47 protein-coding genes (1 of these 47 running past the window's edge) are annotated in these 57671 nt (G+C 39.4%); 8 read left to right on the forward strand and 39 right to left on the reverse strand.

Annotated features, from left to right (window positions below):
* The 10 genes from ACO6HM_RS00005 to ACO6HM_RS00050 all read right to left on the reverse strand — a co-directional run.
* A partial coding sequence (locus tag ACO6HM_RS00005) for an AlbA family DNA-binding domain-containing protein (protein WP_485389171.1) occupies nucleotides 1–185 on the reverse strand: 185 nt, incomplete at its 3' end.
* Between the two features lie 479 nt (nucleotides 186–664).
* Entirely contained in the window at nucleotides 665–2026 is a 1362-nt protein-coding gene (locus ACO6HM_RS00010) for an NCS2 family permease (protein ID WP_485389172.1), read from the reverse strand.
* Nucleotides 2027–2174: 148 nt separating this feature from the next.
* Nucleotides 2175–2819: an HAD hydrolase-like protein gene (locus tag ACO6HM_RS00015; RefSeq protein WP_485389173.1), complete on the reverse strand. Its 645-nt coding sequence runs from the start codon at nucleotides 2817–2819 to the stop codon at nucleotides 2175–2177.
* Nucleotides 2812–3027: a DUF896 domain-containing protein gene (locus ACO6HM_RS00020; protein ID WP_485389174.1), complete on the reverse strand. Its 216-nt coding sequence runs from the start codon at nucleotides 3025–3027 to the stop codon at nucleotides 2812–2814. The genes ACO6HM_RS00015 and ACO6HM_RS00020 overlap by 8 nt, the downstream gene beginning before the upstream one ends.
* Nucleotides 3008–4903, reverse strand: a complete 1896-nt coding sequence (gene mnmG / locus ACO6HM_RS00025) for a tRNA uridine-5-carboxymethylaminomethyl(34) synthesis enzyme MnmG (protein ID WP_485389175.1) — start codon at nucleotides 4901–4903, stop codon at nucleotides 3008–3010. The genes ACO6HM_RS00020 and mnmG overlap by 20 nt, the downstream gene beginning before the upstream one ends.
* Before the next feature lie 30 nt (nucleotides 4904–4933).
* The gene (locus tag ACO6HM_RS00030) at nucleotides 4934–5125 is read right to left on the reverse strand and encodes a type II toxin-antitoxin system Phd/YefM family antitoxin (protein ID WP_485389176.1); all 192 of its coding nucleotides are present in this window, start codon (nucleotides 5123–5125) and stop codon (nucleotides 4934–4936) included.
* Entirely contained in the window at nucleotides 5115–5393 is a 279-nt protein-coding gene (locus ACO6HM_RS00035) for a type II toxin-antitoxin system RelB/DinJ family antitoxin (protein WP_485389177.1), read from the reverse strand. The genes ACO6HM_RS00030 and ACO6HM_RS00035 overlap by 11 nt, the downstream gene beginning before the upstream one ends.
* A 179-nt stretch (nucleotides 5394–5572) precedes the next feature.
* Nucleotides 5573–6469, reverse strand: coding sequence for a TlpA family protein disulfide reductase (locus ACO6HM_RS00040; RefSeq protein ID WP_485389178.1), 897 nt, complete (start codon nucleotides 6467–6469; stop codon nucleotides 5573–5575).
* Nucleotides 6470–6477: 8 nt separating this feature from the next.
* Nucleotides 6478–7419, reverse strand: a complete 942-nt coding sequence (locus ACO6HM_RS00045) for a 4Fe-4S binding protein (protein ID WP_485389179.1) — start codon at nucleotides 7417–7419, stop codon at nucleotides 6478–6480.
* Between the two features lie 26 nt (nucleotides 7420–7445).
* Nucleotides 7446–7610: a CD1871A family CXXC motif-containing protein gene (locus ACO6HM_RS00050; RefSeq protein WP_208429460.1), complete on the reverse strand. Its 165-nt coding sequence runs from the start codon at nucleotides 7608–7610 to the stop codon at nucleotides 7446–7448.
* 394 nt (nucleotides 7611–8004) lie between these two features.
* Between ACO6HM_RS00050 and ACO6HM_RS00055 the strand changes: the two genes are divergently transcribed.
* Both ACO6HM_RS00055 and ACO6HM_RS00060 read left to right on the forward strand, forming a co-directional pair.
* Nucleotides 8005–8682, forward strand: coding sequence for a response regulator transcription factor (locus tag ACO6HM_RS00055; protein ID WP_485389180.1), 678 nt, complete (start codon nucleotides 8005–8007; stop codon nucleotides 8680–8682).
* Nucleotides 8679–9827, forward strand: coding sequence for a sensor histidine kinase (locus ACO6HM_RS00060; RefSeq protein ID WP_485389181.1), 1149 nt, complete (start codon nucleotides 8679–8681; stop codon nucleotides 9825–9827). Before ACO6HM_RS00055 ends, ACO6HM_RS00060 begins: the two co-directional genes overlap by 4 nt.
* Before the next feature lie 228 nt (nucleotides 9828–10055).
* Here ACO6HM_RS00060 and ACO6HM_RS00065 read toward each other — a convergent pair whose 3' ends face one another.
* The 5 genes from ACO6HM_RS00065 to ACO6HM_RS00085 all read right to left on the reverse strand — a co-directional run bounded on the left by ACO6HM_RS00065 (nucleotide 10056) and on the right by ACO6HM_RS00085 (nucleotide 18470).
* Nucleotides 10056–12200: a methyl-accepting chemotaxis protein gene (locus ACO6HM_RS00065; protein ID WP_485389182.1), complete on the reverse strand. Its 2145-nt coding sequence runs from the start codon at nucleotides 12198–12200 to the stop codon at nucleotides 10056–10058.
* A gap of 192 nt (nucleotides 12201–12392) precedes the next feature.
* A complete protein-coding gene (locus ACO6HM_RS00070) occupies nucleotides 12393–14537 on the reverse strand; it encodes a methyl-accepting chemotaxis protein (RefSeq protein ID WP_485389183.1) in 2145 nt (714 codons plus the stop codon).
* A 218-nt stretch (nucleotides 14538–14755) separates the two neighbouring features.
* Nucleotides 14756–15625, reverse strand: a complete 870-nt coding sequence (locus tag ACO6HM_RS00075; protein WP_485389184.1) for a sugar ABC transporter permease — start codon at nucleotides 15623–15625, stop codon at nucleotides 14756–14758.
* Nucleotides 15625–16971, reverse strand: a complete 1347-nt coding sequence (locus ACO6HM_RS00080; RefSeq protein WP_485389185.1) for a carbohydrate ABC transporter permease — start codon at nucleotides 16969–16971, stop codon at nucleotides 15625–15627. The genes ACO6HM_RS00075 and ACO6HM_RS00080 overlap by 1 nt, the downstream gene beginning before the upstream one ends.
* 167 nt (nucleotides 16972–17138) lie before the next feature.
* Nucleotides 17139–18470 carry an extracellular solute-binding protein gene (locus ACO6HM_RS00085; RefSeq protein WP_485389186.1) on the reverse strand — a complete coding sequence of 444 codons (1332 nt, stop codon included), beginning with the start codon at nucleotides 18468–18470 and terminating at the stop codon, nucleotides 17139–17141.
* A 356-nt stretch (nucleotides 18471–18826) separates the two neighbouring features.
* On the opposite strand from ACO6HM_RS00085, the gene ACO6HM_RS00090 reads away from it, so the two are divergent.
* Complete coding sequence (locus ACO6HM_RS00090; protein WP_485389187.1) at nucleotides 18827–19855, forward strand: LacI family DNA-binding transcriptional regulator; 1029 nt, start codon at nucleotides 18827–18829, stop codon at nucleotides 19853–19855.
* A 75-nt stretch (nucleotides 19856–19930) separates the two neighbouring features.
* Here the strand turns inward: ACO6HM_RS00090 and tig are convergent, their stop codons facing one another.
* The 4 genes from tig to ACO6HM_RS00110 all read right to left on the reverse strand — a co-directional run bounded on the left by tig (nucleotide 19931) and on the right by ACO6HM_RS00110 (nucleotide 24808).
* Nucleotides 19931–21100: a trigger factor gene (gene tig, locus ACO6HM_RS00095; RefSeq protein ID WP_485389188.1), complete on the reverse strand. Its 1170-nt coding sequence runs from the start codon at nucleotides 21098–21100 to the stop codon at nucleotides 19931–19933.
* A 184-nt stretch (nucleotides 21101–21284) separates the two neighbouring features.
* Nucleotides 21285–22943: an extracellular solute-binding protein gene (locus ACO6HM_RS00100; protein ID WP_485389189.1), complete on the reverse strand. Its 1659-nt coding sequence runs from the start codon at nucleotides 22941–22943 to the stop codon at nucleotides 21285–21287.
* Between the two features lie 39 nt (nucleotides 22944–22982).
* Nucleotides 22983–23888, reverse strand: a complete 906-nt coding sequence (locus ACO6HM_RS00105) for a carbohydrate ABC transporter permease (RefSeq protein WP_485389190.1) — start codon at nucleotides 23886–23888, stop codon at nucleotides 22983–22985.
* Nucleotides 23889–23899: 11 nt separating this feature from the next.
* A complete protein-coding gene (locus tag ACO6HM_RS00110; RefSeq protein ID WP_485389191.1) occupies nucleotides 23900–24808 on the reverse strand; it encodes an ABC transporter permease in 909 nt (302 codons plus the stop codon).
* Nucleotides 24809–25117: 309 nt separating this feature from the next.
* On the opposite strand from ACO6HM_RS00110, the gene ACO6HM_RS00115 reads away from it, so the two are divergent.
* The gene (locus tag ACO6HM_RS00115; RefSeq protein WP_485389192.1) at nucleotides 25118–27223 is read left to right on the forward strand and encodes a helix-turn-helix domain-containing protein; all 2106 of its coding nucleotides are present in this window, start codon (nucleotides 25118–25120) and stop codon (nucleotides 27221–27223) included.
* 66 nt (nucleotides 27224–27289) lie between these two features.
* Here ACO6HM_RS00115 and ACO6HM_RS00120 read toward each other — a convergent pair whose 3' ends face one another.
* From ACO6HM_RS00120 to ACO6HM_RS00150, 7 genes are all read right to left on the reverse strand, one after another.
* Nucleotides 27290–29878 carry a heavy metal translocating P-type ATPase gene (locus ACO6HM_RS00120; protein WP_485389193.1) on the reverse strand — a complete coding sequence of 863 codons (2589 nt, stop codon included), beginning with the start codon at nucleotides 29876–29878 and terminating at the stop codon, nucleotides 27290–27292.
* A 355-nt stretch (nucleotides 29879–30233) separates the two neighbouring features.
* Nucleotides 30234–31550, reverse strand: a complete 1317-nt coding sequence (locus tag ACO6HM_RS00125; protein WP_485389194.1) for a glucose-6-phosphate isomerase — start codon at nucleotides 31548–31550, stop codon at nucleotides 30234–30236.
* Between the two features lie 38 nt (nucleotides 31551–31588).
* Entirely contained in the window at nucleotides 31589–31828 is a 240-nt protein-coding gene (locus tag ACO6HM_RS00130; RefSeq protein WP_485381091.1) for a polya polymerase, read from the reverse strand.
* A gap of 127 nt (nucleotides 31829–31955) precedes the next feature.
* Complete coding sequence (locus ACO6HM_RS00135) at nucleotides 31956–32237, reverse strand: type II toxin-antitoxin system RelB/DinJ family antitoxin (RefSeq protein WP_485389195.1); 282 nt, start codon at nucleotides 32235–32237, stop codon at nucleotides 31956–31958.
* Nucleotides 32238–32321: 84 nt separating this feature from the next.
* Nucleotides 32322–33917, reverse strand: a complete 1596-nt coding sequence (locus ACO6HM_RS00140) for a peptide chain release factor 3 (protein WP_485389196.1) — start codon at nucleotides 33915–33917, stop codon at nucleotides 32322–32324.
* A 168-nt stretch (nucleotides 33918–34085) separates the two neighbouring features.
* Nucleotides 34086–36356, reverse strand: coding sequence for a bacterial Ig-like domain-containing protein (locus tag ACO6HM_RS00145; RefSeq protein ID WP_485389197.1), 2271 nt, complete (start codon nucleotides 36354–36356; stop codon nucleotides 34086–34088).
* A gap of 194 nt (nucleotides 36357–36550) precedes the next feature.
* Nucleotides 36551–37840, reverse strand: coding sequence for an ATP-binding protein (locus ACO6HM_RS00150; protein ID WP_485389198.1), 1290 nt, complete (start codon nucleotides 37838–37840; stop codon nucleotides 36551–36553).
* Nucleotides 37841–38071: 231 nt separating this feature from the next.
* On the opposite strand from ACO6HM_RS00150, the gene ACO6HM_RS00155 reads away from it, so the two are divergent.
* Entirely contained in the window at nucleotides 38072–39598 is a 1527-nt protein-coding gene (locus ACO6HM_RS00155; RefSeq protein ID WP_485389199.1) for a hypothetical protein, read from the forward strand.
* Between the two features lie 57 nt (nucleotides 39599–39655).
* Here ACO6HM_RS00155 and ACO6HM_RS00160 read toward each other — a convergent pair whose 3' ends face one another.
* From ACO6HM_RS00160 to ACO6HM_RS00175, 4 genes are all read right to left on the reverse strand, one after another.
* Entirely contained in the window at nucleotides 39656–40561 is a 906-nt protein-coding gene (locus ACO6HM_RS00160) for a hypothetical protein (protein ID WP_485389200.1), read from the reverse strand.
* 210 nt (nucleotides 40562–40771) lie between these two features.
* A complete protein-coding gene (locus ACO6HM_RS00165) occupies nucleotides 40772–41029 on the reverse strand; it encodes a hypothetical protein (protein WP_485389201.1) in 258 nt (85 codons plus the stop codon).
* A gap of 17 nt (nucleotides 41030–41046) precedes the next feature.
* Nucleotides 41047–41370, reverse strand: a complete 324-nt coding sequence (locus ACO6HM_RS00170) for a hypothetical protein (protein WP_485389202.1) — start codon at nucleotides 41368–41370, stop codon at nucleotides 41047–41049.
* Between the two features lie 99 nt (nucleotides 41371–41469).
* Nucleotides 41470–41991: a hypothetical protein gene (locus ACO6HM_RS00175; RefSeq protein ID WP_485389203.1), complete on the reverse strand. Its 522-nt coding sequence runs from the start codon at nucleotides 41989–41991 to the stop codon at nucleotides 41470–41472.
* A 369-nt stretch (nucleotides 41992–42360) separates the two neighbouring features.
* On the opposite strand from ACO6HM_RS00175, the gene ACO6HM_RS00180 reads away from it, so the two are divergent.
* Together ACO6HM_RS00180 and ACO6HM_RS00185 are read left to right on the forward strand one after the other, a co-directional pair.
* Nucleotides 42361–44676: an NACHT domain-containing protein gene (locus tag ACO6HM_RS00180; protein ID WP_485389204.1), complete on the forward strand. Its 2316-nt coding sequence runs from the start codon at nucleotides 42361–42363 to the stop codon at nucleotides 44674–44676.
* A 15-nt stretch (nucleotides 44677–44691) separates the two neighbouring features.
* The gene (locus ACO6HM_RS00185) at nucleotides 44692–46221 is read left to right on the forward strand and encodes a hypothetical protein (protein WP_485389205.1); all 1530 of its coding nucleotides are present in this window, start codon (nucleotides 44692–44694) and stop codon (nucleotides 46219–46221) included.
* An 84-nt stretch (nucleotides 46222–46305) separates the two neighbouring features.
* Here ACO6HM_RS00185 and ACO6HM_RS00190 read toward each other — a convergent pair whose 3' ends face one another.
* Nucleotides 46306–47238, reverse strand: a complete 933-nt coding sequence (locus ACO6HM_RS00190; protein WP_485389206.1) for a hypothetical protein — start codon at nucleotides 47236–47238, stop codon at nucleotides 46306–46308.
* Nucleotides 47239–47572: 334 nt separating this feature from the next.
* Between ACO6HM_RS00190 and ACO6HM_RS00195 the strand changes: the two genes are divergently transcribed.
* Complete coding sequence (locus tag ACO6HM_RS00195; protein ID WP_485389207.1) at nucleotides 47573–48430, forward strand: Cof-type HAD-IIB family hydrolase; 858 nt, start codon at nucleotides 47573–47575, stop codon at nucleotides 48428–48430.
* Here ACO6HM_RS00195 and ACO6HM_RS00200 read toward each other — a convergent pair.
* The 8 genes from ACO6HM_RS00200 to ACO6HM_RS00235 form a co-directional block, all read right to left on the reverse strand.
* Entirely contained in the window at nucleotides 48427–48675 is a 249-nt protein-coding gene (locus ACO6HM_RS00200; protein ID WP_485389208.1) for a hypothetical protein, read from the reverse strand. The genes ACO6HM_RS00195 and ACO6HM_RS00200 overlap by 4 nt on opposite strands.
* An 85-nt stretch (nucleotides 48676–48760) precedes the next feature.
* Nucleotides 48761–49648 (reverse strand): 4-hydroxy-tetrahydrodipicolinate synthase, encoded by an 888-nt coding sequence (gene dapA / locus ACO6HM_RS00205; RefSeq protein ID WP_485389209.1) that lies wholly within the window; start codon nucleotides 49646–49648, stop codon nucleotides 48761–48763.
* Entirely contained in the window at nucleotides 49648–50622 is a 975-nt protein-coding gene (pfkA, locus tag ACO6HM_RS00210) for a 6-phosphofructokinase (RefSeq protein ID WP_485389210.1), read from the reverse strand. The genes dapA and pfkA overlap by 1 nt, the downstream gene beginning before the upstream one ends.
* Before the next feature lie 133 nt (nucleotides 50623–50755).
* On the reverse strand, nucleotides 50756–54238 hold the full coding sequence (locus ACO6HM_RS00215) for a DNA polymerase III subunit alpha (RefSeq protein WP_485389211.1): 3483 nt from the start codon (nucleotides 54236–54238) through the stop codon (nucleotides 50756–50758).
* A 28-nt stretch (nucleotides 54239–54266) separates the two neighbouring features.
* Entirely contained in the window at nucleotides 54267–55205 is a 939-nt protein-coding gene (whiA, locus tag ACO6HM_RS00220) for a DNA-binding protein WhiA (protein ID WP_485389212.1), read from the reverse strand.
* Between the two features lies 1 nt (nucleotide 55206).
* Entirely contained in the window at nucleotides 55207–56055 is an 849-nt protein-coding gene (gene rapZ, locus ACO6HM_RS00225) for an RNase adapter RapZ (RefSeq protein ID WP_485389213.1), read from the reverse strand.
* Complete coding sequence (gene murB / locus ACO6HM_RS00230) at nucleotides 56052–56954, reverse strand: UDP-N-acetylmuramate dehydrogenase (RefSeq protein ID WP_485389214.1); 903 nt, start codon at nucleotides 56952–56954, stop codon at nucleotides 56052–56054. The genes rapZ and murB overlap by 4 nt, the downstream gene beginning before the upstream one ends.
* Nucleotides 56944–57671: the 3' portion of an ROK family glucokinase gene (locus ACO6HM_RS00235; RefSeq protein WP_485389215.1), read on the reverse strand. 217 nt of this gene lie beyond the right edge of the window; the window shows 728 of its 945 coding nt (coding positions 218–945); its start codon lies beyond the right edge, outside the window — the gene reads right to left on this strand; the stop codon is at nucleotides 56944–56946. The genes murB and ACO6HM_RS00235 overlap by 11 nt, the downstream gene beginning before the upstream one ends.

Raw genomic sequence — 57671 nt, forward strand, 5'->3', positions numbered from 1 at the left:
TCTTTACTAACACCAACAATCTCTCTTTTATCATTTACACCAAGTAAAATATGTCCGCCATTTCTATTGTTGAAAGAGCATACTGTATCAAAGACATCTTTGGTTAAAGCATTTTTTGATTCTTTAAATTCGACATCTATCTTTTCTCCGACTTGAATTAACTTCTTTATTTCATCTATCGTCATATAGTCATTTCACCACCTTTACTTCTTAATGTTTTCTTCGATAAAAACATTGGAATTTTGAATTTCAACTCTATCTCTATTAACTACAAAAGATTATAGCACTTTTAAGATATTTTTTCTACTCTGAAATTAGTCCCTACTTACTTGCTATATGTCATAACAGCCTCTTTTATCTCATTTTCAATATCTCAAGAAAGAATCCTGCTTCGCAGGATTCACCGCCTGTGGCGGGTTGCAGCCGCGACATCTATTCATCCGCCGCAGTGCGATTCCTCGGAGAGATTTTTATGTGACAGGTAATTTCGGATAAATTTCCTGTCACATGAGCAAAAAACCTCTGACAAGTCACTTTCTGACTTTCCAGAGGTTTTTACTATATGAATGTACAATATCAATGACATCCTGTTATTTAGATATACCAAAGCTCATCTCAAAGAATATAAAAGCTATGGTAATCCTATTTTTTACAAACACAGCGATTACAACAATACATACTTAGCTACAAAGAGCACTGCAAGTATATACATAAGAGGTGTAATCTTCTTAGCTCTTCCGCCAACAAGGTTAAGTACTACATATGAGATAACGCCGAAAGCGATACCTTCTGAGATAGAGTACATAAATGGCATAGCGAAGATGCAGATATAAGCAGGAACCGCCTCAAGGAGGTCTGAATTCCAGTCAATCTTTGTTACCTGCTGAAGCATAAGGAAACCAACCACTATAAGGGCAGGCGCTGTAGCAAATGAAGGTATTGCAAGGAATACAGGTGAGAAGAAAAGTGCTACTAAGAAAAGAAGTCCTGACACTATAGATGTAAGACCTGTTCTTCCCCCCTCTGAAATACCTGATGATGATTCTACAAACGTAGTAATAGTAGAAGTACCAAGTACTGCCCCAACTATAGTTCCGATTGAGTCTGCAAGCAAAGCTCCCTTTATTCCCTTGAGCTCACCCTTTTCATCGAGCATATTCGCCTTAGAAGCACAGCCTATAAGTGTTCCAAGGGTATCAAATACATCTACGAAAAGGAAGGCAAACATAACTACGAAGAAGTCTGCTGTCTTTATAAATGAAAAATCAAGCTGTCCAAAGGTAGGTGCAAGTGATGCAGGCATAGCAAATACCCCTGATGGGAACAGGCTATAGTATCCTGCCTCAGGATTAGGTACATAGATGCCTACGGCCTGAAGAATCATACCTACTACCCAGAGCACTACCATTCCGATAAGAATGGAGCCCTTTACATTCTTAAATAAAAGATAGGTCATAAGTAAGATGCCACAAAGCGCCAGAATAACTGAGATTCCTGCTGAGTTAAATGTACCGTCTGCTATTGAGCCCTTGAAAGAAAAGAGGGTTACAAGAGTAGCACCGTCAACTACTATCTTAGAGTTCTGAAGGCCTATAAAACATATGAACAAACCAATACCTACAGACACAGCTACCTTGAGCGTATTCGGTATTGCATTGAATATAGCTTCACGAACATTGGTTAGCGAAAGCACCACAAATACGAGGCCTTCAACAAATACTGCTGTCAAAGCCTGCTGCCAGGTATATCCCATACCCAAAACTACTGAATACGCAAAATAGGCATTCAGTCCCATTCCTGCTGAAAGAACAAAAGGAAGATTGGCAAATAAGGCCATACAAAACGATGCAATTGCAGAAGCAAGCGCTGTCGCTGTAAAGACCGCTCCCTGATCCATTCCCGCCTTACCAAGTACATTTGGGTTTACGGCGAGAATGTACGCCATTGTCATAAAGGTTGTAATACCTGCCATAGTCTCAACCTTAACACTGGTTCCTCTTTCCCTCAATTTGAAAAACTCTTCCATCTTAGCCTCCTTGTTTTGTTAGATATAAATATGGGCTGGTAGTTTGGCAATTAAAACAGACACCATATTCAGATAATACGACAAGGTATAATATAACACAATAAAAAGGGGCATGCAAACCCCTTTTTATATCTTTTACTAATATAACTTATCGAACGACACCCGGTATGTCCCCACACTTCTCCACTATATGCGTAGCCCCATGCCTCTCAAACTCTTCTCTATTGCCGTAGCCATACATCACCGCAATAGAGTCAACACCGTTCTTATTAGCAGCCTCTATATCAAACTTCCTATCACCTATCATAACCGCAGACTTAGGATCGGTAATTCCATTCTTTTCAAAGGCCCGCTTAATCATCACATCCTTGTGCACAGTCTTTTCCTCGTGAGATGGCCCGGTAAGATTTACAAAATACTTATCCAGTCCATGCTTTTTTATTATCTTCTCAGCTATAGGAGCAGGCTTGGAGGTAACTACCATCATAGTATGTCCCTTATCCTTAAGCTCATCAAGCATATCCTTGACCCCTTCATACAACGGTGCAATAAGATACCCTGCTGACTCATAGTGCTCTCTATATATCGCTATAGCCCTGTCAGCCTCCTCAGGATTCATTCCACAGAACTTGGTAAATGAGTCAAAAAGCGGTGGTCCTATAAACTTCCTGTATTCCTCCTCAGAAAGCTGTTCCCAGCCCATAGTACTAAGAGCGTGTTTTGCAGAGGCTACTATACCGTCACCTGATTCTACTAAGGTTCCATCCAAATCAAACATCAAATATTTATACATCTTTTCTCCTTTTAATGTCTACCTCGTTACCATTTTCATCAACTACTTTTATGTTCTCAAGCTGACTCCTAATATTGCCCTTTATGGCTGCAACATAGTCCTCCCTAAGCTTCTTCTGCTCAGCCTTTTCTTCATCGCTGAGTCCTTCTGCCTTAGACTTGTTGTAGAGTTCATTTATTCTTTTAATATCATTCTCTGTTATTCCCATTTTTACTCCTTAAAAATTGTTCTATATAAACCAAAAGCACTGCTATATCAGATGGAGATACGCCCGATATACGGCTCGCCTGACCTACTGAGAGCGGTCTTATTTCGGCAAGCTTCTGCCTGGCTTCTAACCTGATATTGTCTATATTCTCATACTCTATATCCTCAGGAATGAGGCGTTTTTCCATCTTCTTAAACTGTTCAACCTGTCTGTTCTCTCTCTCAATATAGCCCTCATACTTTATATTGATATTTACCTGTTCCCCTACTGCCTCTGAAAGCTCAGGCCTTTCATCATCGATTGCAGCCAGAATCTCGTAGCTTAGCTCAGGCCTCTTTATCAGGTCTGCAAGGGTAACTGCACCAAGAAGAGGCGTACTTCCGTTTTCTGTAAGGAAATCATTTACCTCTTTCTTTCCACCTATGGTTTTTGACTTCAGACGCTTTATTTCCTCTTCAATCTGAGCCTCTTTCTGTAGGAGGCTCTCATATCTTTCCTTTGAAATAAGCCCTACCTCGTAGCCTATTTTAGTAAGTCTTAGGTCAGCATTGTCCTGCCTTAGAAGCAATCTGTACTCAGCTCTTGAAGTCATCATCCTATAAGGCTCTTTGGTGTGCTTGGTCACCAAATCATCGATAAGCACTCCGATATAGGCATCTGAACGCTTAAGTATAAGCGGTTCCTTGCCATCAAGCTTTCTCACCGCATTGATACCTGCGATAAGTCCCTGAGCCGCAGCCTCCTCATAGCCCGAGCTTCCGTTAAACTGCCCTGCCGCATACAATCCCTCCGCCACCTTTGTCTCAAGACTTTCCTTCAGGGTGGTTGCATCTACGCAGTCATACTCTATTGCATAGGCATTTCTAACTATGTGAACATTCTCAAGTCCCGGGATTGTCCTGTACATAGCTACCTGTACATCCTCCGGCATAGATGAGCTCATACCGTCAACATACATTTCATTGGTGTACTCGCCCTCAGGCTCTACAAATATCTGGTGCCTCTCTTTATCGGCAAATCTCATTACCTTGTCCTCTATGGACGGACAGTATCTTGGACCTACTCCCTCTATTACACCACCGTAAAGGGGTGAACGCTCGATATTCTCCCTTATTATCCTATGAGTCTCTTCATTGGTATAGGTTAGATGACAGGGAATCTGCACCCTGCTTATATCTTTTCCTTCGTTTAAAAATGAAAATGGAACTACCTTTTCATCTCCATTTTGCACTTCCATTTTGGAGAAATCTATAGTTCGCTTGTCTACTCTGGCAGGAGTACCAGTCTTAAATCTCCTTAACTTCATACCCAAGCTAAGCAGGGAATCCGTCAAATGTGTAGAGGCTGACAGTCCGTTAGGTCCTGTGTATTCACTCACATCTCCGTATATGCAGCGGGCCTTTAGGTAAGTTCCCGTACAGAGAATAACTGCCTTAGCAGTATACACCGCACCTGAATACGTCTTAACACCTGTTACCCTACCCTCTTCAACCAGAATCTCAGCCACCTCAGCCTGTTTTATGGTAAGGTTTGGTGTATTTTCCATTACCTTACGCATTTCAAGGGAATAAGCCTGTTTGTCAGCCTGTGCCCTAAGGCTGTGAACCGCAGGACCTTTTGACTTATTAAGCATCTTGGACTGGATATAGGTCTTGTCTATATTTTTACCCATTTCTCCACCGAGAGCATCTACTTCTTTTACCAAATGCCCCTTGGAAGTGCCTCCTATATTGGGGTTACAGGGCATGAGGGCTATACTGTCTACGCTTACGGTAAAGACAAGCACCCTTTTACCAAGCCTTGCTGCCGCCAGTGCCGCCTCACATCCCGCATGTCCCGCTCCTATTACTATTATTTCAAAGTCATTACAAATCATATTATCCTCAAATCTATGCAGTGTATATACTTATTCAAGTTCTCCCAGCTCTTCCAAGGACTTCATAATAAATTTCCCTGCTTCTGCTTCTGCCATGGACTTGTCTAGCACGGTAAGGTACTCTGCATTTCTCTTAGCTTTCATTATATTATTATATTCTGGCTCTGACATCGAAGTTTCATTCTGGTTATTTTTTCCCGAAACAAGTATATTAAGCTTCATTAAGTGCATCTCCTATTACATCATCAAAGCTTTCATAGCGCCTGTATTTTGTTTTATCCTTCATATTCAGGTATTCATCTAGTGCAGCTTTAGTCTCTGCATTTGGCCTAATTCTTTTTATCTCAAACGGAATACCTTCATAGCTTACAGCACTTTTAAGAAACATCGTAATAGCTGATGACATATTCAATCCCAGTTCATTAAACAACTTTTCGGCGTCCTTTTTCAGCGATGCATCAACTCGAACATTAATATTCGTTGTTGCCATACTACTCTCCTTTCCAGCAAGCAGAATTATTATATATGAAATTTGCAAACAATGTCAACACTCTGCAAAACCACTTGATTGTCACCTCCCCTGCTATAAAAAATAAGGGGCAAGGCCTCCATACAACTCGGAAACCCTGCCCCAACTATTATGTTAGTCCATATTATCTTGTTTCTTCTTTACTTCTTCCTTAACTCCTCAATCTTCTTCTCAATCTCAGCAATCTTAGTAAGTCCCTCTTTGATTACCTTGCTCTCATCCTCAGTAAAGTCAGCCTTTGCAGCCTCGAACTGCTCCTGTAGGAACTCTGCATACGGCTTTGAAGCATTCTTCTCAGCTTCATCCTTCTTTATTTTAGAAAAGAGCTTATTCCAAGTGTCCGAATTCTCAGCAAATATCTTATTCTCTTCTTCATAAAGTGCTGCGGCAGGATCTGCAGCAGCTGTGTTCTCGTCTGATGTAACCTTTGCTGTAACGCCGTTTCCTGCCTTTATCTCCTCTATTACCTTAAGTATCTCTGCCTGTTTCTTCTCATCCTCAATTGCGCCTACGATAGGGTCGCCGATTATATTGCCCTGCTTGTCCACTATAACAGTCGTTGGGAAAGTAAATATAGTCCTCACATACTCGTGGTCATTAGGAAGAATTAGATTCCTATAGGTTACTCCCTGCTTAGAAAGGATGTCCTTCGCCTCCGCAAGCCCTTTTTCATCACTTGCTGTACCTGCATTGATACCTACAAGCTCAGCCCCCTGTTCTTTTAGCTTCTTGCTAAATTTTTCAAGTGCAGGCATCTCATTTACACAGGCAGAGCAGCCATTGAACCAGAAGTTGACAAGGGTCGCCTCGTTCTTACTAAAAAGGCTTTCGTCTACATCATTGCCGTCAAAGTCCTTACCCTTAAAGCTCGGGAATTTTTCAGCAGTCATGGTCTTGCTTCCTTGGGTCATATTGCTGCCTGAAGCGTTAGCGTTACCGCCGCCCTTATTTCCACAGGCTGTCACAGATGCAGCAAGCATAGCTGCTACTAAAAATACAGGAATAATCTTCTTAATTGTCTTTTTTGTTTTCATCATTCTTCTCCTTAGTTCACATTTTTTACTGCTTTATTCTTATTAAGCTCACGCGCTCTTTCGAGAATCTTCATCTTCTCAGGTCCCCAATTCACGCTGATAGCCTTGGTAGGACAGACCTTTACACATTCACCGCAACGGATACATTCCATATGGGCATCATTCTTTGTGATATCCACATCCATCTTACAGGTTCTTGCACATTTTCCACAGGATACGCACTTATTAAAGTCCACATTGTAGTGAAGGAGTGACACCTTGTTAAACAGAGCATAAAAGGCTCCAAGAGGGCATATCCACTTACAAAACGGACGATATACAAGCACACTTAGTACAATCACAAGGATGAGTATGCTAAGCTTCCATAGGAAGAGCTTGCCAAGCGTTGCTCTGATGGCAGGACTTGCTATTGACAGAGGAATGCCTCCTTCAAGTATGCCCTGCGGACAGATGTACTTGCAAAAATACGGTGAAGATATCCCCGCTGCATTATTTAAGAATGTAGGAAGTATGATGACCGCAACAAGCAAAATGATGTATTTCAGATAAGTCAGTGCCTTTAGCTTCTTGGTACTAAACTTCTTTGACGGTATCTTGTGAAGCAAATCCTGAAACAGTCCAAATGGACAGAGGAAGCCACAGATAAATCTACCTAGCATAACACCGAAAAATATCATAATTCCCGTAATATAGTAAGTAAGGCTAAAATCCCTCGAGCCTACCACCGCCTGAAATGAGCCTATAGGACAGGCACCTGTTGCTCCCGGACAGGAGTAGCAGTTAAGTCCCGGCACACAGGCTATTTTCCCTTTGCCCTGATACAAGGTTCCCTTAAAAAAGTTAGGAAGATGAATATTAGTTAATAGGGTTGCTATTATCTGTACCATTGTCCTGCTTTTAAGGAAATCTTTAACAGAGCCCTTCTTTTTATTGTTAGTTACCTTCTTTTCCACCTTAGCTCCATCCTTTCTTACTATAATTAACCTATACCCACGCACTCAAGACATAGGTTGATTGCTTTGGTAAGTACAGTTTGAGCCTCTCCCCGGTATGCCCCAAATGCTATAAATGCTATCGAAACTACAAGTAAAGCCACCTGAGCCACTAACTTCTTTTTGTTAGTCTTAAATGTGAAATTCCCCATTTTATAAACCTCTTTCCTGTTATTAATTTGTGCAGTATCAAAACCATAAAAACCTGATTGCACCTGCGTTAGAATTTATTATTTCTGGCACCACATCACCTGTACTGGCACCAAAGAGAATACTTAGATTGCAAAAGGGGGAGAGCAAACAAGACTGGTCTCTTTGGTGCCGGTGCTACAAATGACGAAGCTAAGTATAACACAGCCTGTATAAAATTTCTGTTAAGAAAAAAAGTTATTTTTAATTTTTTACATACTTTTTTGTTCAGACCTCCTATGGCAGATTCCAAATCATTTCTTTATAATTAAAGTGAGTTAATTCTTCTTAATAGAAATTTTATTTCCCTTATGATATGATAAACAAAACTAAACTAATTGTAAAGGAAGTGACAACGTGAGACTGTTGGTTGTTGAAGATGAAAAGGCTCTTTGCGAGTCCATTGCAAAGGGACTTAGACTTGATGGCTATGAGGTAGATACAGCTTTTGACGGAGAGGAAGCCATGGAGATAATCTCTACCGATAGCTATGACCTTATTATCCTTGACTTAAATCTGCCGGGGATGGACGGCTTAGACATACTTAGAAATATGCGTGCTAGTGATAATGAGACAAATGTCCTCATCCTCTCTGCAAGAGGCGGGCTAAACGATAAAATAGAGGGGCTTGACAGCGGCGCAAACGACTATTTATGTAAGCCCTTTCACTTTGAAGAGCTTGAGGCAAGGGTTAGGAGCCTTACAAGAAGACGAACCGTTCAAAACAATATAGTGCTTGAATGTGGTGAAATATCATTAAATACTAAGACTCGTACTGCCTTTGCAAAAAGCTTAGAACTGACACTTACCAGAAAAGAGCTTGCCATCCTTGAATACCTTATACTGCACCAGGGGCGCCCTGTAAGTCAGGAGGAGCTTATAGAGCATGTATGGGATAGCAGTGTGGATAGCTTCAGTAACTCAATCAGGGTTCACATCAGTGCACTTAGAAAGAAGATAAGAACAGCCCTCGGATACGACCCTATTACCAATAGAGTAGGCCAAGGCTATGTGATAGGAGGAGGCGGAGAATGAAGAAGCATCTGTCTCTCAGGTGGAAGCTTACCCTTATGACAGCCTTTATGGTAGTTACCGCCTGCCTTGCTATCAGCTTTTTTATAAGCCGTTCTGCCATACTTTATATGGATGAAATCGGCAATTCAGCTATAGCCATACTCCCTAATACCGATATCCCTACAACTAATTCTGACGAGATTAAGGTGGTCCTTAACCCTAAGTCCGTAGTTGCAGATACAGTTAAAAACACGCAGATTGAATTCTGGATAAAAAGTCTTGCAATTACACTAATTATAACCCTTACAGTAAGCTTTCTTATGTATCTCATAGTGGGCTATGCACTTTATCCTCTAAGGGAGCTTACCTCACAGATAGAGGATATTCAGGCAAAGAACCTAAAAGAACCCATACTGTCGAAAAGTAATTCTACAGAGATAGAAAGGCTTACGCTTGCCTTTAACAGACTTCTCCTCAGGCTTGAGGAGACCTTTGCCACCCAAAGACAGTTCTCTGCAAATGCCGCTCACGAGCTTAGAACCCCGCTTACGGTAATGAGTACCAAGTTTGAGGTCTTTGAAAAAAATAAAAATCCCGATGAAGCAGACTATAAAGAAGCCATCAATATGGCAAGAAACCAGACTGACCGCCTCTCACACGTAATTGACATCCTGCTTGAAATGACTGAACTTCAGTCAGCTCCTAAAAGTGACAGCATCTCTCTTTCTGAGATTAGCGAAGAGGTCATCTGTGACCTGGTGGCTGTAGCTGATAAAAAGCATATAAGCCTTATTCAAGAGGACGGCGAGGCAAGGCTTACAGGCAGCGATACCCTTGTATACAGGGCAATTTACAATCTTATTGAAAATGCAATTAAGTACAACAAAGAAGGCGGTACGGTATCTGTAGCCATAGCTGAAGATGATAGCTTTGCAAAGGTGATTATTACAGACACGGGAAGCGGAATAGCAAAAGAAGACTGGGATAAAATCTTTGAGCCTTTTTTCAGAGTTGACAAATCCCGAAGCCGTTCTATGGGCGGAGCAGGACTGGGACTTGCCCTCGTAAAGGAAATCGCAGTAAGGCATGGCGGTGATGTAAGGGTTATAGAGAGTTCTGAAAGAGGAAGCAGTATAGAGCTTTCACTAAGTAAAAATAATAATTAGCTGTGGAAAATCACGTTAGTTCCCAAGTCAGTAAAAAGTAAGAGGATGCCACATCTATGATAAATATCTCTTACATCAATTCCAGCTTATAATCAGCTATGTGATGTAATTATTTTATCTGATGTGACATCCCCTTTTATCGCATATTAAACGATTATAGTTCAAAGGAAATACGTCCTTTTTCCGTCAAGTAAACAGTTAACTGTTCCATTCATGTATCATCCGTCTTTAGAAAGTAAATCTGGCTACCTCATCCTGAAGCTCAGTTGCTATATGTGCAAGATTTTCACTTGCGGCAGATATATCTCCTATAGACTGAACCTGAGTATCCACTGCTGCAGATGCCTCTTCACTTGTAGCCGCATTCTCTTCGGCAATGGCTGATAGATTTTCAACCATCTTAGTTACATTCTTATTCTCTTCGGCAATGGTCTTTGAAGATGTATTTATCTCTGCCACGATGTTCTTACTATTCTCAACCGCCTTTGATATTTCCTCAAACTTTTCGCTTGTTTCTGCTACTTTCTCACTTTGTTTTACAACCATTTCGTTGGACTGCTCCATCATGGTTACGGCAGATTCAGCCTTGGTCTTAAGCTCATCAATTACGGCTCTTATCTCAGCTGTAAAGCCGGCACTCTGCTCCGCAAGCTTCCTGATCTCATCAGCAACAACCGCAAAGCCCTTTCCTGCCTCACCTGCCCTTGCTGCTTCAATAGCTGCATTTAAGGCAAGGAGGTTGGTCTGGTCTGAGATAGACTGAATCATCTCGGAAGCATTGGATATCTTCTCTGTGGCTTCACTTGTCTCAAATATAACAGCGCTAACATTATCTGATATCTTACGGTTTTCATCTGTAAGTTCAACAAGGTCTTTAAGTGTTTCATTGCCGTCATTCTTACATCTGTCAATTGTATCTGTTGCCTCATCAAGCTCTTCCAACGTCTCCATCATACCATCAAGAAGCCTGTTGGCAGTCTCAACAGAGGTTGCCGCTGCCTGCGTATCTTCTGCCTGACTGGTTGCCCCGTCAGCTATGTTGGTAACTGCTGTAGCAACTTCTCCTGCTGCATCAGATGTAGCCTGTGTTGTAGCTGTCAGCTCCTCAGCTGTAGCCGCAGTATTTTGCGCATAAGAATTGATGTTTGAAACAATGCCTATAAGATTCTGATTAAGTTTTCTGAGGCTAAGTATCAGGCTTGCTATCTCATCTCCGCTCTTGTCGTACTTTGCATTTTCTGCTCTTTCTGCATCCAGATTGAGGTTATAGTCTGCAAGCTTAGCCAAAGCACTGCTTACAACCTTTAGAGGAAGGGATACCTTCCTTCTTAAAAGCATGAAAATGAGCACTGCTATGATAATTATTAATATCAAGTTTACAACCACACTGAGAATTGCACTATTTACGGCATCCTGTGTCATCTTCTTTACACTGATAACTGTTTCAAATACCCAATATTCATCCGTTCCCTCTATGGCAACAGGAATGTACATAATCAACGAATCCTTACCGGTGTAAGCTGATACACGCTCAACTTCAGATTCTTTATTCTGCTGAGCTGTATCTACATGTTGCTTTACTGTAGAATCAACTGAAGACTCTTTCAGTATTAAGCTTTCGTCCAATGAGTGCGCCACTGTTTTTCCCTCATTAGATAAAAGTGCGGTAAAATCATCCTCACTGTTGCTTGGATCTTCTGCCAGTTCTTTTGAAAGTTCTGTAACAAAGATATCTGCTGTTACAGCTCCAATTATTTTCCCATCCATCTTTATAGGTAAGCCGTAAGTAGTCATTATATTTTCACCCTCCTTATAAGGCTGGGTAATAACTGCTGTGCCGGCATCCATAATTTCATTATACCAGGTTGATTCCCTATAGGCATCAATCAATGTCTCTTTAACATTGCCATTCGCTTCCCTTAGGTAGTATGATTGGAAGAGTCCATCCTTGTTTTCAGGTGTTATATTCTGTGCATCTTTACCATCGAAGGCATTTGGCTCAAAAAATACTCCACATCCTCCAATATCCATATTACCTTCAAGCATGCTTTCAACTAAATTGGATATAAACACTCTCTTCCTCTGATCAACCGGTATATTCTTCATCATTGTAGATACTGCACCTTCTGTTGTCCTCGCTGAGTAATATGCAGATATAAATTTCTGCTCAAGCTGCTTAGCAAGCTTTCTGGTTTCTTCATATTTATGATCTTTGTTTGTACTGATAGCCAAATTATAGCTTCTTACCGTATCAAAAGCGGTCTTTGCTCCAAGAGTGATAATGAGCAAAATCGAAATGATAATGCTTATCCTCATGCCTACGCTTTTGACCTTGGCATTTCCGTCCTTTGCAAAATTATGTTTCATTTTCATGGTTTGCCCCTCCATAGTTAAACATGATTATTGTCGTTTTTTTACCATGATTAATATCGGATGATTAATTAAAAAAATTAATGTGAGTTATTAATTTAACAAAACAATCTAATTACAAAAGCCTTTACTTGCCAAAAAAGGCCTTTTAATCTACAAAGTATATTAAAAGACCTTTTAGTCGTGTATTTATTTTTAGAACGTAAATCTAGCTACTTCATCCTGAAGCTCAGTCGCTATATGTGCAAGATTTTCACTTGCTGCAGATATATCTCCTATAGACTGAACCTGAGTATCCACTGATGCAGATGCTTCTTCTGATGTAGCTGCATTCTCCTCAGCAATTGCTGAGAGGTTTTCAACCATCTTGGTTACATTCTGGTTCTCAGTCTCAATGGTCTTTGAAGATGAATTTATCTCTGCCACGATGTTCTTACTGTTCTCAACCGCCTTTGATATTTCCTCAAACTTTTCGCTTGTTTCTGCTACTTTCTCACTTTGTTTTACAACCATTTCGTTGGACTGCTCCATCATGGTTACGGCAGATTCAGCCTTGGTCTTAAGCTCATCAATTACGGCTCTTATCTCAGCTGTAAAGCCGGCACTCTGCTCCGCAAGCTTCCTGATCTCATCAGCAACAACCGCAAAGCCCTTTCCTGCCTCACCTGCCCTTGCCGCCTCAATGGCAGCATTAAGTGCGAGAAGGTTGGTCTGGTCTGAGATAGACTGAATCATCTCAGATGCATTTGATATCTTCACAGTTGCCTCGCTTGTCTCAGATATAACTGTACTAACCTTATCTGATATCTTTTGGTTCTCATCTGTTAGCTGTACAAGGTCTTTAAGAGTTTCATTTCCGTCATTCTTACATCTGTCAATTGTATCAGTAGCAGTACCCAGCTCTTCTAAGGTAACCATCATGCCGCTTAGGAGTCTGTTGGCAGTTTCTACAGAGGCAGCGGCAGCCTGTGTGTCTTCTGCCTGGCTGGTTGCACCATCAGCTATGTTGGTAACTGCTGTAGCAACTTCTCCTGCTGCGTCTGATGTAGACTGAGCCGTAGCTGTAAGCTCCTCAGCAGTAGCAGCGGTATTTTGCGCATGTGAATTAATATTTGATACTATACTAATAAGGTTCTGGTTAAGCTTCCTAAGACTTAGTATAAGTCCTGCTATCTCATTACCACTCTTGTCATACTTAGCATTCTCTGCTCTCTCTGCATCCAGATTGAGGTTATAGTCAGCCAGCTTACCAAGTGCACTGCTAACCACCTTAAGAGGCAGAGAAACCATCCTTCTTAAGAGAATCATTATAACAAGTGCAATCACTATAATAAGCACTATGTTGATAATCACACTAAGTACAGCTGTGTTAACTGCGTCTGCTGTCATTGTGCTCATACTGATAACAGATTCAAATACCCAGTATTCTGAAGTTCCTTCTACAGCTACCGGAACATATATAATCAAAGAATTTTTCCCTGTAGTTACGGAAACTTTCTCAAGCTCGGATTCCTTATTCTGCTGTGCATTTTCAATCCTTGACTTAACCTCAGGATCATCGGTTATATCTTTAAGTATAAGGCTATCATCCAAGGAATGCGCAGTCACAAGTCCCTCATCAGATACAAGAACAGTAAAATTGTCCTCACTGTTGTTAGGGTCTTCTGCAAGCTCCTTAGACAGTTCGGTCACATAGATGTCTGCTGCAACTGCTCCGATTAGCTTTCCATCCTCGGTTATAGGTATTCCGTATGTAGTTACTATATTGTCTCCATCCTTAAAAGGCTGTGTAATAAGTGCTTTACCCGTTTTCATTATCTCGGTGTACCAGCTTGAATTCCTGTAGCCCTTTATTTTGCTTTCCTTAAAGCTTCCTCCTGCGTCCCTGCTAAAATAAGACTGCATAAGTCCTTCTTCATTGTCAGAAGTCTTATTCTGCGCATCCTTTCCATCAAAAGCATCAGGCTCAAAGAACACTCCAAGTCCACCTATATCTGCGTTGCTTGCGATGGTTTCTCCAACCATATCAGATATGATTTTTCTTTTTCTTTCTTCCGCAGTTGTGTTTTTCATCAATGCATCTACTGAATCCTCAATAGTTTTAGCAGTGTAGTAAACAGAGTTAAACCTCTGTTCAAGCTGCTTTCCTAGCTTCCTTGTACGTTCATACTGAAGCTCCTTGTTTGAACTTATGGCGGAGTTATAGCTTCTTGCCGCATCAATTGCTGTCTTTGCACCAAGTGTGATAATAAGTAAAATCGAAATAATAATGCTTATCGTCGTTCCTACGCTCTTCACCCTGGCGTTTCCGTTCTTCGCTACATTGTTCTTCATCTTCATGACTTTCCCTCCATGATTATTGTCGTTTATCTGACCACAATTTATATCGGATATTTCGTAAAAATAAATAATAGCATTAATAAAATTTTATAAAAAATTACAAAAAAGCCACAACTCATCATATTATGATAAGTCATGGCTTTTATAATTCTGCCTAAATATCACGAAAGACAGAACTCATAGTAGATTATAGATAAAAAACATTTCACTTTTTTGCATTAGCCCTTTACGGCTCCACCCATTCCATTTACATAGAACTTCTGTAAGTAAATGAAGAGGACAGCTATAGGGATAGAGATACAAACTGCTCCTGCAGCAAATCTTGTATACCAGTTAATGATATACTCCTTGCTAAGCATCTGCCAAAGTCCGATAGAAACTGTAAAGTAATCAGCTTCTGCCCTACAGATAACCTTTGCAGCAATGAAGTCTACCCAAGGTGCAATGAAGGCTGTAAGCACGGTAAACACAATAACAGGCTTTGACAGAGGAATGGTTACCTTGGTAAATACCTCCCATTTGGTAGCACCATCTATCATGGCAGCCTCATCAAGTGCCTTAGGCACTGTATCAAAGAAGCCCTTAGCTATGTAGAAGCCCAGTCCCGCACTGGCTGAGTATATAAGTACAAGAGCAACTCTAATCATAGGTCCCTGTGAAAGCCCAAGTGACTTGATGATATAGTACACAGCCACAATAGCCATAATTCCCGGGAAGAGCCCGAGTATCATAGCCATGTTCATAAAAGGCTTTCTTGCCTTGAAACGAAGCCTTGAAAGACAGTAGCTTACACAAAGCACAAATACTGTTGATACAAGGCAGGAAAAAACTGCAATTATAAAGGTGTTCATAAACATCTTAGGGAAGTTCAGTATGGCCGTATCAGTGAAAAGCTTTGTGTAGTTCTCAAAGCTTAGCTTATCCGGGAATATACCCGAACTGTCCTTAGGCGTAAGACTCTTAAGTACAACCCATACTACAGGAAGTACCCATATTGCAGCAAGCACAGCCAAAAATATATGTACAAATACATTGGTCATTACCTGACGAGCCCTATATGAAGATGACATTTTTACTTTATTATCCATTATTTGAACGCCTCCTCATTCTTATAAGATCCACTTCTGTGGTAGGTTATGAGTGCCACTACAGAAAGTATGATGAAGGTTATAATACCTATAACCGCACCTGTATTGAAGTACTGCTTATCAACCGTAAGCTTATACAGCCAGGTGATAAGAAGGTCTGTCTTACCGGCAGTATCACCGACATCTACAGGAGCACCTCCTGAGAGCAGGTAGATAACGTTGAAGTTATTGATATTACCTGTAAACTGTGTAATAAGATAAGGTGTTGTTACAAAGAGCATGTAAGGAAGGGTTATCTTCCAGAATATGGTCACCGTATTGGCACCGTCCACCCTTGCAGCCTCATAAAGCTCCTCAGGAATATTCTGCAGGATTCCTGTTACCTGTAAAAGCGTATATGGAATACCTACCCAAAGGTTGATTACGATAACTGTGATTCTTGCCCAGGTTGCATTCTCAAAGAAAGGAAGGTACTTACCCTCACCAAGTATGCCAAGTGCCCTAAGTAAAAGATTAACGTCACCCTTTGGCTGAAGCATGGTTCTCATTATCATAAGAGAAACAAACTGTGGCACTGCTATAGATAATATAAAGCAGAACCTCCAGAACCCCTTAAATTTAGTACCCTTTCTGTTTATGATGAGACCTAAAATCATACCCAGTATATAGTTAAGTGTGGTAGCAAACACCGCCCACACGACTGTCCAAATTAAAACTCCCCAGAACGACTTACCTACTTCACTTCCGAGAGTAAGCACATCCTTAAAGTTGTCAAGCCCTACCCAGTTAAAGAGTACCAAATGGTCTCCCTTCACCGAATAGCTTGTAAATGCCATGCTTATCATGTAAATAAGAGGCATGATGGTAAATAACACAATTCCGATAAACGGAGGTGTCATAAGCAGCTTGTGTAAGTCCTTATCAAAAAGATTCTTTACATCTTCTACAAAGCTTAGAGGCTTCTTTCCTGCCTTCTTTCTAAGCTCAGCTTCATAAGAACTCTTTACCGCAGATACTACAACAACTATGAAAAACAGGGTAATAACTATAACAAATATACCATAAAGAAGCATAAGTACAGTATTGTCGCCGGCAGTATATTCATATATCTGCTTCTTTTCGTTCCATACTTCCTCCTGAGGATTGCCGCCAAGAGTAATAAATCTTCCAAGATCATAGATACCGGTGTTAATCAGATAGAATATATAGGCAGCTTCCAGTCCCAAGAACATAAGCCCCTTAATTATCTGCCCGCGTACCAGATTGCCAAGTCCCAGTATAACAAGGGAGAGCTTGGTGAAAATATCGCCTTTCGCTAGTGCCTTAAAGAATTTCACATCTTCCATGTTTTATCCCCACACATCTGTTATTTTCGTGTAAATGGTTTCCCGCTTCCTCATAAACTTATTTTTATTATAAATGCGTGCCCTTACTCTGAACACGCATCTATAATAATATCCGGCTACAGACCGCAGATACTGTCTGCAGTCTGTAACCTTTATATCACATCTTATTATTTTGTATTAAATGCAGTGTTTAAAGCTTCTGTCTTTTCTGCTGCGTTTTTCTCTGTTACATCACCTGAGAGGATAGCCTTACCCATATTCTCAGCATTTGACCAGTAGTTAGACATACCGGCTACGAATGGCTGCATGATAGAAGTATTGGCAATTGTATTACCCTGTGCTGTTGCAAGAGCATCAGAAGCGATTTCAGGATCCTCAAGAAGAGACTTATCTGTAGGAATAGTATTTCTTGTCTTGTAGTGCTCTTTCTGAGCCTCTGTGCTTCCAAGGAAAGAAGCAAGTGCAACTGCTACCTGTGGATACTTTGTATTAGGGTTTACACCGATTGCCTTAGATCCTGCAAAGCTCTTAAGCTGTACTTCTTTGCCGTCAATCTTAGCTGTAGGAAGCTGAACTATACCAACGTTTTCAGCACCAAGGGCATCAGCTACGTTGTTATAATCCCAAGTACCACTAAATACTGCATTTACGCTTCCGTTCTTAAGTCCCTTAATACCTGAACCGTCAGCATCGTTAGAGAAATTCTTGTTCTTTACAAGATTTACAAGATACTTTGTAGCTGCTACTGCCTTTTCACCACTGTAGTCAATACCTGCAGAAGCATCGTTGTTGCCGCCAAAGAGTGTACAACCGTTACCTGCATAGAAAGCTACATTGTACCAGCTATTGCTAAGTGGGAAAGATACCTTACCCTTCTCAAGCATCTTATCAAGGCTCTTTACATCATCCTCAGAGAAGACTCTCTTGTCGTAGTACATAAACCAGGTATTTGATGTAAAAGGTACAGCGTATACACCGCCCTCATAAGTAACTGTATTTACAATAAGATCTGTATTCTGTGACTTAACAGCATCAAGTGCGGTTCCGCCAAGCTTTGAGATAGCCTTTGCTGCAACAAGGTCACCGATGTTATCATTGGCAAGCATATATACATCTGCTGCTGCGCTAGGATCCTGTGTTACCTGAGTCTTTGCCTCACCCTCAGGGCAAACACCATACTTAAATGTAAGCTTCCAGTTAGGATGAGCTGCTGCGAACTTATCGCACATGGTGCCAAGCCAGTTTCCGCTCTCCTTAGCCTGATCTTCCTGTGGGCTCCATACTGTAATTGTAGCCTCAAGCGCCTCTTCATCTGTAGAAGCTGCACTTCCTGACTTTGCTGTAGAAGTTGTTGAAGCAGTTGAAGTAGCTGAAGTAGCTGCGCTTCCTGATTTAGCCGCACTGCTTGTCTTTGTGTCAGATGACTTTCCACAGCCTACAAGAGAAGCTGCCATCACCGCTGCAAGCATAAGTGACAAGAATTTTTTTGACTTTCTCATTTGAATTATCCTCCTTTGATGTTGGAATATATTCCGTTTTATGATATTTCTGCTGTTTCTCTGCCGCCACAGAAAAACATTGGGTCATCAACAAACGAAATATATTCGTAAAGTTTCGAAACTTTACGAAACCTTATTTTCGTCTTATGTTATCATTATCTCGGCTGATTGTCAATATTTTTTTGTGCATTTAGCACATGTAATCTATTTTAAACTTTTATCCCCTCTTAATTGTCATATCATTTCTGCATTTTGTTTAATTTTTTTACACTTTTTTCTTAATTACTATTGCAAATTAGACAAAATAATATTATACTAATTTCGTAAATTTTCGTAAGCACTGAGGAAGGTTTTATATGGTTACTATCAAAGATATAGCTAAAGAGCTTGGAGTTTCACAGGGGACAGTCTCGAAGGGTCTTAACAACGCTCCGGATGTAAGTGAGACTTTAAAGCAAAAGATTGTAAATACAGCCATTTCAATGGGTTACAAGAGCATCAAGCTAAAGCACAACGGCAGTGGCAAAAGGCTATGTATATTTATGGAAAATATGGATTATGAGTCTTCGGGACAGTTTGGATATGACATAGTATCAGGCTTTAGGCAGGAAGCGGTGAAGGAAGGCTTTGATGTCGCTCTTCTGCCCATTACTCCTGCATTTCAAGCTAACGAGCCTTATGATTCGTTTATGTTTAGAAACGGCTTTACGGGTTCTTTTTGTGTGGGCTTTGCGCTGGAGGATCCTTGGCTGAAAGAGTTTAAGACTACTACTATTCCAACAGTGCTTTTTGACAACTATGTAGCTAAGAATCCCAACACCTGCTATGTAGGTACTGACAGTGCAGAAATAATGGAACTCATAGTTTCACATCTTTATCATCTGGGGCATAGAAAAATAGCCTTCTTAAACGGATCCAAGAATTCTCTTATTACCGAGCAGAGAATGGAAGGCTTTTATAACAGTATGAATAAGAGAAAGCTTACAGTAGATGACGACTTGGCTATATATGCCTACTTTGTTGCAAGGGTAGCCGAGGACCATATAGACAATTTTTTAAGTAAAGGTGCGACAGCCATTATCTGCGGAAATGATGTGATTGCATCCGGTGTATATACTGAGCTTATGGGAAGAGGGCTGTCTGTACCTGAGGATATAAGCGTAGTAGGCATAGACGATATCCCGCTCGCTTCACTCCTTTCTCCTCCTCTTACCACGGTACGCCAGGAGCGTGAACTGCTTGGAAGGTCCGGGTTTTTCGCTCTTAATTCAATACTTACACATAATATGGCAATAAGCCGCAACCTTCTTAGACCCGAGCTCATTCAAAGAGAATCTACTTCTTATGCCAAAGAAGGGGTACATTTGGCAGTAATTGAGGGGTGAGTAATTTTAGAATAGAATAGAGGCTGTAACACTTACAAAACATTAGTGCTACAACCTCTATTTATTTAACCTTTATTATTTGGTCTTTGTTTCTGTCTTTGCAGGTACTTCTTTTCCGTTCTTTACTATATAGGCCCCTACCTTGTCAAGAAGTATTAAATCCATAAGATTGCCCTTACCTACCTGGCTCTCATAAGCAGCAATATCTATGCTGCCCTTTGCGCCGCTGTTCTCATAGTAGGTATTGAGTGCAGTCTTATATTCATCATCAGTTACCTCAAGCTTCTCTGCTTCTGCTATTGCTCTAACAACTACAAGCTGTTTTGCGCTGTTTGTTGCCTGAGCCTTTACTTCTTTATCAAACTCTTCCTCAGTGAGCTTAAACTGGTTCTTAACGATATCCTCTAACTTGAGTCCATACTGAGCAGCTAAGTTATTCCAGTAGTTCATAATCTGTGTATAGTATCTGTCCTCTGCTTCCTTAGGTACTGATTTTACTGCACTTTCTGTAACTACCTTTTCTATAACTTCTCTCTGAATGCTCTCTTTTGCAGCATCTTTCTTGCTCTCTTCAAGCTTCTTTCTTACATCTTCTTCGTAGTCTGCACTTGTTGCAAACTCTGTGTTTTCCTTAACCAGTTCATCGGTTAACTTCTTAGGAGCTTTCCCTACAATGTAGTTAATCTTAACTGTAAATACTACCTTCGCACCCTTTAATTCCTCACTATGATAGTCCTTTGGGAAGGTAAGGTTAAGGTCAACGGTCTCACCCGGCTTCTTGCCTATGAGTCCATCTTCAAAGCCAGGAATGAAGCTTCCTGAGCCGATATTAAGGTCAGTTCCCTTTGCAGTTCCACCGTCAAAGGCTACTCCGTCTTTCTTACCCTCATAGTCTATGTTGACAGTATCGCCTTTTTTAATCTCTCTGTCGGTAATCTTCTCAGGATAGTTCTTAAGGAACTCCTTTACCTTTTCTTCTACCTCTGCATCGGTTACAACTGTATCTACCTTGGTGTACTCAACTCCCTTGTAGTTAGCGAGTTTCTCTATGTAATCCGAAGGATTGAACTCTATCACAGCGCCGTTATCTACAGCTGAGCCTGTAGCAGCAGAACCACTGCTAACCGCTGAACCGGATGCTGAGCCTGTGCTTCCACTCTTACTACTGCCCGAATTGCCTCCACAAGCAGTTAACGCTATTGCTACCGCACTGATAGCAGTCATTAAATATACTCTTTTTTTCATTACTGATTTTCCCTTTCTTCTACTTCAAAACATATTATTGTGCTACAGTCATATTCCTGTAACGTATTCTGCAATTCTATCATGTTTTTTGGTAAAATGAAAGTGTAGTTTTGTGAATAGTTTGTGATTAGTGGATTAAAAAAGTGTGTGCAGGCACACTTTTTCCTACACACACTTTTATATTTTACTTAAGCTTACTATTGTAGATTTCTAATGCAGCATTGATATCACCCATATTGTTAAGTTCTTCTATGTACTTATTCCACTCATCAAAAGAACGCTCACCCTTTATGAATTTAACCTTCTGCTCTTGCGCATAGGTTTCTACAGGCGTCATTATATTTGCGTATTCACTTGACTCATCTGAAGATATCGAAGGATTAGGCTGCCCATCGGTTGGTGATGTGTTGGATGCATTCATTACTTTAGTTGCAAATGCTACCAGCTTTTCATCTACTATTTTACCATCCCAGTATATAGGTGATGGATTGGTAATTTCAATTCTCCACAAATCCATATCCTGTGGCTGAGGGAAGATACCTGAACGCATATTTCCTGAAACAGGCATACCAAGTTCAGCAAACTTTTCTTTATCAATTATAAGATGTTTTTTACCATCTTTTACTTCATATGTCTTTCCTTCGATACCCCAGTTAAGGAGGTCTACAATATCCTGATCATACTGTATATCAAGGAATTTGACCATTTCATCTGCAACAGGTGACTGCGCATTTACTACCATAGCATATCTTGAAGCAAATTCATATTCATTGACAAATTCTCTTTCAAACTGCCATGCTTTGTCCTTATATTTATCTGAGGTAGGAATAGGAACTCCAACCCATTCATCAGCAGGACGCTCTGTTGCCCAGGTTCCAGGGTAGCCTTCCCAAGAAGAGAGGAAGATGCATGCTGAGCCGGACTCTAAATCTGCATTCCCCATATCTGTGGTATATGTAAAATAGTCAGGAGATATCAGGCCTTCAGTATATATTTTATTGAGATACTGAAGGGCAAGCTTATAATCATCTGAAAGTGGTCCATACTGGAATTTTGTGCCGTCAAAGTATCTTTTTGCATTAGTATGATATGCATCAAATACAACATCTTCCGGCTTCTGCCACTCTTCAAGCTGTACTATAGGATACTTTGACACACCTGCTTCCTTAATAGCCTTAGCTGTCTTGTAAACTTCGTCTAAAGTAGTAGGAATAGGAAGATTAAGTTTCTTCAATACGCTGTTCTTAACTGCCATCAAAGTTGAACCTGCACAATGAGCAGAGCCTATATGTGTTACGTTAAGGTTATACGCACCATAAAGCGCTCCTTCAGGAGTAAAGAGATTTTTCTTGCTGTTAGGGTCTTTATCTAAAAAGCTCTTATAATTAGGCATTTTATCTAAGTGCTCTGCCAGGTTTAAGTATAATCCCTTAGAACCATATTCATCTATCATCTGCTTTGTGCTTCCCTTAGAGCTAAAGCAGGTAAGTATATCAGGTAAATCTCCACCGGCATTTATTACCTGCAGCTTTTCTGTATAGTCCCCAGAGTGAATGTACTCAAAGGTAATATCCAGTGGACGTCCCATCTTGCTCTCACACATCTCAAGCCATTTTTTCTGAATCTCTGTGCCCTCTGGTGATTTGTCTCCAAAGTAAATGGTAGTTACCTTAAACTTTAATGCTTCCTTAGAGTCTCCCGCACTGGTTGAAGCGGCTCCTGTGCTCTTACCGGATGTAGTCTGAGCACTTCCACTTTTCCCCTTGTCTGCTCCACAGCCTGAAAGCAACATGGCAGCACACATACCAAGAGCTACGATTTTTGATAGATTCTTTCTTTTCATGAAAATTCCTCCTTTTTTATTGTACACCTTCACTCCAACTTAACCTTTGACACCTCCGACCATAATGCCCGCCGCAAAATATTTCTGTATAAAAGGATATATACACATTATTGGGAGCATTATGACTACTATGGTAGCCATTTGTAGATTTTGAGGAGTAATTGTGCTATTTCTGAACATCTGCATTATGGATGGATCCATGCTATTAAAGGCAGTACTGTTAAAAAGTATCTTTCTAAGTATCATCTGAACAGGATAATAATCCTGTGTATTAAGGTAAATGAGTGCTGAATACCAGTCATTCCACTTGCCAACTATCGTAAAAAGCGCTATGGCTGCAATAATAGGTTTAGAAAGCGGCATTATTATCTTCATAAGGATAAGGAATTCTCCTGCACCGTCTATTCTTGCAGATTCACGCATACTAGGGTTTATTCCTGCAAAAAATGTCCTAAATAATATAAGATTATATGCTGTTACTACAAACGGTATGACCATTACTGCAGGGTTGTCTATAAGGTGCAGCCCCTTCATAAGAAGGTAGGTAGGTATGGCTCCACCGCTAAAAAACATAGTAATTGTTATAAAGATAGTAATTCCCTTCCTTAAAGGAAAACTTTTAATTGTAAGCGGATATGCAGTAAATGCCGTTAACACTATTACGAGTATTGTATGTAATCCTGCATATATAACTGTGTTTAAGTAGGTTCTTACTATCAAACTGTCCTGAAGCACCTTTTTATATCCCTCAATTGTGAATCCTCTAGGCCATAGGAAGAGTCCACCTTTTTGGATTTCTGAGCCTATTGATACAGATACACATACTACGTGTATGATAGGTGCGAGCATTACCACAGAAATGATTAGCATTATTAAGACATTGGTAAAATTAAATACTCTGTCGCCAAGACTTAACTTAATTTTTCTTTTATTGGCTCCTTTCATTCCTGCACCTCCTACCACAAACTATTTTCGCTAATTTTCTTACTAAAGAAATTAGCCGTAATTAGCAATACAAAAGATATAATCGATGTCAAAAGTCCAATCGCTGTCGTATACTCGAACTTTCCGCCTAAGATACCTTCTCTGTATACATAAGTCCCTATAATATCAGCTGTTTCATAGGTAGACTCATTGTATAAAAGTAGAACTTTTGTAAAGTCAGACGAGATAATTTTTCCACTCTCAAGTATTAACATAATAGTTGTAGTTGGTATGATAGCAGGCCAGGACACGTATTTGATTCTCTGCCATCTGTTCGCACCATCCAGAGTAGCTGCCTCATGCAGCTGAGGGTCTACTGTTGATAAGGCTGCAAGGTATACAATTGCTCCCCAACCTAAACCCTGCCATATATTACTTGCAATAAAAATCGTCCTAAAATATCTTGGGTCAGTCATAAACGATATTTCTTTAGCGCCAAAGAATCCTCTTATGGTATTGATAACACCATCTACTCCACAGAAGTTAATCACAAGTCCTACTATAACTACAGTTGAAATAAAGTATGGAAGATAAGAGATTGACTGAACAACCTTCTTAAACTTACTATTGGTAAGCTGATCCATAAGCAATGCAAAAATTATAGGCGCAGGAAAACTCCACAGCAGTGTATATACTCCTAATAAGAGTGTGTTTTTAATCAAACGAAATAAGTAAGGATTTGCAAAAAACTGTTTGAAGTATTTTAACCCTACCCAGTGATTTGCACCAAAAAGCCCTCCCACCGGGTTGTAGTCCTGGAAAGCTATCAGTATTCCATACATAGGTAGATATGAAAAAATGAACACTGCAACAAGACCCGGTATTGACATAAGTATCAATTCTTTGTGGTCTAGGCATCTCCTAAAAAAACTTTTTTTCATTGAAACTCCTCCTATTCTTTTTATCAATCTTACATGATTTGATTTTGTTTTAGCATATATGTTTTTGTTAATTATTTAACCATTTCTTTCTTCTCAGTTTTTGTGTTTTGACTATATCGCACAATTATCCCTAAATCAAGCATTATTTTTTAGTCATTATTTCATTTTTTAGCATTAATATTAATTTTTGAAACCTATATTAAAAAACGATAACTCATATTTCATCTATTTTACTTTTATATGTACAAAAATTATGATAATATTTAAGAACAAGCTAATATTTAGTTGGTTACAAATGGGGGTTTTTAAATGCGAACAAGAAAAAGTATCCTTAGCGGGGTAATTTATCTTAACTTATCGATAGCGGTTATTATAGCTATATTATTTTTTGTATCAAGTGCTGTGTATAGTCATCAGCTTACTAAAGAGAGATATCATCTTGCCAGTACAAAACTAACCAAGCTAAGTAGTGATTTTCAAATCGAAATGAACCGTTTAGATGTACTATTATCGCTTTGCATCCGAGATTCATCTCTGGTATATACGCTATCTGACAAACTTGGAAATGAATTTTTTGAGAAAAATGCCGAAAATACTGCTGACAAACTCGCTCTTATGAGACAATCTCTACCTTATGCTAAAACAGCCTTTCTCTACACCAAATCATCTCAGAAGGTTGTACAAGACAATGGTCATTTATATACTGAAAATGACTTTGTAGATATAGTCCTTAACAAATCTGATAATAATAAAATCACATCCATAAAAGACTTAACGGACGGCCTTTATCAGTACAGTGATTTTTATGCCTTATATGTTAAGAATCTATATAAGCATGGTTATATTGCTGTTCAGATTTATCTGCCTGAATTTGCAAATATAAACAAGTCCATTGACAGTAACTTCTTTGGATATGTTATAGACGAGAATGGAAAAATCCTAATCTCAAACACGAGCCTTCTTCTCACAGATAAAGCAACTAAGGCTGCTCTGTTAAATGATTATATTGACTTTAATAATACAAAATACTACTGCATCTCATCAAAGATGAGTATTTTCCCATATACCAGCCTGGTACTTGTGAATAACGATGAACTTATGTCTCCTTTATACTACATGTATACAGTAATGGGGATAACCTTTGTCATACTACTGGCAAGCTCACTGTTGCTCGTGTTCCTGAATTATAAGATTTATCTTCCTCTTAAGAGATTCACTTCGCAGTTTGGTAGTTCAGGAGATAACGAGGTTGCTATACTTGAAAATCAGATACATGAGCTTTTATTTGAGATTAATTGTCTTAACTCAGATGCAGGCGGCAAAGGATCAATAAACGAAAGAATTGCTCTATACTACTTATTAAGTACTACTTCCGAGCCTGATGAGAAGACTCTTGCCATGCTTGAAGAAAAATATCCTTATTACATGGTAATTATCCTACTCATTCAGGATGCATCAGGGAGTGAGGATATTGCTTTCGTGTCTGCACTGGAGAAGAAGTTAACCGATAAATTTAACCTTAAATTTATTAACGTAAATAAGTACACCTATTCCTTGGTTGCAAGACCTGAGGACAAAGAGGCAATTCTTGGAGAAATCGAAACTGAAATAGGTAACTCAGATAATGATATCCGGATATTTGCAGGCATACGCGAGTACTGCACCTCTATAAGTGAGCTTAATGCCGAATATAAGCTTGCAGAGAACTCATTGCTTACATCTCCTGTGATTAACGGTAAAAAGTTCACTTACAGCGTGGATAATAATTTGCCAAACAAGAAATCCCGTCTACCTATAGACACACACAATATTTTATTTGAATATGCTAGAAACAACGCCCCTGATATGATATGCAGGGAACTGGAACTCATATTCTATCCTGAGGCACCGATTAGCTTATCAGATTTTAGACATTATTATATTGAAATACTGTCAATTTTTGAAAAGGCCTGTCTTGCAAAAAAACTTGAACCACCTTCATTTTCAGATGTACAGGAAGCTTATAATACAAAATTTATGTATCAAAATCTGTCTGACCTTTCTTATCAGCTTTTTGCAAAGACAGATAAAGAACAGTACGATATCACAAACCGAATGGAAGAATATATAAGTTCGCATTTAAGCGAACCGCTAACCTTAAGTAGTGTAGCCGAGGCATTTTCCATAACCCCTGTCTATCTTTCTAGTTGGTTTAAGAAAAACATGGGAACAAATTTTTCTACTTATGTCTCTGCTATCAAGATGGACTATGCCATAAAGCTGCTTTGTCAGGAGAATCCTCCTAAGATACAGGATATAGCTTCTTCAGTCGGCATAGACAGTACTGCAACCTTTATAAGGCAGTTCAAGAAACACACTGGAACAACCCCTTCCCAGTATCAAAAAAACTGGGCTTCTACCGATAACAAAATATAATTGCACGGCTAAAGACCGGTAACAGAATCTTCTGCTACCGGTCCTTTAGTTTGTCATCCGGGACTTTTAATGTATTCCCTTCACCTCGTAACCAGCCTTGACAACTGCTTCCTTCAGCTCGTCATCACTTACTTCCTTCAAAAGGCTTACTTTAGCGTTTTTATTCTCAAGGCTTACTTCTGCCTTCACACCGTCTATGGCATTAAGAGCTTCTGTTACATGCTTTACGCAGTGAGCGCAAGACATTCCTTCAATATCAATTGTTTTCTCCATAACAATATCCTCCTTTGTGTAACTATTATCCTTTGTTTCATCTGTCTGAGCCTTCGTTTCATTTTGCTTAGGCTGACTCTTTGTAATCTGCGGTCTTGCCTTACCCTTCTTAAACTTAGGCGTAAAAAGCCTTAGTCTAAGCGAATTGGATAGTACAAATACTGATGAAAAGCTCATCGCAAGTGCACCAATCATAGGGTTAAGCCTCAGCCCAAAGGCAGCAAAGAATACTCCTGCCGCCACCGGTATACAAAGGGCATTGTAAAATAATGCCCAGAACAGATTCTCTTTAATCTTCTTTACTACCTCGTTACTTAGCAGGATTGCATAAGGCACGTCTCTTAGGTCACTGTGCATAAGTATGATGTCAGCCGTATCTACAGCCACATCTGCACCGGTTCCAATGGCTACTCCCACATCAGCTCCTGCAAGGGCAGGGGCATCATTTATTCCGTCACCAACCATCATGACAGTCTTACCCTGCTCCTTAAGCCTTCTTATCTCTGCTTCCTTATCCGCAGGCTTAACCTCTGCGACCACTCTGTTTACTCCTGTTTCACGTCCTATGGCAATGGCTGTGCGCTCATTGTCTCCTGTAAGCATAACCACATCTATGCCTATCTGGTTAAGCTCCTTTACAGCCTCCTTACTTCCTTCCTTTATCACGTCAGCTACAGCTATGATGCCGATTAGCTCCTTCTTCTCTTTTCCTCTTGCAAAGTAGAGAACCGTCTTTCCAATGTTATGAAGCTCATCTGCCTTAGCCTTAAAGCCGTTATCAGTTATGCCAAGCTCCTTCATATAGGCTGCATTTCCTGCATATAAGGCTTGCCCATTAATCTCTCCCGCTATTCCTCTGCCCTCTATGGTTTCAAGAGTTTCAGCCCTTTTTATCTCGATGTTTTTAGCTTTAGCGTACTCTGTAACCGCATTAGCAAGCGGATGAGAACTGGCACTCTCAAGAGTAGCCGCAAGCGAAATAAACTCATCCTCTATTATACCTTCTACAAATACATCTGTTACCTTAGGCCTTCCTTCAGTAATTGTACCTGTCTTGTCAAGAACTACAGTGTCTATCTTATGTGCTACCTCTAGGCTTACCACATTTCTTATAATAATGCCCTTCTCAGCTCCTTTTCCTGTACCAGCCATAATAGCCGCAGGAGTGGCAAGTCCCAGTGCGCAAGGGCAGGAGATGACAAGGACTGCAACCGCCATATTAAGAGCAAAGGAGAAGTCCCCCTTTACAAAGAACCAGATAACGAAAGTAAGAAGCGATATACAGAGCACCACAGGCACAAAGACTCCGCTGATTTTGTCTGCAAGTCTTGATATAGGAGCTTTTGAGCCTGCAGCCTCCTCTACAAGGGAAATAATCTTGTAAAGCGCAGTATCTTCACCTACATTGGTGGCCCTAAAGGTGAAATAACCAGAACGGCTGATGGTTCCTCCCGTCACCCTGTCATCTGTATTTTTCTCTACAGGAATACTCTCTCCTGTCACCATGGCTTCATCCACAGCACCACTGCCGTTTACTATGACACCATCCACAGGTACAGTCTCTCCAGCCTTTACTACTACTATATCTCCTGCCTCCACCTCGGAGACCAACACCTCACTCTCCACGCCGTCTCTTAAGATGACTGCCTTGTCGGGAATCAGATTTACAAGCTTGCTTATAGCTTCTGTAGTCTTCTTCTTACTCCTTGCTTCAAGGTATTTACCTAGGGTAATGAGAGTAAGTATGGTACCCGCTGAATCAAAGTAGAGATTCATCCCAAAAGGCATGGATGACTTAACATCTCCTATGGAAATGAAGTAGGCAAGCATATACAGAGAATAAATGCTGTATAAAAATGATGTACCTGAGCCTATCGCAATGAGGGTATCCATATTTGGATTTCTCTTAAATAGGTGCTTAAATCCGCTTATAAAGAACTTTCTTCCGGTGAAAATAATCGGAAGAACAAGCAGGAGTTCAGTAAGCGCAAGGAGAAGCTTCCCTCCGTCTCCCGTAAATGCCTTTGGAAACGGTGCATTAAACATACCTCCCATACCAAAATACATAAGCGGGACCATGAAGATAAATGAAACTATCGCCCTAAGCTTAAGCTCTGTTGCATAATCGCCAGCTACATCTGTCTGATTTTTACTGCTATCAGACTTGATGTCCTTTTTTACACTCGCTCCATAGCCTGCATCTTCTACTGCCTTTATGACCATTTCATCCGTAAGTCCGTCTGAAAGCTCTAGTGTCATCTTATTTTGCATAAGGTTGACATTTACATCCTTTGCGCCTTCCAGCTTCTCTACAGCCCTTGTGACGGCTGCAGAGCAAGAAGCGCAGGACATACCTGTTATATTGTAGGTTTCTTTTTTCATTATGCCTTCTTTCTACACTCACTTTGTATCGTTTTACCAAAGTAAAAGTGGTCTCATTTATAGATTAAGGTATTCCAATACAATTAATTCTCTTGTAAACAATCTAACATCTAAGTTATACCTTTGACGCTTATATCATATAAGCGCTCCATCATAAAACATTAGTTCTTATCATTACACTTAATAATGAGTATGTCAAAATTACATTGCATTCAATTTATTTTATAAATTTTAACCCTCCTTAACAAAAAAGTCAAGGAGGGCTATAATCACTAATTTGTGAAAAATTTATGTCCTACATATTGCACACGTGTCATCACTAAAGACAACTTGACATGCACCATTTATAGCTATATTATTTTGCACCCGGCTTGCCAAGGAGTCTAAACATATTTGCCTTGTAGAATTCTACACCCGGCTGGTCAAAAGGATTGATGCCAAGCATATAGCCACTTACTCCCACCGCAAATTCAAAGAAGTAGAAAAGTTCGCCAAGGTGGTACTCTGTCTGCTCAGGTATTTCGATGAGAAGTGTAGGCACATTTCCATCCACATGAGCCGCAATAGTACCCTTCATAGCGCACTTATTTACATAGTCCATGGTCTTGCCTGAGAGGTAGTTAAGGCCGTCTATATCATTCTCAGCACTCTTAAGTGTAAAGTCTCTTCTAGGCTTTTCCACAACAAGAACAGTCTCATACATAAGCCTTGAACCGTCCTGAATGAACTGTCCCATGGAGTGAAGGTCTGTAGTAAGGTCTACAGAAGCAGGGAAGATACCCTTCTGGTCCTTGCCCTCGCTCTCTCCGTAGAGCTGTTTCCACCACTCTGATATGAAGTGCAGACTTGGCTCATAGTTTGCAAGGATTTCAACATTCTTTCCTTTTCTGTAAAGGATGTTTCTTATGGCAGCATAACGAAGTGCAGGATTCTCACTAAGGTCATTGTTTAAGCAGATTTCTCTAAGGTGGGCAGCACCCTCCATAAGCTTGTCTATATCAGCACCGCTGGCTGCGATAGGAAGAAGTCCTACAGCTGTAAGCACTGAGAAACGTCCGCCTACATCATCAGGGATTACGAAGCACTCATAGCCCTCTTCGTCTGAAAGAGTCTTAAGAGCACCACGTGCCTTGTCTGTGGTTGAATATATTCTCTTAGCCGCCCCTTCTTTTCCGTATTTCTTCTCTGTAAGCTCTCTAAATACTCTAAAGGCTACGGCTGCCTCAGTAGTTGTACCTGACTTTGAAATTACATTTACAGAGAAATCCTTATCTCCTATAAGGTCAATAAGCTCCTCAATGTAAGCACCACTCATGCTATTACCAACATAGTAAATCTGTGGAGCCTTACGCTTTTCCTTAGGTAAGTCATTGTAGAAGCTATGCTTTACGAAGTCAATAGCCGCTCTTGCTCCAAGATAAGAGCCGCCTATACCGATTACAAAAAGGATGTCAGAGTCATTTCTAATCTTCTCAGCCGCCTTCTTGATTCTTGCAAACTCTTCCTTATCATAGTTGACAGGGAGATCTATCCAGCCAAGGAAATCCTTTCCGTCACCGGTTTTCTCCGTGAGTCTCTTTGCCGCATCCAAAACTGCAGGCTTAATGCTTTCCACCTCGTGGTCGCCTATGAATTTCTGAGCATTTTTGTAACAAAAATATAATGTGTCCACTGCAAAACCCTCCTTGTTTTATTGCATTTTTTAACTACTTAGCCATTATCATTCATCATAAATTCAATGAGTTTCTTTGTATCCTCAGGCTCGTATGCAACTATTTCCATTTCAGGGATTGTTCCTGATGAGAAAATGTTGGCTAAGGACACATACTGAGATAACTTTGACTTAAGGTTCAATCTGTCTCCCTCATTTGTTACAAGCTCTATCTTGCCGCTGCACTTGTCCACCAGCTGAAAGAACTTATCGATGTTGTTGATATTTGTAATCTTCATGTTCTTCCTCCTATCGTTTTTTGCAAGTCAAAGATAATACATTCTTTTGACCCTGAACATATATTTAAATTATCGGCTCTTATTAGAGATTTGTCAAGTTACCATTTGAGATTATATCTAATTCATCTTAGCCTCTTGCCTCTCTTATTTCTTCATTGATTTCGTCTAAAGACAAATCAGAAATTCCATATTCTTTTGCAATCTTACTTGCACGTTTCATCGCAGAAATCCCTTTGTTCTCTTTAGCCTCTTCTATCTTCATGCTAAATGGAATTCCCTTTTCCCTAATTAGCCTAGCTAAACAAATCCTAAAATATGATTGTAAGTCTATACCAAGTTTACTACAAATCTCTATAGCCTCAGTTCTATCGTTTTCATCTACCCTAAATTGTACTAATGTATTTACCATATAAATCGCCTCCTTTAAACAAATTATAACATTATTCGTTTACATATGCAATCATATGATTAATAAATGATGTGAAACAATTATTTACATCTCCGCATTTCCAAATTCTGAAAGCTTCAGCCCCTCATTACGCTCAAGCACTGTCTGGATGCTCCAAGGGTGAGTAAAGATGAGCAGTGGTCTGCCCTTCATGTCCTTGATGCGCTTTGTATCCATGGTGAGAGATAGCTTGTCCATATCCACATCCTTATTCTCTATCCAACGGATATGCTCATAAGGCAGAGTTTCAAGGCGGATCTCCACATTGTACTCCTGTAACAGCCTGAACTTAAGCACATCAAACTGAAGCTCACCTACAGCTCCAACAAGGATTTCCTCAAAGCCCTGACTGTACTCCTGGAATATCTGGATAGCACCCTCTTGGGCTATCTGCTCTATACCCTTTACAAACTGCTTACGCTTCATGGTATCCATCTGGCGCACCCTTGCAAAATGCTCAGGAGCAAAGGTTGGTATTCCTGCAAATCTAAAACTCTCATTTGTCGAGCATACAGTATCACCTATAGAGAATATGCCCGGATCAAAGATACCTATTATGTCTCCTGCATAAGCCTCTTCCACTATCTTTCTTTCCTGCGCCATCATCTGCTGAGGCTGCGAAAGACGGATTTTCCTGCCTGCCTGCACATGGTTTACTTCCATCCCTGCCTCAAACTTGCCTGAGCAGATACGCATAAATGCTATCCTGTCCCTGTGCATCTTGTTCATGTTTGCCTGAATCTTAAATACAAAGGCCGAGAACACATCAGAGCGTGGATCGAGTTCACCCGTGTCAGTCATTCTTGAAGAAGGTATGTAGGTCATCTTAAGGAAGTGTGTAAGGAAGGTCTCCACACCGAAGTTAGTTAGCGCAGAGCCAAAGAATACAGGGCTTAATTCACCCTTGCTTACCTTATCCTGGTCAAACTCAGGGCAGGCTCCATCTAGAAGCTCAAGCTCCTCCATTAGCTTCTCATAGTTATCATTGCCAAGAGAAGTCCTTGCCTCCTCATCCTTTATATTAAAATAACTTGTCTCAACTTCCTTAGCACCTGCATTTGCAGCCTTAAACTCCATAACAGTCTCAGTATTCCTGTCATATACACCCTTAAAGTTCTTACCACAGCCTATAGGCCAGTTGATAGGACAGGTCTTGATACCAAGTATGCTCTCTATCTGATCCATAAGCTCGAAGGTGTCCATAGCCTCACGGTCAAGCTTGTTTACAAAGGTAAATATAGGAATGTGGCGCATAACGCAGACCTTAAAGAGCTTGATGGTCTGAGCCTCCACACCCTTGCTCGCATCTACCACCATGACCGCAGAGTCCGCCGCCATAAGAGTACGGTAGGTATCCTCTGAGAAGTCCTGATGTCCCGGTGTGTCAAGGATGTTGATACAATAACCATCGTACTCAAACTGCATAACTGAAGAGGTTACAGATATACCTCTTTGCTTTTCTATTTCCATCCAGTCAGACACTGCATGTCTGCTGGTTTTTCTAGCCTTAACAGAGCCTGCAAGGTTGATAGCCCCTCCGTAGAGCAGGAGTTTCTCTGTAAGTGTTGTCTTTCCCGCATCGGGATGTGAAATAATCGCAAATGTTCTACGCTTTTCTATTTCTTTTACTAAATCAGACATATATTTTCCTTTCAACTAAATCTCTCTAATAAACCTCAAGCAAAAATATAAATCCCACCACTTGATGAGTTTTTGACGCACGGTTTATATTATAACAGCTATGGCAGAATTTTTCACTAAAAATTTTAAAAGTCTTAGAGGGCTGCTATAATGCAACCCTCCATAATTCTAATTTGCTTTTTTTCTCTTCTTTTCTTTTGGACTTATCTTGATGTCATAGGTCTCCGAATATCCGCCTTTTTTAGCACTTACTGTAACACTTACTGTTCCCGCGGCCTTGGCAGTCATCTCTCCAAACTTTGAGATAGTCATAAGGTCTTCATTGTCAACCTCATAGGTAAATTCCTCGTCCTTATCCTTTGAGAATAAAACATAAGGCTTTATCTTTGACTTCGTACCCACAGTTAGGCTCTTATCTATGGAAACCACCATAAACGGCTTTCTCTGGTCTGTATCCCTAAGCTCCTGCTTGGTTACATCATTGTTATCATTTTCCATTAACACGTATGTGCCTGAGCTGTAGGCATAAAAGCGGTAGAGATTGTTTGCCACCAGTCCGCCAGTCTGCTGTACCATTATCTTCTTCCTGTCAGGAGTAAAGTATACAGCTACCCTAGCAGGGTCAAACTCATCAGGAATCGTAAGCTCCGCAGTCAGATACTGGTTCTCGTCAAACTGAAAGCTGTCGATATCCATTTCAAAGGCAATGTACTTCTTAGTACTATTCACCCTCTTTATGGCAGACTTTATAAGGTCATCCTCCAAATCTTCCGTCTCAAGCTTGATATCTTCCCTTACAAACTGATCCTGTATAAATGCAGTAAGTGTAGAGCTGTAATCCCCTCCACCTACCGTAGACTCAAGAGTTCCTACGCCTGCAATCCTTCTTGCAAATGCCTCTACAGTGAAGGTCGCAGTCTTGGCACCATAGTTTACCGTAAACACATTGTCTCCCACCTTACTTGCGGTAGTTGACATAATGGTATAGTCTTCAACATTGCTGCTGCTTCCGTCATTATAGGTAGCAGTCACAACCAGCTTCTTGCGGTCTAAGGACTCGTACTGCTCCAGTGCACCTCCATTGTACACAGCCTCAAGCTGAGTTACCGTTTTCGCTGTAACAGGAACATAGATGGTGGCTGTAAGCTTTTTATAAGTGACTATAACCTCTTGCATCCCAACTGTGTTCATTGTTTCCGTAGAAATGTCAAAATCAGATATGGTCTTATTGGTTCCATCGGGATAATAAGCAGTAACCAAGATGCCAGATTTACTTATCTTGCTTCCCTCTATCACAGTTCCACCATTGTATGTGGCGGTGATATTGGTAGGGAGTATCTCCGTACCCTTGATTACTACTGTATCATTAAAGCCCTTGTAGGAGACAGTGATTGTATTGGCTCCTACCTCTTTGACCGTATCCGGAGATATGGTAAAGCCCGCTGTTATGGTTTCTTTTGTCTTGTCGTTGTTGGTAAGCTCAATGGTTATCTTGGAAAGGTCAATCTTGCTTCCCACAACCAGGTCAGTCCCTGTGTACTTGGCAGACATCTTCTCAGCAGTTTTTGCCACTCCGTTTACTACGAACTTGCCCTTAAGATTGCCGTAGGTAACTGTGACAGTATTCTCACCCGGAGCCTTCACCTCCAGATTGTCAAATGAAAGGTCAGAGGTCTTTACAGCCTTTTTATCATTGTTGGTATATACAATGCTCGCCTTTATCTTCTTAGTGTCTACAATCTGCCCAACTACAGGGTTTTTATCTCCTGAATATATTACTTCAAGCTCTTTTTCTCCATAGCCCTTGACTTGAACATTGGTTTTTCTCCCCTTGAATTCAACAGTTATATTGTTGTTTCCGTCAGCCACTATGGCCTCAGGAGAAATGGTAAACTGGTTATGGCTGATAGTCCTTGTAGTCTGTGTACGGCCATTAGGTGTAATCACCCCATATACCACACTCAGGGTAATCTCACCTTTCTTTATAGCATCTCCAACATGATACTTGCTTGCACCATTCCAAGTCGCCTCCATCTTATCAAAGGTCTCATTGGTTTTAGGTATAGTGATTTTATACACCAGCTCTTCGCCTGTCTTTGTCTTAGCTGTATTGTCATAAGTTATGGCAAGCTCAAATGCACTCTTTGCATCAATGGGAACTGCATTAAGAGAAAGCTTTATATGGCTAAGCTCACTCTCAGAGAGCGGAACAAACTTCTCCTCCCCGTCATAGCGAATAGTAAACTTAAAGTCTGTTTTACTAAGCGCAGTGCCTACAAGTACATCGCCGTTTTCATTCTTAACTCCAATATATTCAGCCGAAAGCTCAGCTATCTTCTTGTCATCTTCTGCACTTACTCTAAGTGGTGCAGACAAGCCTATAATCATAACAAAGCAAAGTAAAATTGATATGAACCCTTTAATTCCGGTATTCCTCATAGCAAAATACTCCTTTCCAAAATTTCCTATATCTAATTATATCGGCATATAGTAACCAAGTTATTATACATTTTGGCAAAACTTTTATCTCTTTATAGTCTATCCTTACAAATGCCGGTTTAGCATGAGGTTTTCATTTAGTACTTTAGAATTTCATTGAAATTTCAGCCCAAAAAGGCTATAATATTCATTAGTTAAATTACATCTTTATCCAGTAGAAAATCAATAACATTTATATTCAAGATGCCATTATCATCATACCAGCGCTTTCCAATATCTTTTCTTACTACAATTTTGGGGAAAAAGTCACCTGTAAGCGCAAAAGGTCTTATTTCTATCTCAGCTTTTTCATCATCAGGCATCGCATAAGCCGACTGTATATAAGTCCGCTTCCCTCCTGAGTTTACCACAAAATCAATTTCTCTCGGAATACGAACTGAATTTCCATTGTCATTAACGGCTCTTTGATATACAACTCCGACATCAACTAAAAACTGCCTTATATTTAACTCGTTATATATAAGGTTCTCCATTATATGCGTCATTTCCTGTTGACGAAATCCTATCCTTGCATTTCTAAGGCCTATATCCTCGCTATAATACTTGTTTGAAGAATCAAAGTACGACTTTCCTTTCACATCATAACGCTTGCTTTCCGAAAAAAGAAAGGCATCTTCCAAATGTCCGATATATGTACGAATCGTATTGGCTGACACGCTATAGCCTTGCTTAGACTTCAAGGTATTAGCAATTTTAGTTGGATTGGTTAATGAGCCAACAGACGAGCACAGCAAGTCAAGTATTTGTTCAAGCACATCCTGCCTCTCTATTCTCTTTCGTTCAACAATGTCCTTAATATATACTTCTTGGAATAGAGATTTAAGATAGTTCATCTTCGTGGCATCGTTAGGTCTTGACAAAATAAGTGGCATCCCACCATAGAAGGCATATTCATCAAAAGCTTCATTTTTATCTCCACCAACGGCAGAGTAATATTCAGCAAAACTAAGCGGATGTACTCTTATTTCATCACTTCGTCCTCTAAACTCTGTAAGAATGTCGCTTGAAAGCATTTTTGAATTGCTTCCGGTTACATATACATCTAAATTTGATAGACCTCTCAAATCATTAAGCGCATCATAAAAAGTAATCCTTTTACCGTCAGGATTGTACGGGTTAGCCACCTCATCAGACATTTGTATTTCATCAACAAAGAGATAGTACTCCTCTTTACTTTTTTCTACCTTTTCTCTTATATACGATGAAAGTATAAGCGGATTGCGGTATTTAATATCTTTTGCAAGGTCAAGCTCAATTGTAATAATCTGCTCATCTTTTACACCATTCTCAAGCAGATAGCCTCTATATATATTTTTTAGCAGATAGGATTTGCCACATCTCCTTATGCCTGTGATTACCTTTACCAAGCCATCAAAATGGTATGAAATCAACTGTTGCAGATAACTATCACGTTTAATTTCCATAACCCCCACTCCATTCCATTGAAAATTTCCGCCCACTAAGGCTAATCTAGTCAATATTATATAACTATTCTTTAACATTTTCAAATGATTTTTTATTAGTCAGTATATACATAAGACAAGCATTTGGTGTTATAATAGGATTTGAAATAAAGTCCCTATACTTCATCAATCTGCGAGTGACTTCTCTATAATTTTACCTTGCAAGATTGATAACTATGAAAGGAGCCTATTATGAAGAAAAAACTAATTGCACTTGTACTACTCTTTGCCCTGTTTTTTAGTACATTACCTCAAGGTGCTGAGGCTAAGACAAAGCAAAAAAAGCTTGACTACAGCAATATGCCTTACCTTGATACCCTTATATACAATAAAGACTTTAGGAAAAACGGTGTTTACAGTGCGTCTAGGAAGTATTTAAAGCTTATAGAGGAGGCTGCTAAAACCGGGAAAATAACTGATGAGTTTAAAAAGGCTGAATTATATTTTGACAAGGGTTATGGCTATGAATTTACATATACAAATGACTATGGTCCCAATTTTTACGGTTCACTATCTGACAAAGGGCTTGCTTATTTTATGGACAGGATAAAGCTTAAATATACTCCAATTTATTTGGAAACAGACTTTAGTGAACTTCCTTATGAGTTTGATGATACTGTAGAAGTGAATAAATCATTAAAATATATAAGCTTAAAAATATTGCAGGACAGAAATCCAGAGGCCGATGAATATGATTGTAGTATGGAAGATAAAATAGGAAATTCCATTGCATCCCGCATGAAGTTTATAAATGACAATGCTATTTTACCTAAGAATTTTCTTAAGGATTTGAGGAAAAGACTGTCTATTAATAGGATTTATAGTCTATATATCAGTAATTACAAGAAATATAAAGAACTTCATAACGACAACAAGTACCTGTATTACAAGAATGAAAAAGTCCCTGCTCCTTGGAGGGCTGATAATTTTTTTGTAACTCCTATAGTCATAGGCGGATATAAGAAAGGATTTAATCCAAAGACAGATAAATACCTAAATATCTTCTGTAATGCAAACTTTACATATAATGATGCCATAACTTCGCCTCCTGATATCAAGGCATACATATACGACAAATCGGGTAAGCTTTGTGATACATTAAAGCCTTCATATCAATATAAAAGTAATTATCTTGGCTCATTTATATTCACTATAAAAAACACAGCCAAATATCTTGAAAACGGCAAATACAAGGTAGTGGTTAAAATGAAGGCTAAAAATGGCAATAATAAGCTCTATGCTGAAAAATCTGCAAAGTTTTTAGTTACAAGTAAAAATGTTTACGGAAGTTATAATAGAGTTCCTATATATCCTGCCAATGGTTCTGACAGTCATGCACTTAAGACAGTTGGCGCTAAATATTTTAAGAATATAGAGAATACTACCAATACAAGGCTGGCTTATAATATTTATAAGTTCGTTTTAACTTCTAAGACAATTGATGTAGATGATAAAGTATGGAAAAAATATCATTCAGTTTATGATAATAGCAAGCTGTTATATGATTCATTTTGTAAAACTGAATGTTTATGCAGATTTTCTTACAATCTCACTAGATTGCGTTATTACTATGTCTTGAAGCATGACTTTGATTATGATTTAGCATTGGATGGCTTTTTATATTCACTCGGAGTGCCTCCACAGGAAGTTACAAAATACTGTAATCATTACCAAGGAGGTAGTTGTTCCGGATTCACAATACCATTCCGGCCAATGTAATCATCTTGAATATCTAAGATAAGGCTGCCTAATGTGGCAGCCTTATCTTAGATATTATTATTTGTTTTCGTTAGGTATAATTATTTCTTTGGATGCTAACTCCCAATTTTCAACAGTATAGATTGCATCCCAGTTATTTACTGTCTTTGTCTTTGTTATCATCTTTCCATTTACTTTTACTTTTTCTATTATTACCTTACTCTCATTTACAGAGAATACTAATTTTTTATCAACTATATACATGCTTTCGATTTCAAATTTTTTAGCCTTTGTATTTGTAAATGTGACATGCCCTACATAAGTGCCACTTTCATAATGATACTTAAAGATATGGCTTTTCGTAAATTCCTTGCTTTTATCATCCTTTTCCGCAACTATAAAGTATAAATACCCATCTTTATAAAACATGTCCTGTGCCTCAGTATTATCAGCTTTAATTTTCAGCGTATCCGGATATGTAAATGTCTTCATTTTCTCAGCGCTGTACTCAACTGTATCTGTTATCTCGCTTGAAAAGTAAACTCTCTGCCTCGCGTAACTGTCGCCTTGTCCACTAAAGTGCACTATGAACTGATTGTTTCCTACAGCCGCAATTGAGCTGATATCGGCATCGTCTGAGTTAATGTCTATCTTTGTTCCCGCTTCATGCTTAGTACCTTTTAGCTTCGTAGTAGATAACTTAATAATATAATTCTCATTTGTGCCTACATAAAGGTAACCATCGCTTAAAGTGAGGCTATTGGCATGTCCTAATCTTACATACTTATGAATACGTGAAGGATTTACAAAGCCATTTGTTTTTTTAGCTCTCTCATAATCATTTATTACATATAAACACTGTTTCTCATCATCTGAGCTTGATTTAACACAATATAATGTTCCATTTTCATCAATTGCTATTCCACCCATATTGGTATAGTCTTTATTATCATCAATTCTATATAATAGTTTCATATCACTCATAATCTTTCTCTCCTTAATCATTGTTCTTTGTTTCCCACTTCTTTCATTGGGAGTAATTTCATATCTTCATTTAGCTGTCCATTGCCTATTAAAGCTATATAATATACGTTTACATAGCTGGTGCTCTTATAGAGCAAAATCCTTTATTACTAAAAGCTCTTGATTTCACCTTTAACCACCTCCTTCTACTTAGTAGCCTTGGCGGATGGATTAAAAGGACGTTTTGGATATTTTTTTATCATTTCCATTAAGTTCAGCTACATCAGTCATGCCTTCACTAATAATGTAAGATACAAGTGTTCCAAGTGCTGATATAATGGCCGCTACATGCTCTATTGTAAGACTATTAATATTTAATACAGTCAGCATTGCAGTTGAAAAACCTATAATTGCAACCCAAAACTTTCTCGATGTTAGTTTTCTTCTCCAATCAACCTTAGTTTCTTCAACATTTTTAGATACTTTCATTTCATCATTTCCTTTCTTTAATTTAAATTACAATTTTCTTCAACTTCTATTGGGAGATTCATAAATCTTCGATGCATATCATCCATTACTCCATTTTCTCCCAACACATGGTACTGTTTATACATATTCTCAACTGTCTGGCGGTCTGAATAATTAACATAACCCTGTTTAAAGAATTCTCTGTACAAATATAAAAGCCTCTCCCTCAAAAGTGCTTGCACGCCTAACTGTAAGGCTTTTGTCTGCTTATCACTATTTTTGATACTTTTTAGTATATTTAGCCAAAATCCTCCTATCAAAGACGGTATCCCAAATAGCGCGAACCAATTAAATAACGTCACTTTATCACCTCCCTTCTTTAGTTTGATGCCCCGTTCACAAATACAAAAAGTACATTTTTAATCCATATTACTTCCTACTTAATAGCCTTAGATAAAGCTCTAAAAGGACGTCTTCAAATAATTATCTTTAAGTTTTTTTATTGCCCTTCTATAGCGATGGCTGACATTGTTCGCAATATCTCCCGTCAAATCTGCATATTCTCCAACTGACATCCCATCAAGTGCTATAGCAATTACCATCTCTGCTGTACTTTGCTTTAGAATTCCGCGTATTTTCTGGCACACTTCCTCATACTCCCAATTATCGTTTCTTTCCATCTCTTCTTTACAAAATATAGTTGAATCTTTTACCTCATCCATTTGAGGTTCGAGGATAGCATCATCATCTTCTTCACTACTTCTTTTACTGCTTAGTCCTCTATGCCTTTCAAACTTGTGCAGATTATTGTATTCAGGTTTATTGAAACCCTCATCCCAAGCATCCTGAATAAGTAGTTCCAGTTCTTTCTCAGACAGGTTTTTATCACATTTTAATGATAAGCTTTCCATCAGTTCTTCAGCTTCCTTTGAGTTCAGATTTATTATCTGATTTTTATTTTCATATCTGACTATAAGTTGCATAATATGTACTCCTTTCTTCTAAAGAATCTCTAGAAGCGGAACACATAAAAAATCTGAAAATATTAAGACAACACCATATTGCAAAGCCAAAAATGAGCATAGTAAAATACGGTGGATACATCTTCATCTTTTATACAGTTTTAATACTGTATAGATTCTCTATGTATCCCGCCGTCCTGATGGCCATCTCGGACTTTGAGATTAATATTTATTGGGTAGATAATTTAGTAATTGGGTGCTATAATAGAATGTGAAATAGATAGCTTATACTAATCTTTCTACCTTTTTCTTTGATACAATTAAATTATAATTTATCAAGTTGGTATAATTGGTTAGCGTAGTATAGGAATGGATATGGGAGGATATTAGATGCAATTTATTGAATTTGCCCAAAAGTTATCTCAAGTAATAAGAGCTGGCGCAAATACCTGTATGTTTACTAAAACCATTTTAGAAGCCATCACTATTGAAGATGGACATGATATACTTGATGACTATGCAGAGAGTACTTATAAAAGTTATTTTAATGGAAAAAATGAAATTAGTGGTATTTCTAAGAAAATAGCTGTTTATGTCAATCCTAAAGAATTTATAAAATACCTAAAAACATTCCCTAAGAATACAAATAAACAGTTATATAATATTTTTAAGGATGACATAGATGATATAAATCCATCAAATACTTACGAGAAAATTGCGGAATTGTTTGCAAATATAATTATTGAAGCCTCTGGCACAAAGAAAAATACAGTTAAAGGAAATAAGAAATGTGATACTTATACGCCATTAAAGTTATCTCCTAATGATATACCTAAACGCTTACCAATAACGCAGACATTCCAAAAGTATCTTAATGATGCTTCAGTTTACTACTCTACAAAAAAGACTCTACTGTTTGCTGAAAAACCTTGCCCTTTTTATGACTTATATGTCTGTAATGACATTAGGCGTAATAAGCTATTTGAATCGGGAGAATCTATAAGCGGTGTCACTGTTGAAAAGTTAGAGCAGGAAGCAAAGTATATTATTATCCAGGGACTAGGCGGGATTGGAAAATCTATGCTGATGACACATTTGTTTCTTTCTTCTGCTAAACAAGTCGAAACTACGGGAAGCATTCCCCTGTTGCTTTCGCTAAAAGATTACAAAGATAGTGATAGTAGTATAGTTGACTTTATACTCAAATCTGTAAATGAATATGATTTGAGTATCTCTAAAGAGGATATTATTGATTCCCTAGTGCAAAAACGTCTTATTCTTTTACTTGACGGTCTGGATGAAATACAATCCTCCATAAGAGATACTTTTAATCAACATTTAGAGTCACTACTAAAAGCATATTCCGGTAATACTATAATTATTACCTCCCGTCCTGTTCATATGTTCATTTCCTATTCTAAGTTTACAATCTTTGATATACAGGATTTAACTAAAGAACAGGCACTTGAACTTATAGGAAAGTTGGACTTTTGGGACAAAGAAGGCAAAGCTAGTTTTATGATAGCTTTAGATAGGAATCTTTACAGTACTCATAAAGAATTTGCCAGTAACCCTCTCCTATTAACCATTATGCTTATGACCTATTCCTCTTTTGGAGAGGTTCCTGCTAAAATGCATGTATTCTATTCAAAAGCATATGAAACTATGGCTCGATTGCATGATGCCTCAAAGGGTTCATTTAAGCGTCCATTACATACTAAGCTTACTCCAGAAGAATTTGCAAAATATTTTGCACAATTCTGTGCCAGAACATATATGGACGAAGTCCTTGAGTTTGATTCTTTACATTTTACAGAGTATATGAAAAAGGTTTTAAAAACTGCCGATCCAGAACATCGAAATATTTTACCTCGTGATTTTTTGTTGGATTTAACAGAAAATCTGTGTATTATGTATAGTGAAGGAGAACGATACTATTTTATTCATCGTTCTTTTCAAGAATATTTTACAGCTGTTTACTTTGCGTCTGAATATGATACTAACCTTGTTAAAGTAGGAAATTATTTTGAAAACTTAAGAAATCGTTCCTATACGGACAGAACATTTGACATGCTTTACGATATGATTCCTCAAAAAATAGAACGTTTTATATTTCTTCCATTTTTAGAAAAACTAATAAGTGGTTTTGAAAAAGAAGGGGAAGGAGAATATTGGGAGTTTTTAAAAACCATATATCCTGTTCTTTACTTTGAAGAGGGAGATGTAGGAGTTTCTTACTTAAACATTGCAAGCTCATTTTTATATCGATTTATTATATATAATAAACATTTAGGCGTTGTATCAAAGCTTGATTATTGTGAATGGCCTAGCGAAATATATGAATTACCAACCAGAAATTGGGTTAATGCATATAGTAATTTTTTGGTTGACGAAGCCTATGATAGATTACCGGATTATGATTCTATCCCTCACAGCCTTCTCCTGTCAACTGAATTGGTTGAAGAGGATGAGCTTCCTTCTCTCTATTCTGACTATTTTGGAGAGCCGAAAGTGGAAGGTATGACAATTGATATTGAAATTTCTGAACTTATAGAAGAGCCTGAACAGTATATTGCGCTAAAAAATTATATGGAGCAGGATGACTTCCCACTTTGTCGCGAGTATAGGAATATTAAAAACTATTACCATAACTTAAAGAAACGTACTAAGTTGGAAACATCATCCGAAGACCTATTCGATAATTAAGAAAGGACAATTGATATGAAGAAAAAACTAATTGCACTTGTACTACTCTTTGCCCTGTTTTTTAGCACCTTGTCTCAAGTTACAGAAGCTAAGACAAAGCAAAAGAAGCTTGACTACAGCAAGATGCCTTACCTTGATACCCTTATATACAATAAGGACTTTGAGAAAAATGGCGTTTACAGCGCGTCAAGAAAGTATCTAAAGCTTATAGAGGAGGCTGCTAAAACTGGGAAAATAACTAAAAAATATAAGGATGCAGAGGGGTATTTTGACGATGATATGGATCTTGAACGTACATATACAAATGACTATGGTCCCAATTTTTACGGTACTCTTTCCGATAAAGGGCTTGCATTCTTTTTAAACAGATTAAAGCTGGATGAAACACCCATTTACTTGGAAACAAACTTTAATAAACTTCCTTATGAGTTTGATGATACTGTAGAAGTGAATAAATCATTAAAGTATATAGGCTTAAAAATATTGCAGGACAGAAATCCAGAGGCCAGTGAATACGACTGCAACATGGATCATAAAATAGGCTATTCCATTGTCTCACGTATGAAGTTTATTAATGACAATGCCATTTTACCTAAGAACTTCCTTAAGGGTTTGAGGAAAAGGCTGTCTATCAACAGGATTTACAAACTATATGTCAGTAATTACAAGAAGTATAAAAAACTTCATAACGACAACAAATACCTGTACTACAATAACGAAAAAGTCCCTGCTCCTTGGAGAGCTGATAACTTTTTTGTTACCCCTATAGTAATTGGTGGATATAAAAAGGGATTTAATCCAAAGACAGATAAATACCTAAATATCTTCTGTAATGCAAACTTTACCTATGATGACGCCATATCCTCACCTCCTGATATTAAAGCATACATATACGACAAATCAGGAAAGTTAGTGGATACTTTAAAGCCTTCATATCAGTATAAGAGTGATTATCTTGGCTCATTTATATTTACTGTAAACAATACCGACAAATACCTTAAAAATGGTAAATACAAGGTCACTGTTAAAATGAAAGCTAAGAATGGCAAGGATAAGCTTTATGCTGAAAAATCTGCAGCTTTCACAGTTACAGATAAGAATGTGTACGGAAGTTATAGGAGAGTTCCTATTTACCCTGCAAACGGCTCTGATAGCCGTGCAATAAAGGCGGTTGGAAATAAGTATTTTAAGAATATAGAGAATACTACAAATGTACGACTAGCTTATAATATTTATAAGTTTATTGTTACCTCTAAGTATATTGATGACAAGTATATTAAATATGATAAATATCGGTCAGTTTATGATAATAGCAAGCTGTTGTATGACTCATTTTGCAGAACCGAGTGCCTGTGTAGGTTTTCTTATGACCTTACTAAATTTAGATACTACTATATTTTGAGACATGACTTTGTTAATTATAATTTATCACTTAACAGCTTTATGTATTCACTTGGAATACCTCCACAGGAGATAACAAAATATTACAGCCATTATAAGTTACCTGATCATTGTAGCTTTACAATACCATTCCGACCATTGTAATCTTCTTGAATATCTAGGGTAAGCCTGCTACGTAATGTGGCAGGCTTACCCATCTAATCAACTCAGTTAATCTTAGTCATTTTGTTATGCTAGCACCCAATCTCTTGTAATATATATTGCATCCCAATTGTTTGCTGTTTTTTCTTCTCCATTTACCATTGTTTTCTTACTCTCATTTACGGAGAATACTAAATTCTTACCAACTATATGCATGCTCTCTATTTCAAATTTACTGGTGTTCATATCCGGACTTGAAAATGAGTCGTATCCAAGACAATTGCTATTTCCAAGCTTATATTTTAAGATATAACTTGTCTTAAATTCATCGCTTTCTTCGTCCTTTCCTGCAAGTATAAAATATAAATAACCATTTTTATAATATACATCCTGAGGGGCATGTTCTCCAATGGAGCTCTTTAAATTATCCGGATATTTATATTCAAACTTCCCTACTGAGCTATATTCTATATACTTATGCTTTTGTTCTCCTTTAGGAGTCTTTTCTGTATATGATTTAACATCTTTATTAAAATATATTCTATTGGTTTTACTTTCACCTTGTTTACTAAAATGAAGTACAAATTCATTCCCATTTATATTAGCAATAGAGCTAATTGAAATATCTGTTACCTCAGTTAGTTTAGATTTACCATCATTCTGTTTGACCTTTTTTTTAAGCAATATTTTTTCCCCTGCATCATATCTGCCGGTTGATAATTTTGAGGCATTTAGCTTAATAATATAATTCTTATCAGTTCCTACGTAAAGGAAGCCATCACTTAAAGTCAAACTATTGGCATGTCCTAGCCACCCATACATATATGCATATGATGGCGTAACAACTTCCTTTTTTATTTCAGCAGATCTATAGTTATTTATCACATATAAGCACTGCTGCGAATCACCCTGCTTTGATTTAACACAGTATAACGTTCCGTTGCTATCAATGGCTATACCGCCCATGTTAGAACAATCATTCTTATCTTTTATCCTATATAATAATTCCATTTTACTCATAATCTTTCTCTCCTTAATCATTATTCTTTGTTTCCCACTTCTTTCATTGGGATTGGTTTCATATCTTCATTTAGCTATCTATAGCCAATTAAAGCTATATGATATACGTTTACATAGCTGGTGCTCTTATAGAGCAAAATCTTATATTACCAAAAGCTCTTGATTTCACTTTTAACCACCTCCTTCTACTTAGTAGCCTTGGCGGATGTATGAAAAGGACGGTTTTAAAAAATATTTTTGATAAATCTCAGTTAATGGTGTTCTTCCTTCTTCCTTGAAAGTTAGCACATTTCCCTCTTGCCAATTCTTTCCGAAATAACTATAATTATCTATTATGGATATTGATGGAACTCTCCTTGGGAGAAATGAATATCTGCCGGAGTCAGCGGCAGAAGCGATTAGAAGAACAAGGGCAAAGGGAAACCTCTGCTTTATCTGCAGTGGGCGCAGTAAGTCAATGCTGCCAGAGAAGCTCCTTGAGGTTGGCTTTGACGGCATTATATGTGGTGGTGGAACCTATATCTCTTTTAGGGATGAAATCCTTGTTGACCACAAGCTGTCTGCCAGTGAGCTTTCAAGGCTCTTAGACTGGTTTGAGGGCTCAGACCTAGGCCTTTTCTTTGAGGGTGACGAATACATCCACGTCCTTCCTTTTGAGCGCTACAGTGACCCTACTAGGCTTAAGCTCCTACTTAGAGACCTCTCTGCCCCTCTAAAGGAGATAAGAAGAGACAACCTTGAAGAGCTTAGTGTGGGCAAATTTTCTGGGATGATTAGTCCTTTACAATGGGATTATGCCATGAAAATGGCTGATGACATCAAAGACTTTATGACTATCATAATACACAGAAGACCAAATGAAGCAAAGTTTACCGCTTCCAATACCCCCCTTGATACTAACAACAAGGACGATAAGGTGAGCTGGGCAGGGTACGGCTTTGTAGAGTTTCTTCCAAATGGCTTTAATAAGGCAACTGCAATCAAGGCAGTATTGGGCCATCTTAATCTACCGCTTTCCTCCGCATACGGCTTTGGAGACAGTGAAAATGACAGGGAAATGTTAACCTGGCTTCCTAACTCCATCTGTATGGGCAACGGAGATGAAAACATAAAAAAAATTGCCTCGTATGTAGCACCTCCTTTACTTGAAGATGGTATATACAAGGCAATGGAACATTTTAAGCTGATTTAGATATCTGTTTCTGTTTCAGAAACTTCACCTTCTGCAGCTGCTTCCTGTACTCTTCTGAGGTTGAAATAGCCTCTTGAGTGAGGGGCAGCTTTTGTTTCGCAAGATTCTCCATCACACTCACAGTCTTCTCCGTCACTGTCACAGCAAGAGCAGCAACAGAAGAAATGCTTGTAGACAAAGTAACAAATACCTGCTATAACAGCGAGGCCTCCTATAGCTGCAGCGATTCCTACTAATTTTTTCATGAAAATACCTCCTAAATTTTATTATGATGTGGGTGGCAAATTTACTTGACACTTGTATCATTGTATTATTAACTCCGACAACGGATTATAATAATCCTGCATTTATCATTTCGCTTCTTAGTATCTCTCTATGGGCATCAGACATAGGTGTAAGTGGCTTTCGATAGCCTCCTACCTCATAACCTAAGAGATTCATAGCTTCCTTTACAGGGATTGGATTTACATCGATGAACAGGGTATTTATAAGTGAGAGATATCTGTTCTGTATATCGAGTGCTTTCTTGGTATCTCCCGCTCTAAAGCTCATAACCATATCATGCATCTGCTTTGGGATAATGTGTGAAGCTACTGAGATAACTCCCTTTCCACCCATGGCACAAAGAGCTATAACCTGGTCATCATTTCCGGAATATATATCAAAGTCCAGGTCTTTTGTAAGCGCCGCAATCTTTGCTATCTGAGAAATATTGCCTGATGCTTCCTTGACTGCCACTATGTTTTTGATATCCCTTGCAAGCTTGTATATGGTCTCTGGCTCTATGTTGATACCTGTTCTACCTGCTATATTGTAGAGAATTACAGGGATTTTAACCGCATTGGCTGTATCCGCAAAATGCTCATAAAGTCCCTCTGCAGTAGCCTTGTTATAATATGGCGATACAAGGAGAAGACCGTCAGCACCGTATTCTTCAGCCTCCTTAGACATCTCAATAGCTGTCTGGGTACAGTTGGAACCTGTTCCTGCAATCACAGGAACCCTGCCCTTTACAAACTTCACAGACTCACGGATAACGTCCATATGCTCCTTCTCAGTAAGTGTAGCTGACTCTCCTGTTGTACCACAGATAACAAGTCCGTCAACCCCGTCCTCTATCTGCTTGTTGATAAGCTCTTCAAGCTTAGCATAATTCACACTTCCATCCGGACTAAACGGAGTTATAAGTGCTGTTGCAACTCCTTCAAATAAAGGCATTATCTTACTAACCTCCTTCCGAGCTCAATCATCCAAGGATCAGCTTCCTTAGTCATCTGAAGTGCTTCTGCGATATCATAGTCTACAAAATGACCACCCTTCATACCGATAACCCTGTTTGTCTTACCTTCAAGAAGAAGGTCTACAGCCTTTGCTCCAAACATAGAAGCATATACTCTGTCTGTAGCTGTTGGGCTTCCACCTCTTTGAATATGTCCGAGTACTGTTGCTCTGGTCTCCATGCCTGTAGCCATCTCAATCAGCTTAGCCATTTCATTGGAATTGCCTACGCTCTCAGCATTTATAATGATGTAATGCTTCTTGCCCTTTGCCCTTAAATCTTTGATTCTATGTATGATTTCTGCAAGGTTGCCGTCATAGGTATCTGAGGTAAGGATTTCCTCAGAACCGTTGGCTATACCGCACCAAAGTGCTATATAGCCTGCTCCTCTTCCCATTACCTCGATGATGTTACAACGCTCGTGGGAAGTAGAGGTATCCCTAACCTTGTCGATACACTCCATAGCAGTATTTACAGCTGTATTAAAGCCTATGGTGTACTCTGTACAGGCAATATCATTATCAATTGTTCCAGGAAGTGCTATGGTATTGATTCCTCTCTCAGCGAGTCTTCCTGCTCCCTGGAATGAGCCGTCACCACCTATGACTACCATTCCATCGATTCCGTGCTTTTTACAGATTTCAGCTGCCTTATCCTGTACATCTGAATTCTTAAACTCAGGACATCTTGCAGTATAAAGCACTGTACCACCACGCTGGATGATATCAGATACGCTCTTTGAATCCATATTAACGATGTCCTCATCAATCAGTCCTGCGTATCCTCTTCTTATACCCTTAACCTTCTTACCTGCTGCAAGGGCAGCACGAACAACCGCTCTAATGCAGGCATTCATACCCGGTGCATCTCCTCCGCTTGTAAGTACTCCTATTGTATTAACTTCCTTAGCCATTTTAATCTACCTCCATGAATTTATTAAAATCTGCAGTTTCTCAAAAAATTACAACCAAAGTCCTATGGGCTATATTTTAATACAAAACGAGGTCACAATCAACAAAAAGATTAACCAAAGTTTAGCTATAGGTTTAATGCATTTTTACGACTATTTTTACATTTTCATTTCCAAGCTTAGACTTTAACTCATCTATTACAGTTTCTGCATAAGATATGCCCCTAACTGTATTTACCTGTTTTACCTGTCTTTCTTCCCTACAGTATAACATAACCCTTGCATTTCCTTTATTGCCTTCAAATATTTTGTTTAACTCATCTTCTACCCTTTCAAGTTCGGCCTTATTCTCAAACTGCAGCCATACTTCTCTAGGTACTTCTTCAAAAGGAATAATCTTTCCTGCAATTAACTTTGCAGCATCATTTTCTTCAAGCGAGGCTTTCCCTGAGATTATGTACTTTCTTCCCTCTTCTATAAGGTCCTTGTATTTTTCAAAATCTCTTGGAAATACTATAACCTCAACACTTCCCACCAAGTCCTCAAGGGTAATGAAAGCCATACGCTGATTATTTCTTGTAAGCTTGATATTTACCACACTCGCGATTCCTCCAAGTATGTATTCTTTACCCGGTGCTACATTTACCATTCCTTCCTCTTCATCATAAGCAAAGTCCAAGGAAGTGGCATTGCAGACAGACTTTAGCATATCCTGATAGCTCCAAAGAGGGTGCCCGCTAAGGTAGACTCCAAGCATTTCTTTTTCAAATGCAAGCTTTGTCTCTACATCAAATTCTCCAAGTACAGGCATCTTCACTTCCAAAGTAGATAATTCATCCTTGGGTGCTATATCAAAAAGGCTTAGCTGTCCTGCCATCTTGCTGTGCTTTTCATGTGAAATGGAATCAAGTACCTGCTCATACACAGCCATCTTTTCACGCCTTGTCCCCGAAAGTCCGTCAAGAGCTCCTGACTTTATAAGCGCCTCAAGCCCCTTCTTGTTGATTGAGCCAGAAAGCCTTTCAATCAAATCAGTCAGACTCTTGTAGGCTCCTCTTTCTTCCCTGTCTTTTACTATGGCATCTGTTACATTTTCTCCAAGCCCCTTTATGGCAGACATTCCATAGCGGATACCACCACTAGCAGCAGTAAAGTTACCCTCTCCCTCATTGACATCAGGAGGAAGGATGGCTATTCCCATTTCCTTGCCTGAAAGGATGTACTCTGATACCTTTCCTGTATTTGACATGACACTGGTCAAAAGGGCAGCCATATATTCCTTAGGGTAATAATACTTGAGGTAGGCAGTCTGATAGGTTATAAAAGCATAGGCTGCGGCATGCGAGCGGTTAAAGGCATACTTGGCAAAGTCAATCATCTTATCATATATCTTATTGGCAACCTGCTCAGACACACCATTTGCCACACAGCCGGGTATTCCCTTAGACTCATCACCATAGACAAAGTTTTTTCTCTCCTCTTTCATCACGCTGTCCTTTTTCTTTGACATAGCACGGCGGAGCAAATCACTTTGCCCATAGCTGTAGCCCGCAAGATCACGCACTATCTGCATAACCTGCTCCTGATACACTATACAGCCATAGGTTGACTTAAGGATTGGGACCAGCTCTTCACAGTCATACTCTATGGTGGCAGCATTCCTTTTGCCGTTTATATAATCATCAATAAATTCCATAGGGCCTGGTCTGTAGAGGGAAATTCCCGCAATTATATCTTCTATGTTGTCAGGCCTAAGCTTCTTCATAAAGCTTGTCATACCGGGACTTTCAAGCTGGAATACTCCCTCTGTCCTGCCCTCGCTAATCATAAGATAGATATTTTCATCCTCCATATCTATCTTTTCTATGTCAAGCTCTTCCCTTCCTTCTTTCTTTCTGTTTCTATTTACCAGCTCCACAGCCTTTTCTATAACTGTAAGGTTTCTAAGGCCTAGGAAGTCCATCTTAAGCAGTCCTAGCTGTTCAATGGTTTCCATGGTGTACTGGGTAGTAACTGCTCCGTCACTGCTTGTTGAAACCGGCACATATCGGTCTACTTCACGCTTGCTTATAACTACTCCTGCTGCGTGGATGGATGTATGCCTTGGAAGCCCCTCAAGCCTCCTTGAGAGGTCTATAAGCTTCTTTGCCTCCTCGTCCTCATCATAAAGCCTCTTTAGGTCAGGATTGATTAACAAAGCCTTCTCAATATTCATTTTAAGTTCATTGGGTATCATCTTGGCTATCTTATCACAGAAGCTATAAGGCAGGTCCAGGGCTCTACCCACATCCCTTATAACCATTTTTGCAGCCATGGTACCAAAGGTTACAATCTGAACCACCTTTTCCCTGCCGTACTTTTCGGTAACATAGTCTATTACCTCCTGTCTTCTAAGTACGCAGAAGTCAACGTCTATATCGGGCATGGTTACTCTCTCCGGGTTTAAGAAACGCTCAAAGAGGAGGTTGTATCTAATAGGGTCTACCCCAGTAATGCCAAGGCAGTAAGCTACTATGCTTCCAGCAGCCGAGCCTCTTCCGGGACCTACCGCTATGTGGTTCTCCTTTGCAAAGTTGATATAATCCCACACTATGAGGAAGTAATCCACAAAGCCCATATTACTTATAGTATCAGTCTCGTATTTAAGCCTTTCACGAAGAGAGGCCTCAGTATCTGCATCCACCCCCTCATACCTCTTCTTAAATCCATCTTCGCAGAGTTTATTAAGATATGAAAGTGAGGTATAGCCCTCAGGCACGGGATAGAGTGGCAGGTGGTATTTGCCAAACTCTATCTCTACATTGCAGCGCCTTGCTATCTCTTCTGTATTGTGTATGGCTTCGGGTATGTAGTGAAATACCTCTTCCATTTCCTCTGGAGACTTCACATAGAACTGTCCGCCCTCATACTTCATCCTGTCTTCATCATATACATTTTTCTGAGTCTGGATGCATATAAGTACGTCATGAGCCTCGGCATCCTCTTTATAGAGATAATGGCAGTCATTGGTGGCTACAAGAGGAATACATGTCTCAGACGATATTCTCATCAGTCCCTGATTGACAAATTTCTGCTCTGAAAGTCCATGGTCTTGAAGCTCTAGGAAGAAGTTGTTTTCTCCAAATACTTCCTGAAGCCTCATCGCTTCTTCCTTTGCTCCCTCATAGTCCCCATTTCTTAGCTTAGAAGGCACTATGCCTGCAAGACAGGCGGATGAAGCAATTATGCCTTCGTGATACTCGCTTAAAAGCTCGTAATCCACCCTCGGCTTATAATAAAATCCCTCTGTAAAGCCCCTTGATACAAGCTTCATGAGATTTTTGTGTCCTGTATCATTTTCAGCAAGCAGTATCAAATGGTTGTACCGCTCTGCCGACTTTTCCTTTCCCTTTTCAAATCTGGAGCCCGGAGCAACATATACCTCACAGCCGATAATGGGCTTGATACCCTCTGCCTTGCAGGCCTTGTAAAATTCTATAACTCCATACATAACTCCATGGTCTGTGATGGCACAGGCATCCATGCCAAGTTCCTTGACTCTTCTAACTAGCTCAGGTATCTTGCTTGAGCCGTCAAGAAGACTGTATCCTGTATGTAAATGTAAATGAGTGAAGCTCATTTTACCCTTCTTTCTATTGATGCAATTACTAAACTCTATTCTCTTCAGCTATACGGCTGATTTTATTAAGTCTGTGATTCACCCCCGACTTGCCAAGAGGTGTATCAAGAAGTTCTCCCAGCTCTTTAAGGGTGGCATCCGGATATTCCATCCTTAGCTTCGCTAACTCCCTAAGTCCGTCAGGCAGGTCTTCAAGCTTATTTATATTTTTAAGATAATAGATGTCGTCAAGCTGCTTTCCCGCTGCCGAAGCGGTTTTCCTTATGTTGGCAGTCTCACAGTTTACCTTGCGGTTTACCTTGTTTTTGACATCCTTGTATATTCTTATATTTTCAAAATTCATCAAAGCCTTGTGAGCCTCGGTAATCCCAAGAAACTCTGATATTTCATCGCTTTCCTTGATATATACGGGATAATGGTTCTTTCTCTTAATAAACTTCGCCTTTATACCTACTTCTGAAAATATCCCTGTTAGCTCCAAAGCCTGACTTTCGCTGTCCACCACTATTTCAAGATGATAGCTTTTTTCCGGATCACTGGCTGATCCCGATGCCAAAAAAGCCCCTCTTAGAAAGGCCTTTTTACAGCAGATACTCTGTACTATCATATTGGACACAAGGGAATAATCCTCTCTAAAGCTTCCATCCTTATTTAAGAGCTTTATAGCCTCAAGTACTTCTTTCGCAGCCTCATCCTTTACGAGGATGGTGTACATCATTGAATTCTTAGAGATATTCTTTCTGATTGATACCTCTCCCCTTATATCAAAGGCCTCTCTTAAAAGCTCATAAAATTTCCTGACTGTATATATATTTTCAGTGTGAATAAGCAGTCTGTAACCACCTGTTTCCGTTATTCTTATCCTTCCACAAAGCATGGTAACAGCTGCAATCTCAGCTATCTGGCAGTGCCTTGCTTTTGGCATATACTCCGTAAGTTCTTCTTTTACATCTGATGAAAAGGACATATCAAATCTCCCTATGTTCTATCCTGGCCTTATAATTTGTTCCTCCAAACCACTCAAGTAAAGCATTGGCAAGGGTGACAGACCTGTGCTTTCCTCCCGTACAGCCAATGGCAATGACAAGCTGGTTTTTTCCCTCCGCTATGTAGTTTGGAAGCAAAAAGTCCACCAGGTCTGTTAACTTCGACAAGAACTGCCTTGCGGCCTCGCTTGACATGACATATTCATACACTTCCTTATCATTGCCCGTCTTTTCCTTAAGTTCAGGTATGTAAAAAGGATTAGGCAAAAATCTCACATCAAATACCAAATCAGCATCTGACGGTATCCCGTATTTATAACCAAAAGAAAGTATAGTAGTCACAAAACCATTATACTTTTCCTCATTTATAAATATTTTATAGAGCTCGGCTCTTAACTCCCTTGTAAGAAGCCTGCTGGTATCTATGATATAATCAGCATTCTTCTTTAAGAAGTAAAGCCTTTCCCTCTCTCTTTGTATGCCCACCTCAAGCCTTCCTGCACCTGAAAGCGGGTGGGTACGTCTTGTTTCCTTGTAACGCCTGATAAGGCTCTCATCCGAGGCTTCCATAAAGAGGATTTCAGCCCCCTCATTCTTTACCTCAGGCAGGATGTCTGCAAGCTTATCAAGCCCTGAACCACTTCTTATGTCTATCCCTACTGCGGTTCCTATGTGTTCTCCCTTGGCCTTTGTAAGCTTTGCAAAGTCCACAAGGAAGTCAACAGGAAGATTGTCCACACAAAGATAGCCTGCATCTTCAAGACTCTTTATTGCTGTAGTTTTACCTGCTCCCGACATACCGGTGATGATTACAAGTTTTGACGACATCATAGCATTTTTACCTCCGGATAGAGCTTCACTCCGCTTTTTTCTTCTACTATCTTTTGTACATAAGCTATTAACTCTTTCACATCCTTAGCAGTGGCATTATCAACATTGATGATAAAGCCGCTATGTTTCTTTGAGACCTCTGCTCCTCCTACTCTGGTTCCCTTAAGCCCCGCTTCCTCTATGAGCTGTGAAGCATAGCCTGTCTCAGGCCGCTTAAATGTGGAGCCTGCACTTGGATATTCTAAAGGCTGCTTCTCACTTCTTCTAGAGTTTAAGTCATCTATCTTAGCCTGAATCTCCTCTTTTTTGCCCTTGGTTAACTTAAAATCCACAGCCACTACTACTGCATTATTAAGCTTTGACACCTTGCTGTGACGGTAAGAAAACTCCATTTCATCCGCAGTATAATGCTTAAGCTCTCCATCTGTAATTATGTAGACTCCTGTCACCACATCCTTCATTTCTCCGCCGTAGGCACCTGCATTCATATATATTGCCCCGCCAACTGAGCCGGGTATACCTGATGCAAACTCAAGTCCTGTATATTCTTCCTCTACGGTAAAGGCAGCAAGTGCAGACAGACTAAGCCCTCCTCCTGCCCTTATGACATCTCCCTCTATCCTTGCCATTGCAAGCCTTCCTGAAAGATGGATGATAACTCCCTTCACTCCTTCATCATTTACCAAGAGGTTACTTCCATTTCCTATTACAAAGAAACTGACACCTTCTTCCTTGCAGAGGTTGGTCACCTTTAGGAGGTCACTGATGTCGGAGATTTCGAGGAAAACTTCCGCAGGCCCTCCGATTTTGAAGCTGGTGTGGGCTTTCATGTCTTCATTTAAAAATATGGCTTCGCCACATAAAATGTTTTGAAGCCTTTCTAAAAATTTACTTTTCATATCCAATCTTCTTTCCCGCTATCATTGCCGCACAGCCGTAGATGCCTGCGTCATTTCCAAGAGTTGCAAGTCTGAATTCTTTATTTTTAACCGCGTCCATAGCAAATTCATTATAGTACTTTGTGATGGCCTTGATAATGATGTCACCTGCCTTGGATACTCCACCGCCGATGACAAATACCTCAGGGTCTACTATCTGCGCTATGCCTGCACAGGCAAATGCAAGATACCAGCCAAGTCTGTCAAGTACATCAACACCTATGGCATCTCCCTTTTTAGCAGCATCAAGCACATCCTTAGCTGAGAATCCGTCTATATCTGCTAAGATAGTAGAGCTCTTTCCTTCTATCATTTCCATCTTGGCAAGGCGGACTATACCTGTTGCTGAAGTATACTGCTCAAGACAGCCCTTCTTACCGCAGTTACAGGATACTTCCTCATTTGGATTCACACAGATGTGGCCTATCTCTCCTGCTGCCCCATTGGAGCCTGCTATTATCTTGCCACCTATGATAACACCACCGCCTACTCCCGTTCCAAGAGTAACCATGGTAAGGCTTTCGTGTCCTTTACCACCTCCCTGCCACTTCTCTCCAAGAGCAGCAGCATTGGCATCGTTGGCTACCATAGCCCTAAGCCCTGTAAGCTTTTCAATCTCTCCCTTTACGTCAGTTCTGCCCCAATGCATGTTTACACACTGTGAAACGAAGCCATCCT

The organism is Catonella sp. (assembly GCF_057250765.1).

Bases quoted from the DNA above. Each gene is read 5' to 3' on its own strand.
- ACO6HM_RS00010 (WP_485389172.1), bottom strand. From the start codon at position 2,026: ATGGAAGAGTTTTTCAAATTGAGGGAAAGAGGAACCAGTGTTAAGGTT.
- ACO6HM_RS00015 (WP_485389173.1), bottom strand. From the start codon at position 2,819: ATGTATAAATATTTGATGTTTGATTTGGATGGAACCTTAGTAGAATCA.
- ACO6HM_RS00020 (WP_485389174.1), bottom strand. From the start codon at position 3,027: ATGGGAATAACAGAGAATGATATTAAAAGAATAAATGAACTCTACAAC.
- mnmG (WP_485389175.1), bottom strand. From the start codon at position 4,903: ATGATTTGTAATGACTTTGAAATAATAGTAATAGGAGCGGGACATGCG.
- ACO6HM_RS00030 (WP_485389176.1), bottom strand. From the start codon at position 5,125: ATGAAGCTTAATATACTTGTTTCGGGAAAAAATAACCAGAATGAAACT.
- ACO6HM_RS00035 (WP_485389177.1), bottom strand. From the start codon at position 5,393: ATGGCAACAACGAATATTAATGTTCGAGTTGATGCATCGCTGAAAAAG.
- ACO6HM_RS00040 (WP_485389178.1), bottom strand. From the start codon at position 6,469: ATGATGAAAACAAAAAAGACAATTAAGAAGATTATTCCTGTATTTTTA.
- ACO6HM_RS00050 (WP_208429460.1), bottom strand. From the start codon at position 7,610: ATGGGGAATTTCACATTTAAGACTAACAAAAAGAAGTTAGTGGCTCAG.
- ACO6HM_RS00060 (WP_485389181.1), top strand. From the start codon at position 8,679: ATGAAGAAGCATCTGTCTCTCAGGTGGAAGCTTACCCTTATGACAGCC.
- ACO6HM_RS00065 (WP_485389182.1), bottom strand. From the start codon at position 12,200: ATGAAAATGAAACATAATTTTGCAAAGGACGGAAATGCCAAGGTCAAA.
- ACO6HM_RS00070 (WP_485389183.1), bottom strand. From the start codon at position 14,537: ATGAAGATGAAGAACAATGTAGCGAAGAACGGAAACGCCAGGGTGAAG.
- ACO6HM_RS00075 (WP_485389184.1), bottom strand. From the start codon at position 15,625: ATGGATAATAAAGTAAAAATGTCATCTTCATATAGGGCTCGTCAGGTA.
- ACO6HM_RS00080 (WP_485389185.1), bottom strand. From the start codon at position 16,971: ATGGAAGATGTGAAATTCTTTAAGGCACTAGCGAAAGGCGATATTTTC.
- ACO6HM_RS00085 (WP_485389186.1), bottom strand. From the start codon at position 18,470: ATGAGAAAGTCAAAAAAATTCTTGTCACTTATGCTTGCAGCGGTGATG.
- ACO6HM_RS00090 (WP_485389187.1), top strand. From the start codon at position 18,827: ATGGTTACTATCAAAGATATAGCTAAAGAGCTTGGAGTTTCACAGGGG.
- tig (WP_485389188.1), bottom strand. From the start codon at position 21,100: ATGAAAAAAAGAGTATATTTAATGACTGCTATCAGTGCGGTAGCAATA.
- ACO6HM_RS00100 (WP_485389189.1), bottom strand. From the start codon at position 22,943: ATGAAAAGAAAGAATCTATCAAAAATCGTAGCTCTTGGTATGTGTGCT.
- ACO6HM_RS00105 (WP_485389190.1), bottom strand. From the start codon at position 23,888: ATGAAAGGAGCCAATAAAAGAAAAATTAAGTTAAGTCTTGGCGACAGA.
- ACO6HM_RS00110 (WP_485389191.1), bottom strand. From the start codon at position 24,808: ATGAAAAAAAGTTTTTTTAGGAGATGCCTAGACCACAAAGAATTGATA.
- ACO6HM_RS00115 (WP_485389192.1), top strand. From the start codon at position 25,118: ATGCGAACAAGAAAAAGTATCCTTAGCGGGGTAATTTATCTTAACTTA.
- ACO6HM_RS00120 (WP_485389193.1), bottom strand. From the start codon at position 29,878: ATGAAAAAAGAAACCTACAATATAACAGGTATGTCCTGCGCTTCTTGC.
- ACO6HM_RS00130 (WP_485381091.1), bottom strand. From the start codon at position 31,828: ATGAAGATTACAAATATCAACAACATCGATAAGTTCTTTCAGCTGGTG.
- ACO6HM_RS00135 (WP_485389195.1), bottom strand. From the start codon at position 32,237: ATGGTAAATACATTAGTACAATTTAGGGTAGATGAAAACGATAGAACT.
- ACO6HM_RS00140 (WP_485389196.1), bottom strand. From the start codon at position 33,917: ATGTCTGATTTAGTAAAAGAAATAGAAAAGCGTAGAACATTTGCGATT.
- ACO6HM_RS00145 (WP_485389197.1), bottom strand. From the start codon at position 36,356: ATGAGGAATACCGGAATTAAAGGGTTCATATCAATTTTACTTTGCTTT.
- ACO6HM_RS00150 (WP_485389198.1), bottom strand. From the start codon at position 37,840: ATGGAAATTAAACGTGATAGTTATCTGCAACAGTTGATTTCATACCAT.
- ACO6HM_RS00155 (WP_485389199.1), top strand. From the start codon at position 38,072: ATGAAGAAAAAACTAATTGCACTTGTACTACTCTTTGCCCTGTTTTTT.
- ACO6HM_RS00160 (WP_485389200.1), bottom strand. From the start codon at position 40,561: ATGAGTGATATGAAACTATTATATAGAATTGATGATAATAAAGACTAT.
- ACO6HM_RS00165 (WP_485389201.1), bottom strand. From the start codon at position 41,029: ATGAAAGTATCTAAAAATGTTGAAGAAACTAAGGTTGATTGGAGAAGA.
- ACO6HM_RS00175 (WP_485389203.1), bottom strand. From the start codon at position 41,991: ATGCAACTTATAGTCAGATATGAAAATAAAAATCAGATAATAAATCTG.
- ACO6HM_RS00180 (WP_485389204.1), top strand. From the start codon at position 42,361: ATGCAATTTATTGAATTTGCCCAAAAGTTATCTCAAGTAATAAGAGCT.
- ACO6HM_RS00185 (WP_485389205.1), top strand. From the start codon at position 44,692: ATGAAGAAAAAACTAATTGCACTTGTACTACTCTTTGCCCTGTTTTTT.
- ACO6HM_RS00190 (WP_485389206.1), bottom strand. From the start codon at position 47,238: ATGAGTAAAATGGAATTATTATATAGGATAAAAGATAAGAATGATTGT.
- ACO6HM_RS00195 (WP_485389207.1), top strand. From the start codon at position 47,573: ATGGATATTGATGGAACTCTCCTTGGGAGAAATGAATATCTGCCGGAG.
- ACO6HM_RS00200 (WP_485389208.1), bottom strand. From the start codon at position 48,675: ATGAAAAAATTAGTAGGAATCGCTGCAGCTATAGGAGGCCTCGCTGTT.
- dapA (WP_485389209.1), bottom strand. From the start codon at position 49,648: ATGCCTTTATTTGAAGGAGTTGCAACAGCACTTATAACTCCGTTTAGT.
- pfkA (WP_485389210.1), bottom strand. From the start codon at position 50,622: ATGGCTAAGGAAGTTAATACAATAGGAGTACTTACAAGCGGAGGAGAT.
- ACO6HM_RS00215 (WP_485389211.1), bottom strand. From the start codon at position 54,238: ATGAGCTTCACTCATTTACATTTACATACAGGATACAGTCTTCTTGAC.
- whiA (WP_485389212.1), bottom strand. From the start codon at position 55,205: ATGTCCTTTTCATCAGATGTAAAAGAAGAACTTACGGAGTATATGCCA.
- rapZ (WP_485389213.1), bottom strand. From the start codon at position 56,055: ATGATGTCGTCAAAACTTGTAATCATCACCGGTATGTCGGGAGCAGGT.
- murB (WP_485389214.1), bottom strand. From the start codon at position 56,954: ATGAAAAGTAAATTTTTAGAAAGGCTTCAAAACATTTTATGTGGCGAA.